At 41.9% G+C, this 57,671-nt stretch carries 57 protein-coding genes, 1 tRNA gene and 1 other RNA gene (1 of these 59 running past the window's edge); 14 read left to right on the forward strand and 45 right to left on the reverse strand.

What is annotated here, in order from left to right:
• Positions 1–275: 275 nt before the first annotated feature.
• From M3180_RS20525 to M3180_RS20535, 3 genes are all read right to left on the reverse strand, one after another.
• The gene (locus M3180_RS20525) at positions 276–476 is read right to left on the reverse strand and encodes a cold-shock protein (protein ID WP_251670971.1); all 201 of its coding nucleotides are present in this window, start codon (positions 474–476) and stop codon (positions 276–278) included.
• Between the two features lie 236 nt (positions 477–712).
• The gene (locus M3180_RS20530) at positions 713–928 is read right to left on the reverse strand and encodes a cold-shock protein (protein WP_251670972.1); all 216 of its coding nucleotides are present in this window, start codon (positions 926–928) and stop codon (positions 713–715) included.
• 148 nt (positions 929–1,076) lie between these two features.
• Positions 1,077–2,519 carry a DEAD/DEAH box helicase gene (locus tag M3180_RS20535; protein WP_251670974.1) on the reverse strand — a complete coding sequence of 481 codons (1,443 nt, stop codon included), beginning with the start codon at positions 2,517–2,519 and terminating at the stop codon, positions 1,077–1,079.
• Positions 2,520–2,756: 237 nt separating this feature from the next.
• Between M3180_RS20535 and M3180_RS20540 the strand changes: the two genes are divergently transcribed.
• Positions 2,757–2,993 carry a DUF6953 family protein gene (locus M3180_RS20540; RefSeq protein ID WP_251670975.1) on the forward strand — a complete coding sequence of 79 codons (237 nt, stop codon included), beginning with the start codon at positions 2,757–2,759 and terminating at the stop codon, positions 2,991–2,993.
• 82 nt (positions 2,994–3,075) lie between these two features.
• Here the strand turns inward: M3180_RS20540 and M3180_RS20545 are convergent, their stop codons facing one another.
• Complete coding sequence (locus tag M3180_RS20545; RefSeq protein ID WP_251670977.1) at positions 3,076–3,309, reverse strand: DNA-binding protein; 234 nt, start codon at positions 3,307–3,309, stop codon at positions 3,076–3,078.
• 215 nt (positions 3,310–3,524) lie between these two features.
• Between M3180_RS20545 and M3180_RS20550 the strand changes: the two genes are divergently transcribed.
• Positions 3,525–4,145 carry a DUF2179 domain-containing protein gene (locus tag M3180_RS20550; RefSeq protein WP_349774502.1) on the forward strand — a complete coding sequence of 207 codons (621 nt, stop codon included), beginning with the start codon at positions 3,525–3,527 and terminating at the stop codon, positions 4,143–4,145.
• Between the two features lie 156 nt (positions 4,146–4,301).
• Here M3180_RS20550 and M3180_RS20555 read toward each other — a convergent pair whose 3' ends face one another.
• The 6 genes from M3180_RS20555 to M3180_RS20580 are packed head-to-tail and all read right to left on the reverse strand — an operon-like array spanning position 4,302 to position 9,729.
• The gene (locus M3180_RS20555; protein WP_251670979.1) at positions 4,302–5,171 is read right to left on the reverse strand and encodes a fumarylacetoacetate hydrolase family protein; all 870 of its coding nucleotides are present in this window, start codon (positions 5,169–5,171) and stop codon (positions 4,302–4,304) included.
• Positions 5,152–6,363, reverse strand: a complete 1,212-nt coding sequence (locus M3180_RS20560) for an amidase (protein WP_251670981.1) — start codon at positions 6,361–6,363, stop codon at positions 5,152–5,154. The genes M3180_RS20555 and M3180_RS20560 overlap by 20 nt, the downstream gene beginning before the upstream one ends.
• Complete coding sequence (locus M3180_RS20565; RefSeq protein ID WP_251670983.1) at positions 6,353–7,018, reverse strand: cysteine hydrolase family protein; 666 nt, start codon at positions 7,016–7,018, stop codon at positions 6,353–6,355. The genes M3180_RS20560 and M3180_RS20565 overlap by 11 nt, the downstream gene beginning before the upstream one ends.
• A gap of 2 nt (positions 7,019–7,020) precedes the next feature.
• On the reverse strand, positions 7,021–7,818 hold the full coding sequence (locus M3180_RS20570; protein ID WP_251670985.1) for an ABC transporter ATP-binding protein: 798 nt from the start codon (positions 7,816–7,818) through the stop codon (positions 7,021–7,023).
• A gap of 1 nt (position 7,819) precedes the next feature.
• A complete protein-coding gene (locus M3180_RS20575) occupies positions 7,820–8,587 on the reverse strand; it encodes an ABC transporter permease (protein WP_251670987.1) in 768 nt (255 codons plus the stop codon).
• 53 nt (positions 8,588–8,640) lie between these two features.
• A complete protein-coding gene (locus M3180_RS20580) occupies positions 8,641–9,729 on the reverse strand; it encodes an ABC transporter substrate-binding protein (protein ID WP_251670989.1) in 1,089 nt (362 codons plus the stop codon).
• A 283-nt stretch (positions 9,730–10,012) separates the two neighbouring features.
• Here M3180_RS20580 and M3180_RS20585 point away from each other — a divergent pair, with 283 nt between their 5' ends.
• Positions 10,013–11,710, forward strand: coding sequence for a PucR family transcriptional regulator (locus tag M3180_RS20585; RefSeq protein ID WP_251670991.1), 1,698 nt, complete (start codon positions 10,013–10,015; stop codon positions 11,708–11,710).
• On the opposite strand, the gene M3180_RS20590 is transcribed toward M3180_RS20585, so the two are convergent.
• From M3180_RS20590 to ggt, 3 genes are all read right to left on the reverse strand, one after another.
• Positions 11,685–12,746 carry an amidohydrolase family protein gene (locus M3180_RS20590; protein WP_251670993.1) on the reverse strand — a complete coding sequence of 354 codons (1,062 nt, stop codon included), beginning with the start codon at positions 12,744–12,746 and terminating at the stop codon, positions 11,685–11,687. The genes M3180_RS20585 and M3180_RS20590 overlap by 26 nt on opposite strands.
• 21 nt (positions 12,747–12,767) lie before the next feature.
• A complete protein-coding gene (locus M3180_RS20595) occupies positions 12,768–13,802 on the reverse strand; it encodes a ring-opening amidohydrolase (protein ID WP_251670994.1) in 1,035 nt (344 codons plus the stop codon).
• Between the two features lie 155 nt (positions 13,803–13,957).
• Positions 13,958–15,538: a gamma-glutamyltransferase gene (gene ggt, locus M3180_RS20600; protein ID WP_251670996.1), complete on the reverse strand. Its 1,581-nt coding sequence runs from the start codon at positions 15,536–15,538 to the stop codon at positions 13,958–13,960.
• Between the two features lie 196 nt (positions 15,539–15,734).
• Here ggt and chrS point away from each other — a divergent pair, with 196 nt between their 5' ends.
• Genes chrS through chrA form a run of 3 tightly spaced genes read left to right on the forward strand, consistent with a single transcriptional unit; the run spans position 15,735 to position 17,367 of the window.
• Entirely contained in the window at positions 15,735–16,238 is a 504-nt protein-coding gene (gene chrS / locus M3180_RS20605) for a chromate efflux transcriptional regulator ChrS (protein WP_251670998.1), read from the forward strand.
• The gene (gene chrB / locus M3180_RS20610; RefSeq protein WP_340835382.1) at positions 16,238–16,828 is read left to right on the forward strand and encodes a chromate efflux transporter ChrB; all 591 of its coding nucleotides are present in this window, start codon (positions 16,238–16,240) and stop codon (positions 16,826–16,828) included. The genes chrS and chrB overlap by 1 nt, the downstream gene beginning before the upstream one ends.
• Complete coding sequence (gene chrA, locus M3180_RS20615; RefSeq protein WP_251671000.1) at positions 16,828–17,367, forward strand: chromate efflux transporter ChrA; 540 nt, start codon at positions 16,828–16,830, stop codon at positions 17,365–17,367. The genes chrB and chrA overlap by 1 nt, the downstream gene beginning before the upstream one ends.
• Here chrA and M3180_RS20620 read toward each other — a convergent pair.
• The 4 genes from M3180_RS20620 to M3180_RS20635 all read right to left on the reverse strand — a co-directional run bounded on the left by M3180_RS20620 (position 17,351) and on the right by M3180_RS20635 (position 20,526).
• Positions 17,351–17,842, reverse strand: coding sequence for an HNH endonuclease (locus M3180_RS20620; RefSeq protein ID WP_251671002.1), 492 nt, complete (start codon positions 17,840–17,842; stop codon positions 17,351–17,353). The two genes, chrA and M3180_RS20620, sit on opposite strands and share 17 nt — an antisense overlap.
• Positions 17,843–17,906: 64 nt before the next feature.
• A complete protein-coding gene (locus M3180_RS20625; protein WP_251671004.1) occupies positions 17,907–18,356 on the reverse strand; it encodes a DUF3237 domain-containing protein in 450 nt (149 codons plus the stop codon).
• The gene (locus tag M3180_RS20630; RefSeq protein WP_251671006.1) at positions 18,353–19,615 is read right to left on the reverse strand and encodes a flavin-dependent oxidoreductase; all 1,263 of its coding nucleotides are present in this window, start codon (positions 19,613–19,615) and stop codon (positions 18,353–18,355) included. The genes M3180_RS20625 and M3180_RS20630 overlap by 4 nt, the downstream gene beginning before the upstream one ends.
• Positions 19,616–19,932: 317 nt before the next feature.
• Positions 19,933–20,526 carry a TetR/AcrR family transcriptional regulator gene (locus M3180_RS20635; protein WP_251671008.1) on the reverse strand — a complete coding sequence of 198 codons (594 nt, stop codon included), beginning with the start codon at positions 20,524–20,526 and terminating at the stop codon, positions 19,933–19,935.
• Between the two features lie 163 nt (positions 20,527–20,689).
• Between M3180_RS20635 and M3180_RS20640 the strand changes: the two genes are divergently transcribed.
• Complete coding sequence (locus M3180_RS20640; protein ID WP_251671092.1) at positions 20,690–21,442, forward strand: MBL fold metallo-hydrolase; 753 nt, start codon at positions 20,690–20,692, stop codon at positions 21,440–21,442.
• A gap of 114 nt (positions 21,443–21,556) precedes the next feature.
• On the opposite strand, the gene M3180_RS20645 is transcribed toward M3180_RS20640, so the two are convergent.
• The gene (locus M3180_RS20645) at positions 21,557–23,581 is read right to left on the reverse strand and encodes an amidase family protein (RefSeq protein WP_251671010.1); all 2,025 of its coding nucleotides are present in this window, start codon (positions 23,579–23,581) and stop codon (positions 21,557–21,559) included.
• A 573-nt stretch (positions 23,582–24,154) separates the two neighbouring features.
• Here M3180_RS20645 and M3180_RS20650 point away from each other — a divergent pair.
• Positions 24,155–24,379, forward strand: a complete 225-nt coding sequence (locus M3180_RS20650) for a hypothetical protein (RefSeq protein WP_251671012.1) — start codon at positions 24,155–24,157, stop codon at positions 24,377–24,379.
• A 182-nt stretch (positions 24,380–24,561) separates the two neighbouring features.
• Here M3180_RS20650 and M3180_RS20655 read toward each other — a convergent pair whose 3' ends face one another.
• Positions 24,562–25,155, reverse strand: a complete 594-nt coding sequence (locus tag M3180_RS20655) for a TetR/AcrR family transcriptional regulator (protein ID WP_251671014.1) — start codon at positions 25,153–25,155, stop codon at positions 24,562–24,564.
• Between the two features lie 87 nt (positions 25,156–25,242).
• Here M3180_RS20655 and M3180_RS20660 point away from each other — a divergent pair, with 87 nt between their 5' ends.
• Positions 25,243–25,950 carry a GAP family protein gene (locus tag M3180_RS20660; RefSeq protein ID WP_251671016.1) on the forward strand — a complete coding sequence of 236 codons (708 nt, stop codon included), beginning with the start codon at positions 25,243–25,245 and terminating at the stop codon, positions 25,948–25,950.
• A gap of 33 nt (positions 25,951–25,983) precedes the next feature.
• Positions 25,984–26,196 carry a hypothetical protein gene (locus M3180_RS20665; protein ID WP_251671017.1) on the forward strand — a complete coding sequence of 71 codons (213 nt, stop codon included), beginning with the start codon at positions 25,984–25,986 and terminating at the stop codon, positions 26,194–26,196.
• A gap of 803 nt (positions 26,197–26,999) precedes the next feature.
• Here M3180_RS20665 and M3180_RS20670 read toward each other — a convergent pair.
• The 13 genes from M3180_RS20670 to M3180_RS20730 all read right to left on the reverse strand — a co-directional run bounded on the left by M3180_RS20670 (position 27,000) and on the right by M3180_RS20730 (position 41,669).
• The gene (locus M3180_RS20670) at positions 27,000–28,244 is read right to left on the reverse strand and encodes a hemolysin family protein (protein ID WP_251671018.1); all 1,245 of its coding nucleotides are present in this window, start codon (positions 28,242–28,244) and stop codon (positions 27,000–27,002) included.
• A 166-nt stretch (positions 28,245–28,410) separates the two neighbouring features.
• Positions 28,411–28,774: a transfer-messenger RNA gene (ssrA, locus tag M3180_RS20675) on the reverse strand.
• A gap of 261 nt (positions 28,775–29,035) precedes the next feature.
• Entirely contained in the window at positions 29,036–29,518 is a 483-nt protein-coding gene (gene smpB, locus M3180_RS20680) for an SsrA-binding protein SmpB (protein WP_251671023.1), read from the reverse strand.
• Between the two features lie 150 nt (positions 29,519–29,668).
• Positions 29,669–29,869 carry a cold-shock protein gene (locus M3180_RS20685; protein WP_251671024.1) on the reverse strand — a complete coding sequence of 67 codons (201 nt, stop codon included), beginning with the start codon at positions 29,867–29,869 and terminating at the stop codon, positions 29,669–29,671.
• A gap of 238 nt (positions 29,870–30,107) precedes the next feature.
• Positions 30,108–32,786: a ribonuclease R gene (gene rnr / locus M3180_RS20690; protein ID WP_251671025.1), complete on the reverse strand. Its 2,679-nt coding sequence runs from the start codon at positions 32,784–32,786 to the stop codon at positions 30,108–30,110.
• A gap of 135 nt (positions 32,787–32,921) precedes the next feature.
• Complete coding sequence (gene secG / locus M3180_RS20695; protein ID WP_251671026.1) at positions 32,922–33,158, reverse strand: preprotein translocase subunit SecG; 237 nt, start codon at positions 33,156–33,158, stop codon at positions 32,922–32,924.
• A 141-nt stretch (positions 33,159–33,299) separates the two neighbouring features.
• Complete coding sequence (locus tag M3180_RS20700) at positions 33,300–34,157, reverse strand: sugar phosphate isomerase/epimerase family protein (RefSeq protein ID WP_251671027.1); 858 nt, start codon at positions 34,155–34,157, stop codon at positions 33,300–33,302.
• Between the two features lie 151 nt (positions 34,158–34,308).
• Positions 34,309–35,601 (reverse strand): phosphopyruvate hydratase, encoded by a 1,293-nt coding sequence (eno, locus tag M3180_RS20705; protein ID WP_251671028.1) that lies wholly within the window; start codon positions 35,599–35,601, stop codon positions 34,309–34,311.
• 51 nt (positions 35,602–35,652) lie between these two features.
• Entirely contained in the window at positions 35,653–37,188 is a 1,536-nt protein-coding gene (gene gpmI, locus M3180_RS20710; protein WP_251671030.1) for a 2,3-bisphosphoglycerate-independent phosphoglycerate mutase, read from the reverse strand.
• Between the two features lies 1 nt (position 37,189).
• On the reverse strand, positions 37,190–37,945 hold the full coding sequence (gene tpiA, locus M3180_RS20715) for a triose-phosphate isomerase (protein WP_251671032.1): 756 nt from the start codon (positions 37,943–37,945) through the stop codon (positions 37,190–37,192).
• Positions 37,946–38,212: 267 nt separating this feature from the next.
• Positions 38,213–39,397, reverse strand: a complete 1,185-nt coding sequence (locus tag M3180_RS20720) for a phosphoglycerate kinase (RefSeq protein ID WP_251671034.1) — start codon at positions 39,395–39,397, stop codon at positions 38,213–38,215.
• A 158-nt stretch (positions 39,398–39,555) separates the two neighbouring features.
• Positions 39,556–40,560: a type I glyceraldehyde-3-phosphate dehydrogenase gene (gene gap / locus M3180_RS20725; RefSeq protein WP_251671035.1), complete on the reverse strand. Its 1,005-nt coding sequence runs from the start codon at positions 40,558–40,560 to the stop codon at positions 39,556–39,558.
• A gap of 59 nt (positions 40,561–40,619) precedes the next feature.
• Positions 40,620–41,669, reverse strand: coding sequence for a sugar-binding transcriptional regulator (locus M3180_RS20730; RefSeq protein WP_251671037.1), 1,050 nt, complete (start codon positions 41,667–41,669; stop codon positions 40,620–40,622).
• 300 nt (positions 41,670–41,969) lie between these two features.
• Here M3180_RS20730 and M3180_RS20735 point away from each other — a divergent pair.
• The 4 genes from M3180_RS20735 (at position 41,970) to M3180_RS20750 (ending at position 44,993) form a co-directional block, all read left to right on the forward strand.
• Positions 41,970–42,044: transfer RNA gene (locus M3180_RS20735), tRNA-Arg, on the forward strand.
• Positions 42,045–42,315: 271 nt separating this feature from the next.
• The gene (gene clpP / locus M3180_RS20740) at positions 42,316–42,900 is read left to right on the forward strand and encodes an ATP-dependent Clp endopeptidase proteolytic subunit ClpP (protein WP_251671039.1); all 585 of its coding nucleotides are present in this window, start codon (positions 42,316–42,318) and stop codon (positions 42,898–42,900) included.
• A 381-nt stretch (positions 42,901–43,281) separates the two neighbouring features.
• A complete protein-coding gene (locus M3180_RS20745; RefSeq protein WP_251671041.1) occupies positions 43,282–44,076 on the forward strand; it encodes a formate/nitrite transporter family protein in 795 nt (264 codons plus the stop codon).
• Positions 44,073–44,993, forward strand: coding sequence for an L-lactate dehydrogenase (locus M3180_RS20750; RefSeq protein WP_251671043.1), 921 nt, complete (start codon positions 44,073–44,075; stop codon positions 44,991–44,993). Before M3180_RS20745 ends, M3180_RS20750 begins: the two co-directional genes overlap by 4 nt.
• Positions 44,994–45,071: 78 nt before the next feature.
• Here the strand turns inward: M3180_RS20750 and M3180_RS20755 are convergent, their stop codons facing one another.
• The 13 genes from M3180_RS20755 to hisG form a co-directional block, all read right to left on the reverse strand.
• A complete protein-coding gene (locus M3180_RS20755) occupies positions 45,072–45,341 on the reverse strand; it encodes an HPr family phosphocarrier protein (protein ID WP_251671044.1) in 270 nt (89 codons plus the stop codon).
• Positions 45,342–45,431: 90 nt separating this feature from the next.
• On the reverse strand, positions 45,432–46,373 hold the full coding sequence (gene whiA, locus M3180_RS20760; RefSeq protein ID WP_251671046.1) for a DNA-binding protein WhiA: 942 nt from the start codon (positions 46,371–46,373) through the stop codon (positions 45,432–45,434).
• Between the two features lie 7 nt (positions 46,374–46,380).
• Positions 46,381–47,367, reverse strand: coding sequence for a gluconeogenesis factor YvcK family protein (locus tag M3180_RS20765; protein WP_251671048.1), 987 nt, complete (start codon positions 47,365–47,367; stop codon positions 46,381–46,383).
• Positions 47,368–47,379: 12 nt separating this feature from the next.
• Positions 47,380–48,267 carry an RNase adapter RapZ gene (rapZ, locus tag M3180_RS20770; protein ID WP_251671050.1) on the reverse strand — a complete coding sequence of 296 codons (888 nt, stop codon included), beginning with the start codon at positions 48,265–48,267 and terminating at the stop codon, positions 47,380–47,382.
• A gap of 12 nt (positions 48,268–48,279) precedes the next feature.
• Complete coding sequence (locus tag M3180_RS20775) at positions 48,280–49,230, reverse strand: ROK family glucokinase (protein WP_251671058.1); 951 nt, start codon at positions 49,228–49,230, stop codon at positions 48,280–48,282.
• Positions 49,231–50,090: 860 nt separating this feature from the next.
• A complete protein-coding gene (locus M3180_RS20780; protein WP_251671060.1) occupies positions 50,091–51,830 on the reverse strand; it encodes a tetratricopeptide repeat protein in 1,740 nt (579 codons plus the stop codon).
• Between the two features lie 117 nt (positions 51,831–51,947).
• Complete coding sequence (locus M3180_RS20785; protein ID WP_251671062.1) at positions 51,948–52,898, reverse strand: ribose-phosphate diphosphokinase; 951 nt, start codon at positions 52,896–52,898, stop codon at positions 51,948–51,950.
• A 127-nt stretch (positions 52,899–53,025) separates the two neighbouring features.
• Entirely contained in the window at positions 53,026–53,694 is a 669-nt protein-coding gene (gene hisIE, locus M3180_RS20790; RefSeq protein ID WP_251671064.1) for a bifunctional phosphoribosyl-AMP cyclohydrolase/phosphoribosyl-ATP diphosphatase HisIE, read from the reverse strand.
• A complete protein-coding gene (hisF, locus tag M3180_RS20795; protein ID WP_251671066.1) occupies positions 53,691–54,449 on the reverse strand; it encodes an imidazole glycerol phosphate synthase subunit HisF in 759 nt (252 codons plus the stop codon). Before hisF ends, hisIE begins: the two co-directional genes overlap by 4 nt.
• Before the next feature lie 89 nt (positions 54,450–54,538).
• Positions 54,539–55,156: an imidazole glycerol phosphate synthase subunit HisH gene (hisH, locus tag M3180_RS20800; protein ID WP_251671068.1), complete on the reverse strand. Its 618-nt coding sequence runs from the start codon at positions 55,154–55,156 to the stop codon at positions 54,539–54,541.
• Between the two features lie 32 nt (positions 55,157–55,188).
• Positions 55,189–55,788: an imidazoleglycerol-phosphate dehydratase HisB gene (hisB, locus tag M3180_RS20805; RefSeq protein ID WP_251671071.1), complete on the reverse strand. Its 600-nt coding sequence runs from the start codon at positions 55,786–55,788 to the stop codon at positions 55,189–55,191.
• A 187-nt stretch (positions 55,789–55,975) separates the two neighbouring features.
• The gene (gene hisD, locus M3180_RS20810; RefSeq protein ID WP_251671094.1) at positions 55,976–57,259 is read right to left on the reverse strand and encodes a histidinol dehydrogenase; all 1,284 of its coding nucleotides are present in this window, start codon (positions 57,257–57,259) and stop codon (positions 55,976–55,978) included.
• 24 nt (positions 57,260–57,283) lie between these two features.
• Positions 57,284–57,671, reverse strand: the 3' portion of a protein-coding gene (gene hisG / locus M3180_RS20815) for an ATP phosphoribosyltransferase (RefSeq protein WP_251671073.1). 257 nt of this gene lie beyond the right edge of the window; the window shows 388 of its 645 coding nt (coding positions 258–645); its start codon lies beyond the right edge, outside the window — the gene reads right to left on this strand; the stop codon is at positions 57,284–57,286.

Consider the following 57,671-nt stretch of genomic DNA (forward strand, 5'->3'; position numbering starts at 1 on the left):
AGATTTGCCGCTGGCTTCCTTCAGATTCCACCTCGCGATGGACACCCTTGCCTTAAGCTATGGCTACTACTGCCTTCACCATTCGGGACTTGAACCCTAGAGATAGCGCCCATGCTGGGCACACTGCAAAAACACCATCCTCATGCGAATGGTGTTTGAGATAATTAAGAAAAGCTGAAACCGCTGAAATAACTGTGGAGTTAAGTAATAACTCTCACTAATTTCGGACATAAAAATTGCCCTGAACAAAAGTCCAGGGCAACGTAAAGCTTATATTAAAGTTTTACAACGTTTTCTGCTTGAGGACCACGGTTGCCTTGAACTACATTAAATTCAACGCGTTGACCTTCGTCTAAAGACTTGAAGCCGTCACCAACGATAGCGCTGAAATGTACGAATACGTCGTTTCCACCTTCAACCTCGATAAAACCAAAGCCTTTTTCACCATTAAACCATTTAACTGTACCTGTTTCCATTATTAAAAACCACCTTTTTTCACTTTTACCAAATTTTTATTTTATAGGAATAAAAAAATTTGTACATTGCATAAGGCTATTGCTACTCAATAACCCTCTACGCTGTACAAATCGTTAGATCGCTATTCAATAATTGTAATTATAACACTCCCGCAAACAAAACACAATGCATGGATTGAATAATCGTGTATTTCTGCTTTTGTTATCCTTATTTAATGCTTAGCGATTAAACCAGACTACAGCTTTTTCGAAGTAACTGGGCTATTATTCTCGATAACATCGAGAATTCTTTCATCTTTGACCATTGCGGAATGACATTGAGGGCATGTAGGACTTTCGGAAAAAGTAAAATTATCTCTCATCCACCCTTTACAGTTCTCATCCGAACATACCCATATTTCAGTTAATGCAGTTGGAACTTCTTCGATTGGTTTTCTCTTAGAGTTATACATGTTTACCTGCTTTCTATTCCATTTTTATTTCCATGAACGAATAGCAACACTATATGATACATATGTTCATTGTTTACAATAATGTGTGAATTTTTAATAAAGTTTCCTTGTCATTAATCAGCATGCCCTTATTCGTTAAAACTAACTCTTATTTAGCTCTACGAACCTTTAATAGCTTGCCTTTTACCGTTGTATTTTTCATGATTTCTAATACATGCGGCCCCTTTCCATTAAGAATTTCTACATCAGTGACATTATCCAGTATTGTTATTATGCCAATATCATCAGCTGTTACCCCTTCGAGCTTCGCAATCGTGCCAACGAAATCTACTGCTCTTAGCTTCTTTTTCTTTCCAGCGTTGAAGTTCAGCTTCATGATTTGTTTATTCAGTTGCTCACGCTTATCCTTCTTTAATACGGGACCAGCTTTTAAGGTATTTTGAAATTCTTCTTGGTGACGATTAACAGAATCCTCTGAAGGTGCTTTTATAATAGGAATTTCAAATCCAATATAATTTTCAATATCAGATAGTCTTCTTCCGTCTTTTGGCGTTACGAAAGTAATGGCCTTACCTTGTTTACCTGCACGTCCAGTTCTCCCTGTACGATGAACGTAGCTTTCCTTCTCAAGGGGTATATCGTAGTTAATGACATGCGTGATGTTACTGATATCGATTCCTCTAGCAGCTACATCCGTTGCTACTAAATAACGAAATTGTCCAGCTCTATAAGCTTTCATGACTTCAAATCTTTGTTCTTGCTCCATTCCCCCATGTATGCGACCAACTGGATATTTCAGTCTAAACATTTCTCTGTACAATTGTTCTACATGGTCTTGAGTACGGCAAAAAATAATGCAGCTCTCTGGATTCTCAACAATAAGCATTTTCTGCAATAGCTTAAGCTTGTCTTCTTCACTGACCTTAATAGCTGCATGTTCGATCGTAGAAGTTGTTATTCCACTTGCCTTAATCTCAACTTCAACCGGATCATTCATATATTGGTGAGATAGCTTAGCAACGTCCTCTGGGAATGTAGCTGAAAATAACATCGTTACTCTCTCATTAGGCAATTTCTCGATAATTCCTTGTACTTGATCAATGAATCCCATATTAAGCATTTCATCTGCTTCATCAATAACTAAATATTGAATACGCTCGAGTGACAATGTTCCTCGTTCAATGTGATCCATTACACGTCCTGGTGTGCCCACGACCATATGTGTTCTTTGCTTTAGCTCTGCTCGTTGAATATGAAATGGACTTTTACCATATAATGCTGTCGATTTAATACGCTTAAAGCGTCCAATATTCATCAGGTCCTCATTAACCTGTAATGCAAGTTCACGAGTAGGTGTAAGAATTAATGCTTGAGGCTTATTTTCATTCCAAGTCACTAGTTCACAAAGGGGAATACCGTATGCCGCTGTCTTTCCGCTTCCAGTCTGTGATTTTACGACAAGATCCTTTCGCTCTAAGGAGTATGGTATTACTTTAGATTGAACCTCTGTCGGTGTTTCATATCCTAAAGTTTTCAAAGCCTTAACAATTTCTTCACTTAATTTGTAATCTGAAAACTGCTTTTTGCTCATTACTAACCTCTTTTACGGTATATTCGCTTGCCTACACATTGAATACCTTCAAAATCTACGCCTGCTATTATCCATTATACCCCGTACCGACTAGTATAAGTGTGCTTTACTATGATTAAGCGGTTCCAACTTAATTTGTTTTTTGTTTTGAGAAATTCTACTGCGAGCGTGATCCAACCTCGAGAAGAAAAATATGATAAGCTATAGACGAAAATAATAATTGTAGGAAGTGAAACCATGCAGGAAAAAGCTGAGGAAATTGCACAATGGATGCTTAGTGAAGTAAAAGAAAAGGGTATACTCAAGCAAGAGGATGTCGTTTCTCACATAAAGGAACATTACGGCGCTCAATATTTATATGTGAATGATCTAGGGCATACATCCATCGATAAAGAAGTGAAGAAAATATACAAGAAGCTTCATAAGGGAAGAATAGCTTGGGATCGTGATGGCTTCTTCTGGGCTTGGACATAGACAGCATATAAGTTAACCATAGTAGTAGGAGCAAAGACAAACACCACCCACAATCGGATGGTGTTCTTCATCTTCATCAACTCTATTTCTTCCTATTGGCTACAATCTCATCTATTTCACACTTCAGCAGCAGGTACCTATGGGTACTTCTCATAATTGACACTTTAGTGAGATTATTTTTATCGACGAAGACCTTCATATGGTCTTTGGAAAGACCAAGTAATTCTCCAGCCTCCGTAACGGTTAATACCTCTAGTTTACTCGTTGCATTAAACGTCTCTTTCACTTTTAGATTCCAGTCTTTAAATGGTTTCATATTGAATATCCTCTCTGCTTCCTAATCGATCGGAATACTTCATTATATCATAGCTTCACACGAATATGATTACGTTAAACCAATTAACCCCTCACAAGGCCGTTCCAGGCAGAACTCCCCCACCAGCAATGGCTTGCGGGAGGTCACATCAACTTTATGTTAAACTAAGATAACTGACCAATCAGCAAGATCGATTTCTTTGGAGGTGGTACATTATGATGATGGTCATAATCATTTTAACGATAAATATCATATACGTGTCCTTTTTCACGATTCGTATGATTCTGACGTTAAAAGGTCAAAAATTTCTAGCAGCTGCACTCAGCTCTATCGAGGTGACGATCTATGTTGTCGGCCTAGGCCTCGTCCTAGACAATCTCGATGAAATTCAAAATTTAATTGCCTATGCCGTTGGATATGCGCTGGGTGTATTATTAGGCTCAAAAATCGAAGAAATATTAGCATTAGGCTATGTTACAGTAAGTGTCATTACGAATCGTCACGACGAATCGCTTCCAAATAAGCTTCGAGACGAAGGCTATGGTGTAACTTCATGGTTAGGCGAAGGCAGAGACGGTCCCAGGTTGATGATGGAAATTCTAACTCGGCGGAAAGAACAACGGGATCTGTACAATTCCATTATTGCCTTCGATTCAAAGGCATTCATTATTTCGCATGAGCCGAGACATTTCCACGGTGGATTCTGGGTTAAAGGAATGAAGCGACAAGCCAAGAAGCTAGGAGAAACCCATCTCGTTGTACATGAGAACAATCTCCCTGGCGTCACGGAAAAAAGCGTTCAAGAAGCGATTGCTAAGACTGAGGATGACAAGTAGCGTGTAGGTGCGATACATAACCTATGACGATGTTGACGCTAGCTTAGCTGTTACAACTTTTTTCTCTTACTCTCAATGGTTACAGGTCAAAGTAACTGCATGAATTATCAGACCTACTAAAACAAAAGCACCATCCTCTAGGATGGTGCTTTTGTTTTAACTAACTTCTTGGCCAACCGGGTTAATTAACTCCTCCATACCATCAATGTAGCAAGAAGCAACATCTCCGGCACGTATATGAACCGATCCTGGCGTGCCTGTCATTATGATATCACCAGGTTTTAGCGTCATCATCTTGGAAAAATAAGCTACGATAAACGGTAGCTTATAGATCATCTCTGACACTGTATTACGGTGTATAACTTCACCATTTAACTTTGTTTCAATATGAAGCTCCTCTACATTTTCAATCTCATTAAGCGTAACAAGCTGTGAACCGAAGCTGAAAAATGTATTCATGACTTTCGAGCGTCCTAGAAACCTTGGGTTTTTCGCATGAATATCCTGAGCGGTCATGTCAAGCGTTGGAACAAGCCCAGCAACAGCGTCCATCGCCTCGCGTTCATCTACATTTTTGCAATGTTTACCTATTACGATTCCTAATTCAGCTTCAGCAGTAACATGCTCTACATCGTTAGGAATGATAATCGTATCCTGATGTCCGATTAAACTTGTATCTGGCTTGAAAAATACGATAGGTTCTTGATCTGGTGGAACAGCAGCTAAGTCCTCTGCTTTCTTCCAGTAGTTCATGCCGATCCCACAGATTTTGCTTGGATGACGATATAGCGGAGCGTACTGTACATTTTTAAGCGAAATAACCTTGAGTCGCTCCAGCTGCCCATGTGTCAGCCCTGTTAACCATTGATTCAATAATTCCCATTGTTCATCTAAAAGCAATCCATAAATACTTGTGTTCCATTCTTTATTAAACTCAGCGTTTAGCTGACTAATGGTTATTAAACCTGTTTTTAGGAAGACCGCAGCTTGCTCTATGCCATTTAACTTAATCGTGGCTAGCCTCATCAGATTTTTCCTCCCCAGATAGTAGTGCGGCATACTGATTCACAAAACGGAGCAAGCGTAGATCTTGACCATGTCCTGCGATAATTGAGATGCCAAATGGAGCGGATGTAGCTGCTTTATAAGGAATATGCACCTGAGGTAAGCCAGTTAGCCCTGCTATACTACTAAGCTGAAGCGTAAAGCTGCGACGTTGCTCCAATAACGAACCTGATTGATGAAGCAGTGGCGGTGTACCTGGCGTCGTCGGTAATATCAACAAGCCATTATTGCCCAATAAATTGATAACTCGTTCACGCAGCTGCTCTCTTAGTTGCAATGCGGCCACGCAATCAGACTCCTTAATCGTGCTTGCCCATTTAAAGCGATCGGAAATGCCTGGACCGAAGAAGGGATTATATTGCTCAATCCATTGACCATGCGCTTTCCATATCTCATAGCCCTGCAGATAACGAAACGTATCCATCCATGCAGTTAATCCTTCTTGAGCAAGCTCGGTGCTTGTCATTGGACCCAGGCTTTGTTCGATATGATTAACATGTGAGGTTAACACATTGGCACAGTCACCGTCTACTAAGGACCAGCTCTCCTTGCTTGTATACATCGCATGATATGCTAGATCTTGATCTGACTGCTGTTCAATGAGTACCTCTCCAACCTTTAGCAGCGTATCACTATCACTTGCCATCCATCCTAACGTATCGAAGCTTGCTGCAAGAGGAATAACAGCTTCCATAGAGATTATGCCGTGAGTTGGTCTAAAACCATATATCCCACAATAGGAGGAAGGGACTCGTACGGATCCCCCCGTATCTGTGCCAAGTGCAAAATCAACGAGCTTCGCTGCTACAGCAACGGCCGAGCCGCTTGAGGAGCCTCCTGGTATACATGGTGGTGCCTTTGGATTTATTGGTGTACCGTAATGATAATTTTCTCCGTTTAAGCTATACATCAGCTCATCCGTATGAGTCATCCCGAGCAGCTCAGCACCTTCAGCTAATAAACGTTCAATACTAGGTGCAGTCTTTGCGGAAGGAAGGTGTGTTCGAAGCCAATCTGGGTTTCCCGCTCCAGAGCTGTGATTCTTAACGGCGATAACATCCTTAGCAGCAAAGGTTAAGCCGTTAAGCCTTCCACTTCCAGTAGGTGCTAGGCTCACGTTATTGTCTATAAATGCCCCCCACTTATCTCTCAACTTCCACACCTCCATCACTGTTAGCTTTTTCATACCACACATGTATAAGCTCCTCGGATGTACATACTAGGCCAAAATGGCGCTCAATATTGTTTAAACTCGGTTCATAGGCATCCAAATAAACACAGGTTGTCGCATCCTTAGGCAGCACCACATGGTAGCCCAGCATATGTGCATCACGAAGCGTTGACTCTACACACGTATTCGTATTAATACCAACGGCAACAATGCTTTCGATTCCTTTTTCGGTTAACAGCTGATGCATATTCGTTTCCACAAAGGCACTGTAGCGATGCTTCCACACTATCGTATCCTCAGCCATTGGTTCAAACTGCTCAATAATATCTGCCCCCCACGTCCCGGTACTGCAGCTTTGAGGATGCTTTTTTCCTTGTCTTCTTTGTATCCATGCATCGTTTTTATTGTTCGCCTCATTATGCGACATCGCTACCCATATAATAGGCATGTTAGCTTGGCGTGCTCGCTCGATAAGCTTTTTTATAACCGGTATAATCGTTTGGTACTGCCCCACCTCAAAGCCCGATTGAGAAAATACACCGCGATGATGTACAAAGTCATTCTGCATATCAATAATGAGTAGGGCAGTAGATTTTTTCATGACCGTTTCCAACGTATATTCATTAGTTTCAAGCACCTTTACACCTCCGATAGCACGCCCTGTGATTGAAACACACTACGAATTTCATCAACGTATTGAATAAATCGTTGGTCTTTACGCGAGTTTATTCCTCTTGGGCGATCTAATTCAATTTTTATATCCTTTAATACGGAGCCTGGTCTAGGTGACATCACAATGACTCGATCGGATAAAAACACCGCTTCCTCAATGCTATGTGTAATGAAAATAACGGTAAACTTGAATTTAGAGTAAATTTTTAATAGATCATACATCATTTGCTCGCGAGTTAGTGCATCTAACGCTCCAAATGGCTCATCCATCATTAGCAATGTCGGATTTTGAATCAAGCCGCGGCATATAGCAACACGTTGGCGCATTCCTCCGGACATTTCAAATGGATATTTATCTTCAAACCCTTCCAATCCAACCATTTGAAGCAATTCCTTAGCCATATCTCGATTTGTTTTTTTGTCTTTACGATCGAACCATGTAATATTTTTAAGCTCAAGTGGAAGTAATACGTTTTCGATGACTGTACGCCATTCTAATAGTACGTCCTTTTGAAACACAACAGCGTTACCAGTTTCAGAGCCCTTAACCACTTTATCATCCATGACTATCGTTCCACCTGTAGGCGCCTCTAAGCCAGCAAGGAGATTCATAAGCGTGCTCTTTCCGCAGCCACTTGGACCAACTATGGAGATAAAGCTAGAGGCTTCTATGTCTAAATTGACCTTTGTCAGTGCCTGCACATCACCGCTTCTAGTTTTGAACACCTTCTCCATATCTTGAATAACAATATGTTTTCCAGCCATATTATTCCCCTCCTCTTGATGCTTTGTACCATGGAATGGACATTCTTTCTAAGATCGATACCAGATTATATAAGCCAAGACCTATAATGGCTAGAGCCACAATGACACAAAACTGTAAAGTAACGTCCAGCTTAGAACTTGCGACGAGCTGCAGATAACCAAGTCCTCGCTCAGATGAGACAAATTCAGCAACGACAGCTCCGACTACCGCTAATGTTATCCCCACCTTAAAGCCTGCAAATATACTTGGTAGTGCCTTTGGAAGTCTAAAGTAGAGAAAGACCTGCATCGAATTCGCACGTAATGATTGTGATAGCATGAACATATCTTTTTCCATTGATTTTAAGCCAGCTATTGTATTGACTAATATCGGAAAGAAGGAGATCAAGAAGGCTATTAACACCTTAGATAACATGCCAAATCCAAACCAAACGATGAGTAATGGTGCTAAAGAAACCATGGGGATGCATTGCAGCCCAATTAATATTGGAAAAAATGCTTGCGAAGCGTATTTGGAATAGACGACCACAATGGCAAAGGGGATACCGATAACGATCGACAAACCAAACCCAGCAAAAATTTCTACCAATGTCACACCACTATGTCGTACTAACATTGCCCAATCTACAAAGATGCGCTGCAAAATATCTGTTGGGGTCGGCAGCAAATACTTAGGTATCTCTAGTACAAAGCATAGTAATTCCCATAGCGCAATTAAACCCAAAAGTGTTAAGACTACTGATAAAGAACGTGCCATCTTATTAGACATAGGTGTAACCTCCTTGATATCCTTCCTTATCTAGCTAGACTGAAGGATTGGATTTATGGCATAAAGTCGTTAGTTAAATAGCTTTCCATCGGTAATTTAGTATTAATTAAATCACTTTCTAATAAGCGATCGGCCATGTCATTAATAGAGTCCTCATCTATCCAGCCATATGGCTTACCCTCCTGATATGCTAGTTCACCTGTACGATTAATTTGTTCAACGACTATTTCCTCATCTACAGTTTCAGGGAACAAGGCTTTAGCTATCGCTGCTGCTTCCTCTGGATTTTCTAGCGTATAAGCAAAGCCTTCATTGACCGCTGCCAAGAAGCGTTTAATTGTATTTGGATTTTGCTCGAGAAACTTATCATTAGAAATTAAGGACAGGCCCGCAATGTCGAAGTTATAGTCGGATAAGTACAGAGGTACTAATTCGACTCCTAGATTTTTTTCGAACAATGGGTATTCGTTCGTTGAGAATACAGCGACTGCATCTGCTTCTTTATTAAAGAACAATGTGTTTCTTGCGCCAGTTTCGACCATAATGTGCTCCACATTGTGGGGATCGGTATCGTTAAACTCTAAAAACTTTTCATAAATGCTTGTAAAGGTGGAGCCTGAGGAAGAAACAATGGATTTACCCTCAAGATCCTTAGGTGAATGAACTGGATTATCTGGATAGGACAATATAATAATTGGCGAGCGTGGCATATAGTTTGCGATCATTTTAACGGGCATTCCTTGTTCAATCCCTTGCAATGGCTCGACCGCAGATGTGACGCCAATGTCCTCGTTATTTTGTGCAATAACCTGTAGTACCTGCACTGAACCAGAACCTTCTAATATATCTACTTCTATCCCATACTTTTCAAAAATGCCTAATTCACGAGTAACATAAAAAGGGGCGAACTCACCTTTGAACTTCCAGTTTAAGCGCAATGTAATTTTCTTTTTTTCAGCAGGCGGCAAATCAATATTCGTCACATCATCACCTTGTTCTTGTGGAGAATCCGTTACAGTAACCGATGCAGGGGTAGCTTGGGAACTATTCGATGCTGCACCATTATTTCCATTGGATGCACAGCCAGCAACCACCATCATACATAGCAAAAGTAAAATTATCGGTTTTAGTATAGTTTTCATTGTAAATCCTCCTCCAAATCCCTTTATGTTTGTGTAAGCAAACCTAACATTGTTATCTGTTTTTAGTTGCTTAAGTTAATTACATGATATATTATATAACATATAAATTATATGTGCGCGGTGCACAATATAGAGCAGGAAAATACCAGCTAGACAAACAAAACACCTTGATTCGGTCTCATAAGCGAGAAGAAAATGTCTATATAATAGCTGAGGGTTAGAGAAGGTATGCGAATAAAATTCAAATTAAATGTTATATATCCTTACATTAGAGGTGATTGTCATGAGTTTATCACTATTGAATTCTTTAAAGCTTCCCGTATTTTCGAATGCAAAGGTAATTGGAGGACATGATGGATTATCTAAAAGTATTGATACAGTTAATGTCATGGTAAAGCTGCCGGTACAGCTAGATTCGTTAGCAAATGAAAAACCCAATATTTTAAGCTGGCTCAATAAAAACCAACTTGTCTTAACAACTGAGCTCGTTGTTAACGAAAACATTCATGCCCTTCTACAGTTTCTTAATCAAATGAGTTCTGCTCAAGCCGCGGGGTTAATTATTAAAGCACACACGGATCACGATCTCCCTATCCTGCCCGAGCCCTTAATTATGAGGGCTAACAGCTTAAAGCTTCCACTTATTGTGTTACCTAATGACAATTCCATCGGGGAAATTATGAGTCAGGTTTTAGCCATTATTCTTAACGCCAAGCAGGTCGAGCTTGAAAGAACGATAACGATACACAACAAATTTTCCCGCTTGTTTTTGAGGGGAGCAAGCATGTCTGATATCGCACAAACGTTAACAAGCTTTATTCATTATCCGGTTATTGTAGTAAATACAAGATTTGATATATTAGGCTGTGCTGCAACTGCAAAGCCTTGGATCGACTCCTTAGCATCAGAAAAAGACTGGGTTCACTTTATCATCAACCAGCCTCCAACCAAAAATCAGCTTACCTTTTATCAAAATGAGCAGCATAAAAAGCTAGGCATTTACCCTATTCATTCCTCTGGACTTCTCAAAGGTTATTTTATCATCTTAAATATCGACTCTACGATAGAGCCCTCCCTCATGCCACTTGAGCAGGCTGCACAAATCGTGGCCTATGAAAGCATTAAGCAAGCGGCTTTACTTGAAGGATCAAATAAGCTGAGAGATGAGTTTTTTAGCGACTTCTTTGAAAATCGCCTTACATCAAGTGAAGAAATATTAAAGCGAGGTGAAAAATACGGGTTAGTTAATTATGGATATTATTGGGTTGTTTCTTGCAAATTGCTGTCTCACGCCCTGCATGGACAACAATCTCGCCATATGAATTCAAGTCACTACGAGGCGTTAAAAATTGATATCGATACGTATTTGGAGCCAGAAAAGGCAACCATAATATCTACGATAAAAGATGATAGTCTCATTATTATTTTTAATAGCACCACTTCAGAGCACCCTATTGATAAGGAAGCAGAGTGGATTGAAAAGCTAACTCGCTTGCAGGAGCAATTAGCAGCCTGTAACAGTAATTGGGCGACCTGCTTCGGCATAAGTAACGCTACCGAGCAGCTAGAAGGCATACCCCGTGCTTATCAGGAGGCAATGACAGCATTAACACAAAGCTTGAATGTCGGTAATAAGCCTTTCGTTGTTTCTTACCGTGTACAACAGGTGCCCGACCTGATCCGCTTGCTCCCCTATCACAAATTAAGTGAGTTTTATGTTACGGTGCTCCAAAAGCTTGCTTATCCAAAAACAGCTGAAACCCATGATTTATTGCTCACATTAGATACGTACCTACAAATGAATTGTAATGTAAAAGAGACGGCGAGTGCGCTGTTTTTACATCGCAACACCGTCTTCTATAAGCTCAATAAGTGTGAATCCATTCTTAACATATCACTTAAAGATCCTGTCGATCTTATCAAGCTCCGAATTGCACTCATTATTCACCAAATTCTTATAACGGGCGAGAAGCAGAATTAATATCCTTCTCCTTATCTGCTTGAGACATTACGCTTAGCGGCTTCGGTACATGAGCTAAAAGCTCATGTATCCGATTCGTCTCATAGATCACCTGTTTAGATAGCTGCTCAAACGCCTCTCTTGATAACACATCCACCGGCTTTTGCGTAATCATATTAATGATAGCCTGCATTTCATTAGGCTCATAAAAGCGCTGTATATAGGTTAGCATCTGTGCATAATTTAACATACTCCCGCTTCCAAGCGGATTAAACAGGTCCCCTATATTGTCACTTCCAAGTGTAATTCTTACCCCAGACTTTAGCAGCTCCTTCGTTCTTGTGATCGCTCTCGTTGCAATTGCAGTTGGACAAACGATAACATGCAAGCCAGCTTCTACAACCTGCTCTATAGCTGCTAATGCTTGATCATCAGATACATTAGCTAGCGAATTACAATGTATAGCATACACTTTGCCATTCCATCCTCTTTGCTTCGTTTCTTGTGCAATATTGGGCAAGTGGAAATGCTCAGGTCTACCACTTTCATCGGTATGAAATTCTATCCACGGTGCATCATGCTGCTCGGCTATGTCAAAAATGTGTTGTATATGCTTAGCGCCGTCACTATCTGTTAATGTATGTCCCCCTATACCTACTCGCCCCATCTTTAGAGCCTCGGCTAATAGCTGATCCGTTTCTGAAAAGCGTTCAAAGCCTTCCTGGTTAAAAGCAGTAATATCAATGACGATATCATTTTTATAGTTTTGCTTCAGCTCTAATATCGCTTCCATCCCTTTTAACCCAACAAGCGGATCAACATCTACATGCGTGCGCACATAGGAGGTACCATACTCCAGCATATTTAATAGTGCCTGCTCAGCACGTGAGTAAATATCAGCTTTCGTAAATTTCGCTTTATGCTCTCTAGTCCATCCCCCTCTAATAGGAGCTGGAGCATCTTCATAGCTCACTCCAGGTACTAGCATCCCTTTGTCTAGATGAGCATGTTCATTGGAAAACCCACTCATCTTCCACGTGTGATCAATTGTTTGCACTGGCGTTCGCCCCCTTCCTCATTAAGCTTTAGCAATTAGCGCTAACAAATTAGCTCCCTTAGGTCCTTGATGCTCTGAGCCAGCTGAGCATAGTATTGAAGCATCATTCACTACACTTCCTACAACCGCGTTGGCAACAGCCTTTGCTAATATTCCAGCGTGCATACTTAGGGCATCCGAATGCATCGTATGTCTTTGGTCACGAATATGAGGTAAGGCATCCGCGCCTGCGTTAACAAAAACTTGAATAATTCTTTGCTGATCCTCCTCTGACAGCAATGGATCAACCTTCATCCCCATGCCTTCTAATAGGTCATATAATCCATGAAGATCGAAGCTGTCGATCATCATGCCAGAGCCTACAACTAGCGAGCTATCGGCACCCGCTTTATTACCCATAACAATAACTCTAATCGCCTTCTGCTCGCCGCCAGCAGATACTGAGGTTCGAACAGAGTACAAGGAATGATCACCATTGATAGCTGAATCCGTTACAAGATCTCGTTCTACTTCTCCTAGCGCTACAGCTGATCCCAATGCAGAAGCAGCCTTGGACATCGTCCCACCTACACCCCATGGGCATTTAATCTCTACACAATGCACATCCTCTAGTGATGTAATCCCTGCATCCTTGATCGCTTCAAGTACAGCTTCCGCTGCTACATCGACTTGTACAGCCGTCCCTATTTCTTCTGGAAGTAACACCCTGCTTGTTGCAACGCCAAACACAAACCGTTTTTCATCATTGCTTGCATACTCCTGGCTATCATCATCTCTTAGAAAAACCGTATAGTGCGGACTCATTAAGCCTCCGGTTTTTCCAATCATCATCATCGGTATACGGTCAAAGACCTCTTCATGTGTCCACCCTAAATATTCCGAGAGCAATAATTGAAATGCCAATGTCGCATAGCCTCTTGCGTAGCCATCACCTTCCGTTTGCGCGATAATCCCTTTTATATGCTGTGCTTTTATTTTTTCTGCTTTTAGCAGTGCCGCCAGCTCACTCACATCACCTGGATGATCCATCATCAGCTTTATAACATCGTATTTCATATTCATCCTTCCTCTCGACAATTAAAATAAAAAAGCCACTATGATTAACTAATTTAATAGTAATCGTAATGACTTTTTGAAAATATGTGCGCACTGCACAAACATGAACTTAAATTAATATCAATGATGAACAGTGCGGATACCCAGCAATCACACTACCATCCTATGGCTATGCCATCGCTTCGAGGATCAACGCCTCCATGCTTAAAGCCTTCATCATCAATGAGAATAGCATGGGCATGACCAGTGTATGAATCGTAGGCAGCAACCTTCTTTACACAGTGTCCGACGTCATTTAAGTTAGCGACGATCTCACCAGGAAAGCGGTCCTCCACCTTCAACTCTTGGGACTCTTCTCCCCACGTTCTCCCCCATACAAAGCGAGCAGCATCAATAGCCGCTTGAGGGTCCAGACCGTAATCAAGGATACGAGTCGCTATTAACGTTTGCGTTTGTGGCTGTCCTTCTCCCCCTTGTGTTCCATATAGCAGATAGGGCCTTCCTTCCTTGAAAATCATGGCAGGCATTAACGTATGGAAGGTGCGTTTATTGGGCTCAAGTCTATTAACATGTGTAGGATCTAATGAAAAAAACGAACCTCGATTTTGAAGCAATATCCCCGTATTCCCAGCTACTACGCCAGAACCGAACTCAAAATATAGACTTTGAATAAACGAAACAGCATTACCCTCATCATCAACAACAGCTGCGTATGCAGTATCATGGCCTACCGATTGTGTATCCATAGACACAGTAGAGCTAAAAGTGATCTCGCTTGCTAGCTCTTTGGCATACTGCTTACTTAACAGCTTTTCAAGTGGGATAGAGGTAAAATCAGGATCAGTAAGGTACCGATTGCGATCCCGAAAACTGAGCTTTAATGCCTCTACAAGGAGATGATAATACTCAAAGGAGCCCTCTGTAATGTCGCTCATCTTGAAATTCTCCACTATATTTAATGCCATAATCCCTACAAAGCCTTGCGAATTTGGAGGCACCTGATAAACATCAAAACCTCGGTAATCTCCCTTTAATGGTGTGAGCCAATCCCCTTTATGACTCATAAAATCCTGAAGATTCAAAAGCCCACCCTGCTCCTGTATAAACGACACGATTTCTTCCGCCAGCTCCCCCTTATAGAAGCAATCTCTACCCTGTTCTGCGAGTTTGATCAAGCTAGCTGCAAGCTGTTTTTGTATAAACCGACATCCTTGCTTCGGCACCTGTCCATTCGGTGTATAAATGTCTGATGTAATAGGAGTAGCTTGTAAAAGCTCAAATTGATCAACTGTATTCTTATGCTGATTACGTGAAAGTGGGAAGCCTTCACTTGCATAGGCAATAGCAGGCTCAAGCACTTTCGCTAAGCTCATCGTCCCATACTGCTTTAAGATGGCATCCCAGCTATCTACCATGCCAGGCACTGTAACGATACTTCGTATACCTCTGGTGGGGATCTTATCCTCACCGACAAAGCTATTCATGGTCACGTTCCCACCGGAACGACCGCTGCCATTGTAGCCTTTGACCTCACCACTCTGTTTGTTGTACATAAGCCAGAACGAATCGCCACCTACACCGGTCATATGAGGATAGACGACGGCTAAACATGCACTAACTGCAATAGCAGCATCATATGCGTTACCACCTTGAAGTAAAATATTTTGTCCTGCTGCTGATGCCAAATAATGTGGACTAACGACCATTGCCCTTGTACCGATTACCGATTGATTCATACTCACTCCTCCTATCACATGCTTTCTTTTTTCAACATATCACCTCATTAAAATTTACACAACAAAAATTTTGTAATTTTTTTCTTTTATTTTTGTTGATTATGTTCGCTATTAAGTATATATTCTTACATAAGGTAATACATTTGCTGAATAAACTTTCATATTGTCTTGATTGATTTTTCAGAATTGTTCAGTTATGGCATTCAGAGAAAAGGAGTGGATTCATGTGCATACACCTAGCTCACCATTACTCGCACTTGACGAGATTGATCGTCAGCTTTTATCCATATTAAGAGAAAATGGAAGGGCATCCTATACAGATCTAGCAAAGGAAGTAGGACTATCACGCGTAGCGGTGCAAACAAGAATAAATACATTAATCGAAAATGGTACCATCGAGCGCTTTTCATGCATTTTAAATCCGGAGAAATTAGGCATATCCGTATCCGCATTTTTTAATGTTGAGGTTCAGCCGAACTACCTGGCTATTGTCGCCGATACTTTAGCAGAGGAACCCGAGGTGACTAGTCTGTATCATATGACAGGTCCTAGTAAGCTGCACATGCACGGGCTATTTAAGAGTAATGAAGAGATGGAGCAATTTATGAAGGAGAAGCTCTATGTTCTTCCGGGTATTCAAAGCGTGGACTGTCAGGTACTAATTAAAAGATATAAAAGTCGTATGGGGATGAGACTATAGTGGACAAAAAAGAGTATTGGAATCTGACACTTGCTATGTTAAGAACGGGCTTGCTTGGCTATGGGGGAGGTCCCGCTACAATCCCATTGTTTAAACACGAGGCAGTCGATCGTTACGGCTGGATGGAAGACAGTGAATTTGCTGAAGTACTCGCTATCGCTAACACCTTGCCTGGACCGATTGCCACTAAACTAGCAGCGTATCTCGGCTACCAGAGACGCGGAGCGCTAGGCGCAGTACTAGCTGTCGCGTGTCATATCTTGCCGACCTGCATCGCGATTATTGCGCTATTCTCATTTATTTCTGTTTTTAGCTCATCGTCTATTATTTCCGGTATGATTGCAGCTGTTGTACCCGTTGTCTGTGTTATGCTGGCTATTATGGCATTTGAATTTGGAAATAAGGCCATTAAGGGACTTGGCTATCTTTTAGGCTTTGGATTATTGCTGTTAGCCTTTATTTTACTGTATGTGGTACATTTGCATCCAGCGATCGTCATTGTTATTTTTCTATTGTATGGCGCATTTCATTTTAGCCTACTTGGTAAGATTGCAGCAAAGAAAAAACGTAAAAGGGGGCTTGATAGCTAATGAAAGAATGGCTGGAGCTATTATATGGTTTTTTTGTAGCTAATGTACTTGGCTACGGTGGCGGCCCTGCATCAATCCCTCTTTTGCACCGTGAGATTGTAACGAATTATGACTGGCTTAACAATGCGGAATTCGCGAATATGCTTGCTTTAGGCAACGCACTACCAGGACCAATCGCTACTAAAATTGCTGCTTATGTTGGGTACGATGTCTCGGGTTGGTTTGGAGCATTTATCGCGATATTTGCTACAGTCTTCCCTTCAGCCACTGCTCTTATCATCCTCCTCAATATTATGAAGCATTATCGCCAGTCCACTGTAGTAAAAGGGATGACCCTTTTAGTTCAGCCTGTTATAGCTATATTAATGCTTGTTCTAACTTGGGATAATATTACGGAGTCTGTGAATCATATTGGTATTATTCAGTTTGTTGGTATTGCAGTGGTTTCTCTTGCGTTAATGACAATCAAAAAAATTAAAATACATCCTGCTTTCATCATAGTCCTTGCATTTATATACGGCGCTATCTTTTTATCCTAAAAACTCTTTTAGCTCTAAGGATGCGCCAACCGAGCTTGAGTAGATTCGGAATAGAAGTTACTTTTTCTACAAGATAGGCGAATGCAGAACGGTTCCCACGCCTTGAATTGCAGTCGCTGCATGAAGCTAGCAGATTATGCGGGAGATCCGAGCCTCCTTTACTCGATGGGATAATGTGGTCCACCGTCGTGGCAGGTTGTCCACACCATAAACAGGTGTAATGATCCCGTTTTAGCGCAGCTTTTCGATAATCTCGAAATAAGAACGGATTATATAGTAATTGGATGGTTTCCTCATCAATCCAGACAGCACGTGATCGATCAACCTCCCGCCAAGCCCGATGAGGCAAGCATGGTGTTAATTTTTGTCCATCCATATTCAGTACCGTAATCATGGTTTCCTCATGATGATTATCATTCATCGAGCTCACTCCATCTGTCGACATACTATAGCCTATAGTTTTAATATATAACAAAAACATCATCCTCATGCGGATGATGTTCAGTGGGATTGAATCCTTTAATATGCAGTCAGATTATTCAACAAACATAAAATTTAAATGAGACAAGATCTTTTTGACGTGCACCAGTGCCAACAAATATACTTTTCGTAAGCCAGTCATACTTTCCCTTTTCTACTTCAAAGGTAGGAGAGGAACGGAAATAATATTGATCAGGGGATACTTCTTCCCCTTGTGCTAGCTTCTCTATAACGTCTGTTGGACCATGTCGATAGCCTTTATTAACAATATAAATAATAACACCATCATCCGTCTTCATCGTATAGTGCGCTTCAATTTCTGCTACTCCATCAGGTCGCACAAGCTGCCAATCTGCACCGCCAGGTAGTATGACACCCCTTATCTCCTGACCTACAAATGTCCCTCCTACAATGGGAATCATTCTACGTATTCCTTTACTAGTTACACCAACGTCCTGAACAGTGCCGACTTCCATTGTAGCCTCAAATGCCGGTTTTAGTGTAATCACTGGCTCACCTTCATTCCTACTTGGTTAAGCTTTTCCTTATGAAAACCAGCAATTTGCTTGTATCGGTTAGAGATTTCCTCTAATTCAGCATAAGTAATCACATCTTCTAAACGCTCGAATCCTTGAGGTGCACGTTCGTGAACCATTTGCATTACAATTTCAGGACCATGCTGTCGATTACTACGTACAATGGATGCCGTTTTATGAATACGTTGTTGTTCGTAGTCTACTAAAGCTTCCTCAATGCTCTGATTTTCTATAAGAGATACATATAATGCTTCCGCATCTAAGATGGCTTGCGAAGCTCCATTCGACCCAATTGGATACATCGGATGCGCAGCATCGCCAAGCAATGTTACTCGATTAAAGCTCCACTTTGGTAAAGGCTCTTTATCTACCAGTGGAAATTCATATATATATTCAGCACCTGAAATTAAGCTAGGCACATCTAACCAATCAAAGGTCCAATCTTGAAATGTATGTGCAAAGTCGGAAATATTAGCAAGCCTATTCCATTCGTTTCGATCGGGCGCTTCTGTTACAGATAATTCTGCGATCCAGTTAATATCGCAATAGCCAGAATGATCAGGTGCAGTAATCGGATATGCTACAAATTTTTCGTCAATATTTCCTGCCATAATCATCGTGCGACCAGATAAAAATGGCTTAGCCTTCGTCATTCCACGCCATAAAATTCTGCCGCCATATATAGGTTTATCATTTTGTGGATATAGTTGCTTTCTCATAGCAGAATGAATGCCATCTGCTCCAATTAGAAAATCACACTCCACCACTTCTAGCTGCTGTTCATTGCTTCGGTCTATAAAAGAGGCCTGCACCTTCTTGTTGTGTTGCTCAACGTGAGATAAATGCATACCTGTATGAATACAATCCTCACCAATTACTTGTTTTACTTCATTAAGCAATATCCCTTGCAGCCTTCCTCTGTGTAAGGAGTATTGTGGCCAATGATAGCCTGCATCGATACCACGCGCCTCTTGCCATATCAATTGACCGAATTTATTGTAATAGACTAATTCTTTCGTTCGAATCGCTGATTGATCTAATGCCTCCTGCAACCCTAAATCCCACAGTATTCTTACAGAATGAGGCAATAGATTTATCCCTACCCCTAATTCCTTTATGGTTTTTACTGACTCATAGATCTGAACATTATATCCAGCACGATGAAGATATAAAGCCATTGTTAATCCACCAATCCCAGCTCCAACAACAACTGCTTTTTTATTCTTTGTCATTTTTGTGCTCCTCTCGACTAGAATTTATTGAGTAGTATTTATATAAAGAAATATGTAAGCGTTTTATCTTAATTATAATATAGTATTTAGTATAAATATACATTTTTGTTCACTGTATACCAATACCCTAACATTCCTTTCATCAAGAATAAGAAGAAGCAAAACAAAAACATCATCCGCATGCGGATGATGTTTTTAATGGTGGAGGCGTGAAGATTTGAATTCCCGCCTTAAGACTACGAACTTGGGCCAAGGCAGGTACAGTAGTACAACATTTATGTCGGTTGCAGGATGGATCGAGCAACAAAACGCTCACCTTAAACTGCCATATCTCGCTGGATATACGACTTTACTTGGTTCGTGCAATACCGAATGTATTTATTATCATCATGCAGCTTGCTCAACATAACCCCGCCTTCGATCAGAGCAATAATTACACTGCATGCAGCTTCTACTTCGATATCCTCTCGAAACTGCTTCCGCTTTATTCCGTCCTTAATAATCTCCCCAAGACTCATCATTAATTCATTCATTGCATTTTGTGCTCTTTGTTTCAATAGAGGATGTCCATCGTCATTTTCAACAGCAGTATTTAATATTGGGCAGCCACCTTCCCATATATTATCTTCAACCAACTGAATATAAACATCACCTATCGCCAGTATTTTTTCTGCTGGCTCGGACAGCTCAGACAGAGCCTCTGCTAGAATACTTTTTAGCTTAGCAAACATATAGTCAAATGCACTTAGTGCAATTTCTTCCTTACTTTCGAAATGATTGTAGATGCCACCCTTGCGCACATTGGTACGCTCGATAATCTCTGACAGAGATGTGCCAGCATATCCCTTTGTATTAAATAAACCGGCGGATTGGCGAATAATTTGTTCTTTAGTAACCTGACCTTTTCTCATAGCTATCCCTCTTTCAAATAATACCGATTGGTCTTAAGTTAACACAATTCTCTTATACACTCAATCCAAAATTGGAAAATAATTGTTGATTAGTGAATAGCATTATGTTAAATTAAAAAGAGACCGGTCGGTATTAAAATTGAAAGGATGATTAACCTTGGGTATGTTATTTCAGCATATACGAAGTGCTACATCTGTATTAAGCTTGAACGGAAAAAAGATATTGATCGATCCTATGCTAAGTGCTCCAGGTGAGCTGCCGCCAGTTCCATTCACTCGTACACTACGCCGCAATCCATTAACACCTCTTCCTGTTCCGCTCGATTTTTTTGAACAGATGGACGCCATACTTTTAACACATCGTCATTTTGATCATTTGGATAAGAAAGCCTTGTCTATACTGAACAAAGATTTACCTGTATTTTGTCAGCCTCAAGATTACACGTTCTTGCAAACAGCTGGCTTTAGCCAAGTATTTGCTATTGAGCAATCACATGAATGGTGCGGCATTCAGATGAAACGAATTAAAGGACGACATGCTCCAGGCTTTACCGCCAAGCTGCTCGGACCGGTATCCGGTTTTATAATAAGCACACCAGCTGATGGTTCGATATACATCGTTGGCGATTGTATCTACACCCCCACGATTGAACAGACCTTCCGTGAATATCAACCGAATGTCGCTATATTAAATACCCCTCGTGCACAGATGCTGTTAGGGACAATCATCACGATGACAGGAGAAGATATCGTACGTATTGCGAACTTGTCTCCAGATACGAAACTAATTGCTGTGCATATGGATGCAATCAGCCATTGTACATTTAAGCGAAAGCATCTTCGAGCTTTTTTGAAGGAACGAGGAATGGAGCACGTTGCTATCATACCTGATGACGGGGAGGTTATTACTCTCTAGGATAGATTTTCGTTTTTCTTATTGCTAAAAAACAGACTACCTCTTATTGAGAAAACCCGACCTCCAATGGTCGGGTTTCTCCAGTCAGTCTTTGATTTTTCGATTAAGGTTAAACTATTTAAGATCTTTCATTAGCTGAGTATAAAGCTTGTAGTATAAGCTATTGCCTGCACGATCAACATCGTATTGAGTTGCGAAGTTGTTTTTGTATACACTTGTCGCTTTTTCTAGAGCTTCACCTGTAAAGCCCTCAGCTGTTGCATCATCAATGATTTGCTTAAGTCGATCTTTAACTGCCATTCCTGGAGCAACACGAACCTTCGTTGCTTGCTCAAAGGCATAGCCCATCTCGATTAGTTTTTCTTCTGAGAACGCATCACCTGTAATTTGCAAACCAATCGGCTCACCATTGCCCCCCTCAGCTGTACGATATCCAGCAGGAATCGTAATACTAGGATATCCTGCTTTTGCAGCAATACCTGTAGTCGCACCGTTCATTCCGATCAAGCCATCAAGCTCATATTTATCTAATAGATAGTTAATACCGTTTTTACGAGAATACTCAATATCTGCAGCACGTTGGCTCTCGTAATTTTTATAATCGTCTGAGCCTGGTGTCATATCATAGCCATTAGACTCTTCTAGAATCGTTTGCCCATATTTCAATAGAGCCAAGTTTTTCTTATTGTAAGCAATAACATCCGATAAGCTCTTTATCTCTGTTTCCCCGTCACTTGCAATGATAGGATTCTTCTGTGATTGAATATAGGATTCGATATCCTGCTTGAAGTCATAATATAATACCTTTGATGCTGGTGCAGAAGGAATCTCTCCCATCATGCCATCACCATCTTTACCGAACACGATTTTAGCTCCTTGCTCTTCAAGCACACGAATAGAATCCATGAATACTTCGTAAATATCCGGCTGCGTTTCCTTGTCAGGAATTCGATAAACACCAAGTGTTTTACCCTTCAGCCCATCTTCTTTTAAGTAATCGGTGTAGTTTTCCATCTTATCAGCTAGATACGCCTCATCCACAACAATTTCATTGTCAATTCCCATATTAATGTACAGGTCCTTTTCATCATAGCCTTGAATGGAGCTTAGCAGCATGGCTACATCGGCCACATTACGTCCCATTGGACCTGCAACGTCCTGACTATGAGCAAGAGGAATAATACCCGAGCGACTCACCAATCCTAATGTTGGCTTCAAACCAACCAATGAGTTACGGAAGGATGGAGATAAAATTGATCCTGAGGTTTCAGAACCAATTGTAATTGCCGCTAATGCAGCTGCTCCAGCTGCTCCTGAACCAGAAGAAGAACCCGAAACATCTAACACATTTGGCAAATATGGATTAAGAACCTGGCCGCCTAGCGTAGAATAACCATTTCTCATACCACTTGTAATAAAGTTAGCAAATTCAGATAGATTTGTTTTACCTAGAATGATAGCTCCGTCCTCTTTTAGCTGCGAAACAATAAATGCATCATCAGCTACAAAGTTATTAGCTAATGCGATAGATCCAGCAGTAGTAGCCATTTCATCAGCTTTTGTTGTACCGATGTTGTCTTTAATTAAGACTGGGATACCAAACATTCCAGTTGCTTTCGATGGATCTGCTTTTACAGCCTTATCAGCCTGTGTCGCTAACGCAAGAGCCTTAGGATTAAGCGTTGCAATCGCATTGATTTGTACGCTATGCGAGCTATATAGATTAATACGAGTTAGATACATATTCACTAGCTCTGCATATGTAATTTCCCCAGCTTTAACCGCTTCTTGAATGTCTGCAATGGAGGACTTTTGGAGATCGATTTTCAAAGTGTCAACTGCCACCTGTAGATGAAGGCGTGTTTGATTGATCTTATAAACCGTGCTGTTCGGCGTAATATCGTTAACCATGCTAATCGCATGCTTCACTTGATTAGCATATTCAGCTGGATAAGCTGCAAGATTTATAGCTTTCGCTTCGTGATATAGTTTATATAAATTTTTCAACGCATCTGTAGCAGTGACAGAAGATTTTATCATGCCATTTGGAACAAAAGCACTTGCAGGTGCAGCAGTTGTCACCATCGATACACAAATTGCACAAGCAGCAATAGCGCCAATAACTTTCATTTTTTTCATATAGAACATTCCCTTCAAGTTTAATGTTATGTTCACTTACCTTACATCAATATGTTACATCCATACGATATTTATTGTCAATCATTATTTTTATTTGCAGTTAATCATATAAAACACACATAAAACTAACATACTATGAATAGATCAAGGTAAAAAAATAAATTTCACAATATTTATGTAATATAAAATTACATTAGTAGGTGGAATACCTTTAATATCGCTTTTTTATCCTCTAACCTCCCAACTAGACAAGAAGAGCTGTAGCCACTTCGTATTCCACCTTTGCGTTACAAAAAAAAAAAAAAAAAAAACATTAAGTATTTTATGAATAACTTTTAAAACAAAAAAGCACTCCTTAATAACATCATTAAGAAGTGTTCATGGTTCATGGTTAGATTAGCAACGGGCATCGGAACCGATCTCGTCGCTTCATCTTTTCAAGAACCGTATGGTGAGCGGCACAAGCATTATCGTTTTCTGTCAAGGTGCTCTTCTGTTCTCTGCAATGACCTACTTACCCCTGTATGCTTGTATATGTTCGACGGGTTCAGCGTAAAGCAGTTACTAATCCCTATGATGTTATCCATGATTTGTGGTTCCGTGTTAATCGGATTTTTGCAGGCACGCTTCCAGGTTCGTACCGTGATGTTCACCAATATGGCGCTTGGAATCGGAACCTCCAATCTGCTCAATCTGCAGATGAAGTCATCGGTTGCAACCGCTGCCGAGAAATTCGGGCTCATTTGGAATGCTGATCCGAATCGCGATCCATTGAATCCCGATATCATATTTCGATAAGGATTATTTTGAACCGCAATTGGTTGCCTTCTATAAGCTCGCGATGGGCAATGCGATCAACCGGGGGTTTGCGCTTGCACTTGGCGTGACCATTATCGGCGCGATCGCCGCATTGACTGTAGGAGCGTCGAAGCTGCGTATGCGTTCCGATACCGCGTCAGATGTCACCGTCACCCAATATATTATTGATTGCAAAGTTCATTTAAGTGGTGAGTAATAATTTGTTCTGTTTTTTTAATTGTGAATATATCTGGTCTTAGTAGAGCATGTATGGATAAACCTTCAATGACTGCCGAAAGCCTTAGTTTTTCTATTTCAATATTTATGTCTTTATTTATATAGCCTGCTTTTATCAATATTTCAAGTACTGCTTCCATTAAAATATATACTCCTTCAGTAAGTTCATATTTTTTCTTTGTCAAAACTACGCTTGTAAGTGAGCGAATGGCGAAAACCAGCCAAACGCCAGTTTCAGTTTGTTTATCCCGATTCACAGGAACTAATTCTAACAATATCTCCTGTACTGCAATTAGAGGTTTTTTTGACCATGATTTATTATCCGACCGTTCTTTTCCTCGATCAAGAAAATAATCCATGATAAATAACAGCAATTCATCTTGGGTTGAGAAATAATGTCTTAACGCTCCGCTAGACATTCCAGCCTCAGATGCAATTCTTCGGATAGATGCTTTTTCAATTCCTTCCGTTTCAATAATTCTCCAAGCAATATCAGCAATATCTTTCTTTTTAATACTGTGATCAACAACCTTAGGCACCTAAACCACCTCTTGCTTTTATTTATCACACTGTGCTAATATGATTTTATCACAGTGTGATAAATAAATAAAGAAGGGGGGGTATAGATGCTTGAAATCATAGAATCATTGATTCCTGCAAACATAGATTTCACAACAGCTCTCCTCATTATTGCGCTTTGTGCATTCATTGACATCTTAAGCCCCGGGGTATTGGCCATCACAGCTTATATCCTTCTAATACAAAAAGAGAAATTAACATCGCGTTTAATCATTTTTTTATTATCGACACAAATTTGCTATTTTATGCTGGGTATCTTGGTTTACCTTGGAGTTGGGTCGATACTTGGTTTTATAGAAAGCACTTCCAACAATCAAATTTCAAGTTGGTTTTATACGATACTTGGTGCCATACTTGTACTGATAAGCTTTTATAAGCCTAAGAAACGAATGGAATCCCGATTTTGGGAATGGTTACCCAAGCAAGTGTCAATAAGAGCGATGATTGTACTTGGTATTATTGTATTTGCGATCGAGTTTACCACAGCTTTACCGTATTTCTACTCGATATTATTAATGGATGGTTTAGCGTTTAATACGGGTTTGTCCATAATTACTTTACTTGGTTATAACGTGCTTATGGTACTTCCTTCAATCTTACTATTGATCATTTATATTCTCTTTAGAAGCTGGATTCAAAATAAGCTCGAAAAACTAAGAACAAAATTATTAAAAGCCCCATTGTCTTCTGTATTAGTGGGAGTGGCCGTTATTGGGGCGGTTTTATTCAATATTGGCATTAGGGGAATTCTATAGTGATATTAGTTATTTGGAAGGAGATGTTGTGTTATGAAAGAGATTGCAAGCGGTGTAAGTCTACTTCTTTTAATTCAAGGAATTGGGGGCATTATAAATCGATTAGCAGGTGGAGGACCAAGTTGGTTTCTCGTAAATTACATCGATGTTTTGCAAGGGTATGAAATTATAGCCAGTATAGTTTTAGTTATACTTGGAGCAATTATTGGTGTAGGTTCTCTTAAAATAAAAGGTAGAGATGACTAACCTATTATCTTTTCAAGACTTCATAGTTATTGAACCTCCACAAGAAAATATTCCGCTAACGGATGAAAGTTCAATTAACCGCCTTTTCACAAAGGTGGTTTTCTTATGGTCACAAATCAACATTAGAATTTATAAAATAGCCTTTGTTTTAGGAAACGCGTTAGAATTCTTATTTTGCGCTTCCACAATGGAGTATCGAGGAAATATCAGTAAAACTGTATGCTACAAAAGCCCAATCAAAGTCGGGCTTTTGTAGCATTATAAATTTTGTTATTTCTCTGTTCCCAATTTAATTATTTGATTCGCTAAGCTCCAATTTGTGGGTTGAGCAATGATGCTTCCACCCTCAATCGACCCTCTGCTTTACCACTACTTGTGGTACGGTTCACCGTATCTTAATTTAGTCTAATAATAGCCCCGTAGACAAAATGTCTACGATAAAGCCCCTTAAACACCCTCAAAAAAGCGGATGTCTACGGTGGTCTACGAACTTGGACCAGCCTCCTGAGTGAAACATGGGTGCTGGCTCTTTCACATTCTTCCCATCCATTTTAGGCAAACCCCCTACAACCGTATGCTTTTGCGAATTTACATGGTGGAAGCGAGGGGAGTTGAACCCCTCTCCGAAGACTACGCCACAAAGACCTCTACGGGTGTAGTCACAGTTTTAATGTCGGCAAAAATCCATTAATCCGTAACGACTGGCATCAAAAGCTATACCGTGGCCCCTGCAACGCGGTACATTTTAGGTCAGCCGTTTATCTTCTTCAGACACCCCAGGCAAGATGTGACAGCCTATCCCGCTAGCGCTCTAATATTCTGCACACTTTCACCTTTGATATCATTCTACCATCCACTTCTTCGATCTTAAAAACTAACCCTTCGTACTCAATCGAATCTTTATCACCTATCATAGGGATACGCCCGATTTGTCCAATGATAAAACCACTTAACGTTTCGTATTTCTCAATCGGAAGATCTACGTTAAAATAATCCACAACGTCATCCAAACTTATACCTCCATTAACATAAAATGTGTTTTCATCTGCTTTAATGATATCTTTAACAATCTCATCATCCTCATCAAAAATTTCGCCTACTATTTCCTCCAATAAATCTTCATGGGTTACAATACCTGCCGTTCCCCCAAATTCGTCGATTATGACTGCAATATGAATTTTATTCTGCTGAAAATCCTTAAATAACTGGTCCATTGTCACAAACATGGATGCCATATAAGGAGTTCTGCAAACATTCCCTACATTAAATTCATTTGCATTATGAGACCCGCTTAAATATTCGATTAGATCCTTGGCATGCAGTATTCCAACGATATTATCAATATTCACTTCATATATAGGAACCCTAGAATATTTTTCTATGGTTACAACAGATACAACTTCTTCTAAAGAAGCATTAACTGGAATGGCAACTATATCGGTCCGATGAGTCATGACCTCATTTACTGTGATCGCTCTGCGTTTGATGATGCTTTGAATGATTTTGTTCTCATCTGCCTCAAAGACCCCTTCTTGCGTTCCTACATTGGCCAAAACAGATAATTCTTCCCTGCTTGTCGTTGTTTGCTCATGAGAGTTACTTGATATCATTTTTGTAATGTATTCAGACACGATAACTAAAGGATATGTGATATAAATTAAATATTGAATCAACTGAGCAGATACTAGCGCAAGGCTTCTCCAATACCTTGCACCAATCGTTTTCGGTATAATTTCTGAAAAAACAAGAATAAGAATAGTTAGTACAGCTGAGATGATTCCGAAGTACGCATCACCAAACACTTTAGTCGCTTGCGCCCCGACACCAGATGCACCAACGGTATGGGCTATAGTATTAAGCGTAAGAATTGCGGAAAGCGGACGATCCACATTCTTCTTCAAATCCATAAAAAGCCTAGCCCTTTTGTTGCCACTCTCCAACTTTACATTTAAATATGATGGAGTTGTTGATAATAAAACCGCCTCGAGCACCGAACAAAGAAAAGAAACACCTAAAGCAAGAAACAGATATATTAATAAGAGTGTCATTCTTTAACCTCTTTCGTTTATCGTTTATTGATGACAAAAAAGCATCTTCTATCAGTATTCATCACCATGTATTATGATTACCAATTCGCCTTGTTTGATGAATATATTATAGAACTAGGTTGCATAAAAAACAAAAACACCATCCTCATGCGGATGGTGTTCATGATGGTGGAGGCGAGGGGATTTGAACCCCTGTCCGAAGACTACGCCACATAGGCCTCTACGGGTGTAGTCACAGTTTTAATGTCGGCAAAGCAAACGCCCCGTAACCGGCTTTCGCTAGGCCCAGCCTGATTATCTTCTTCCGTCGACCCCAGGCGGAGACCGAGCGGCGTATCCCACTAAAGTTGAGCCCCTATCCTAGCACATGGGCGATGCGAGGCAGAAGCACGCTAACAGGTTATTAAGCTGCTAAAGCGTAGTTTGTTTGTTGTTTGCCATTTAATAGGCTTTAGCGTTTTTAAGTGGACGACTCCCCACTACCCGCAACCCATGCTCGTTCAATCCCCGTCGAATCCATAAACGCCCCCTAAATGGCTCTAAATTAGCTGTTATGCTAATGAGCAGATAAGGGCGCTTGCTTCTTCGCGAAGTAAGCACGGATTAAAATTGTTGCATCAGCATCACGATCTAGCCACCGACTATCTCGTTTTGCCTCCTCACTGATCATCTCGATCAGCTATGAACATAGTATAACATGAATGTCAGTACATTACACGTTGTAATCGCTGGAAGTAAGCGAAAACTTTGCTAGGGCGTGTATACAAACTTCGAAGGGAGCAGATAACGTCCTAACGAATAACCTTCTGCTTTTCACGCAATATACGCTGAATATCACGCTGTGAATCACGCTTCGCTGCAGACTCACGCTTATCATATTGCTTTTTACCTTTACCTAGACCGATTAGCAGCTTGGCATAGCCGTTGCGAATGTAAATCTTAAGCGGAACGATGGAATAGCCTTCCTGCTTCGCTTGACCATACAGCTTCGAAATTTGCGCCTTATGCATTAGCAGCTTTCTCGCTCGGGTCGGATCAGATGGGTTATGAATATTACCTTGTTCAAATGGGCTGACATGCATATTGTGAATGAAGATCTCGCCATTACGAATGGTCGCGAACGCATCATTAATATTTGCACGGCCGTTGCGGATCGATTTAATTTCCGTTCCTGTTAGCACCATGCCCGCTTCAAAGGTCTCTTCGATGAAATAGTCATGGGAAGCCTTTTTGTTTTGAGCAAGCGGCTTATCATTATTCTTTTGTTTTCCCATGCCCGTCACCTCTCTACATCATTCTCGTGGAATTATATTGTAGCAATTTGCACCTTTAAAATCAACAATCGTGCTGGTCTGAACAAGAAAGACCGCCCCACCGAGACGGTAAAGGACGGTCTTTCACACGCATTATGCGCAGGTTAGCTATTAAAGCTTAACTACGTTTTCTGCTTGTGGTCCGCGGTTGCCTTCAACTACGTTGAACTCAACTTGTTGGCCTTCTTCAAGAGTTTTGAAGCCTTCGCCAGTGATCGCGGAGAAGTGTACGAATACATCGTTACCGCCTTCTACTTCGATAAAGCCGTAGCCTTTTTCTGCGTTAAACCATTTAACTGTACCTTGTTGCATGTGAAATAGCCTCCTTAAGAGAAAAAAATTAAATAATATGCGCCTATTTCGTTGTAAAACAAAAAATTCACACATTGAAAAAGGTTCATTTGTTGCTGATGATACCCTTTTCAATATGTGAATTCAGGTAGTTCAAATCAGATAGCTTTAGTTTATAATAGGAATCAGGAAAAAGCAAGACTATTTGCCTCCTCCTGATTCAAAAAAATTACAATCGATTGATCCCCTCTATCAGCCGTTATTTCTTTCGAACAAAAGCTGACATGGACTTTTTCGCTTTTACCTTCTTCTTCTTTGCTTTGTTCGCAGATGCTGAATTGCCAGAAGAGCCTGTAGCCCCTCCATTAAACACACCGCTTTCTGACGTTTTCTTTTTGCGTTTATTGCCTAACGCAACACCTCTGCCACTACGATCTGTCGAAGCTCGGCTTCCTTTCTTCTGCTTAACCCCTGCATCGAATGGATTAGAATAGTAAGAGTCGTTCTCCGCACTGCGAATAAACTCTCCACTATGACCTGCCTCTTGATCATAAGCATCGAAATCTAACACTAATGGTTCATTTTCACTCCACGGACTGCTTTCTTTAGAAGTGTTCGCACTCGTCCGCGGACCACGTTTAAAGTCATTATTCTTTCTTCGACCCGTCCGTTGATCCCCACCACCTTGGCGTCCACCTTTGCCGCCACGGTTTTTGGAATAAGGACCCTCTGGTCGGTCATCCTCTTTACGCTTACGACGAGCTGCAGAGTAGTTTCCTCCACCGCCGCTTTGCTTCGTAAATTCGAAATCGATGGTATGATCGTTCATATTTACACGGCTTACGATGATTTCTACCTCATCACCGATACGGTAAATTCTTGATGTACGCTCGCCAACTAAGATCATGTGATCAGGGTGGAAATGGTAGTAATCATCGTGCATATCGCCTAGGCGAATTAAGCCTTCTACCGTATTTTCCAGCTCAACGAACAATCCAAAGCTCGTCACACTACTAATAATTCCGCTGAACGTTTCTCCAACTTTATCGAGCATATACTCACACTTCTTCAAGCGATCAGTATCTCTTTCCGCTTCAACCGCTACACGTTCACGCTGCGAGGCATGCTGAGCGATATCCTGCATCTTAGCGTTTAACGCATCCTGACGCTGTGGTGACAGTGTGCCTCCATTCTCGATGACCTCCCGAATCACTCGGTGAATCATTAAGTCTGGGTAACGCCGGATAGGCGATGTGAAATGCGTATAAAACTCTGCGGCTAGTCCAAAATGTCCTAGGCTTTGCGAGTCATACTTCGCTTGCTTCATCGAGCGAAGCATCATCGTCGAGATAACGGTCGCTTCCTTTGTGCCCTGGATTTTATCAAGCAGCGTTTGCAATGACCTAGGATGAACCGAGTTGCCTTTCCCTTTAACGATATGCCCAAAATTAGCAGCAAAGGTCATAAACGTTTGCAGCTTTTCTTGATCGGGATCTTCATGGATACGATAAATAAACGGCACCTTTAGCCAGAAGAAATGCTCAGCAACTGTCTCATTGGCTGCAAGCATGAATTCCTCAATAATTTGCTCAGCGATTGTACGCTCTCGCTTCACAATATCGACCGGCTTGCCTTGCTCATCGACAATGATCTTAGATTCCTGGAAATCGAAATCGATCGCACCGCGCTTCATACGCTTTCTACGCAAGCCTAAGGCAAGCTCCTCCATAAGCTTAAACATATCAAGCAAATCTGCATAGCGTTCCTTAAGCTCCGTTTCCGGATTTTCCTCATCAGCCTTCAAGATACGTCTAACATCGGCATACGTCATCCGTTCCGTAGTCCGAATAACACTCGTAAATATGTCATGGCGCACCTGTTTAAGTGTTCCTGGCTCAAACTCCATCTCACAGCTTAACGTTAAGCGATCTACCTTAGGGTTCAACGAGCAAATTCCGTTAGATAAGCGATGTGGCAGCATGGGTATGACACGGTCTACTAAGTAGACGCTTGTACCTCTGCGCAGCGCTTCCTGATCAAGTGCGGAACGTTCTTTTACATAATAGCCTACATCCGCAATATGCACGCCAAGCAGGTAATTCCCATTGTCTAGTCTTTTTATATGAACGGCATCATCCAGATCCTTCGCATCGGCACCGTCTATCGTCACAATAACCTCATTACGCAAATCACGTCGGCCTTGGCTAACAATCTCTTCTTCCGTAATGTGCTCAGGGGCAGCAATCGCCTCTGCCATTACTTCTTCCGGGAATTGCTCTGGCAGCTGATGCTTGCGAATAATAGATAAAATATCAACACCAGGATCATTTTTATGCCCTAAAATTTCAATAACTTCCCCTTCAGCCGCTGAGCGACCCTCTGGGTAGATCACTATTTCTACAACGACCTTCTGTCCAGTAACTGCCCCCATCGTTTTTGCTTTAGGTATAAAAATATCTCGATTAATTCGCTGGTCATCGGGCATGACAAATGCGAACGACTCGTGATCCTCAAGTACACCTACGACTTGAGTGATCGCTCGCTGTACGACACGTACAACCTCTCCTTCCATCCGTCCGCCAGCTTCACTTTTACTCGTTATGCGAACTAATACGACGTCTCCATTCATCGCACTTTTCAAATCATTCGCATGTAAATAAACGTCAGGGTGCTCACTGTCGTCTGGAATTAGGAAAGCAAAGCCCTTTGCATGTGCCTGTACTGTTCCTCTAAGTAAATTCATACGTTCTGGAACACCAAATCGTTCATTACGTGTACGAATGATCTTCCCTTGCTCTTCTAGAGCGACAAGCATTTTCAAAAAGCTCTTAAACTCAGCTGCATCGGTAATGTTAAAATGCTGCTCAAGCTCAGAATAGGTCATTGGCTTATAAGCAATTTCCTTCATAAATTCGAGCAATTGGCTCTCGTTTACCATTCTTTGGTCTCCTTTATAACTTAATTTTCAGCATATTCGACCGTTTAATTTAAGTATACACGAATCATCCGCATTGCATCCCTTTTTATTGAGAAAACAAAAAAAGCGAGGAAATCCTCGCTTTTTAATGTACGTTTATTGATTTAGAAAATACGAAACAACTAACGCCAAAATAAAGAAACCTGCTGCTAAACCTACTGTTAAACGCTCTAGAAACAAATCTAATCCGCGTGCTTTTTGTTTACCGAATAGATGCTCCGCACCACCTGAGATCGCACCAGATAGTCCAGCACTTTTACCTTTTTGAAGCAATACAGCTCCAATTAAGCCAAGCGCGAAGACGATAAGCAAAATTTTAAAAGCAACTGCCATTTCTTCCACCTCCAGCATAGCAATCCATACAAAAACAGATAATTTTATTGTAGCATACTAGGCTAAACGACACAATAGGACAGATTGGATAGTCGCTTACCAATATTGAGCACTGTGCTGTGCTCTGTCCATGTACGTATATCACCTGTTGCTTTGCGTGTTTGTATGAAATGACTGAGTATATAGGCCACTTGATTGTTGCATGGACGGCTGCATAGATGATTGTTGCTTAGAGGTTTCCAACAGCTGCGAGAGATATTGAAAGTTTTTTTCTGCATCTTCTAGTGCTTTGTTCTTATGAAACTGCTGCTCGATATACATCACCTTCGAATCTAAGTTTTTTAAGCTAGGCAACAATTTCTTGAAGTCAATCACACCATCCTCAAGTAAGCAATCTTTTCTCCCTTCTGTCATCGTACGGATATGCAGAAAGGGAGTTCTTGACTCATAACGATGGTAGATCTCCTTAGGATCTAAGCCACTTAGAAAGATCTTACTAAAGTCCAACTCAAGCAACAGCTGATCTTCACTTAATTTCTCAATCAGCTGATCCATTATATATTGCTCCTTGCTTATTTCTACAAACTCGCGGGTGAAATTGTGGAGCACGAGCTGAAGCTTTTGTTCCTCCGCAATTTTCACAAGGCGTTCAAGAAGCTGCTGAAAGAAGATGACCTCATGTTCCTTAATATCTTCACGAATAGGCAGCCATGGAACCACAATATAGCTTGCTCCAGTCTCGGAAACAAATTTAGCCGATCGTCCAAAATCCTTTTCGATCATTTTCTCATCATATATACGCAGAGGAACATGAACGGAAGGCACCTTTAGATCCAACCTTTTTAACATCCTTCGCAGCATGGAGGGCTTATACGTATAATATCCAATGAGCTCAATGGATTGATAACCGATTTCTCTAATTTTTTTGAGCGTATGAACCAAATCATCCTCTGCAACATGTTTCACCGAATACATTTGCAATCCAAGCTGATATTCCATAACAGAACACCTCTTTATGTCATAATCGTATGCCTACATTATGACCTACTACAAAAAATTCATGCGATCACGTCAGTGTGTGCGAATATGGCGAGCACAAATAAAAAAGCACTATGCCGCAATGAACGGCATAGTGCTTTTTGTATATTGCTTATTTGAATTTTTTAAGGTTGTAGAACGCTGATTTACCTGCATATTGTGCAGTTGAACCAAGTTGATCTTCGATACGAAGCAATTGGTTGTATTTCGCAACGCGGTCTGTACGAGAAGGAGCACCCGTTTTGATCTGACCAGCGTTAGTCGCAACAGCGATATCAGCAATTGTGCTGTCTTCTGATTCACCAGAACGGTGAGAAATTACTGCTGTATAACCAGCACGTTTAGCCATTTCGATAGCATCGAATGTTTCAGTCAATGTACCGATTTGGTTAACTTTAACTAGGATAGAGTTACCTACGCCTTTGTCGATACCGTCAGATAGACGCTCAGTGTTTGTTACGAATAGATCGTCACCAACCAACTGTACTTTTTTGCCTAGGCGGTCAGTAAGAAGCTTCCAACCTTCCCAGTCATCCTCTGAACAACCATCTTCAATTGTGATGATTGGATATTTATCAACCCAAGATTCAAGAAGGTCAACGAACTCAGCAGAAGTGAAGGATTTGCCTTCGCCAGCAAGCACGTATTTACCGTCTTTGAAGAACTCAGTAGAAGCAACGTCCATACCTAGGAATACATCTTCACCTGGCTTGTAGCCCGCGCGCTCAATTGCAGAGATAATTGTTGTGATTGCTTCTTCGTTAGATCCAAGGTTAGGAGCAAAACCACCTTCGTCACCTACAGCAGTGTTAAGACCTTTGTCATGAAGAACTGCTTTAAGGTTGTGGAAGATTTCCGCACCGATGCGTAGCGCTTCTTTGAAGTTTTCTGCACCAACTGGAAGAACCATAAACTCTTGAACGTCGATGTTGTTGTCCGCATGCTCACCACCATTGATGATGTTCATCATTGGAACTGGAAGAACTTTTGCGTTGAATCCGCCAAGATATGTGTAAAGAGGTACATCTAGAGCATCAGCAGCAGCACGAGCAACAGCCATAGAAACAGCAAGAATTGCGTTCGCACCTAGCTTGCCTTTGTTGTGAGTACCGTCTAATTGAATCATTTTACGGTCGATTGCTACTTGATCAAGAGCGTCAAGACCGATGATTTCTGGAGCGATGATCGTATTTACGTTTTCAACCGCTGTAAGTACACCTTTACCAAGGTAGCGAGATTTATCGCCATCGCGAAGCTCAACAGCCTCGTAAGCACCAGTAGATGCACCAGATGGAACGATTGCACGGCCTTTGCCGCCAGATTCAAGAGAAACTTCAACTTCTACAGTTGGATTACCACGCGAGTCAAGAACTTCACGTGCGTATACGTCAACGATGATAGACATTTAGTGTAACACTCCTTTTGTTTTTATATTATTATTGTACATGTAATGACCTTACTTAATCAATGTAGAACCTGTCATTTCTTCTGGTTTCTCAAGATTAAGCAGTGAAAGCATCGTCGGAGCGATATCCGCTAGAATACCGTCATTGCGAAGCTCGATATCTTGCTTTGTTACGATAAATGGAACAGGGTTTGTTGTATGTGCAGTATGCGGGTTGCCATTCTCATCAAACACCATATCAGCGTTACCATGGTCAGCGGTAATAATACACACACCACCTGCTGCATGAACAGCCTCTACCACTTTACCTACACATTCATCTGTTGCTTCTACCGCTTTAATTGTTGGCTCAAGCATACCTGAGTGACCAACCATATCAGGGTTAGCAAAGTTAATAATAATAACATCATGCTTATCCGCTTCGATCTCACGAACAGTAGATTCTGCAAGCTCATAAGCGCTCATCTCAGGCTGCAGATCATAGGTTGCAACCTTTGGTGAATTGATCAACACGCGCGTTTCACCAGGCAGTTCTTTATCACGACCACCACTGAAGAAGAACGTAACGTGAGGATATTTTTCTGTTTCCGCTGTACGAAGCTGCGTCAAATTGTTCTGCGCAAGCACTTCACCAAGCGTATTATCAAGGTTTTTAGGTGAGTATGCAACTAACCCTCCAACCGTTTCACTAAACAGCGTTAAGCATACATAGAATAAGTCTTTTGGCTGCTTGTCGCCGCGATCGAATCCACGGAAATCCTCGTTCGTGAATACCTGTGACAATTGAATCGCACGGTCAGGACGGAAGTTACAGAAGATAACAGAGTCTTGATCTTCAACTGTCGCAACAGGTGCCCCTTGATCATCTACGATAACTGTTGGCAAGAAGAACTCGTCATAGACTTCCTTCGCATAGGAATCTTTAACCGCTTGTAATGGATTAGTCGCTTTTTCTCCTTCTCCATATACGAGGGCGCGGTAGGTTTTTTCTACGCGCTCCCAGCGCTTATCACGATCCATCGCATAGTAGCGTCCAGAAAGCGTTGCAATTTTACCTACGCCTAGCTCAGCAATCTTTTGTTGCAGGTGCTCTACGAACCCTTCACCGCTGCTTGGAGATACATCACGACCATCAAGGAAGCCATGTATATAAACATCACTAAAGCCTTGACGTTTTGAAGTTTCCAGCAATGCAACAATATGATCGATGTGGCTATGCACGCCGCCATTGGATAGCAGGCCGTAGATATGAAGCTTTTTACCGTTCTCTTTCGCATTGCTAATTGCTTTAATGAAGGTTTCATTTTCGAAAAATTCACCATCGCGAATTGATTTTGTAATGCGAGTTAGATCCTGGTAAACAATACGACCAGCACCGATGTTTAAGTGACCTACCTCAGAGTTACCCATTTGTCCCTCTGGTAGACCTACTGCTTCACCGCAAGCAACCAAAGTTGTGTTTGGATATTGCTGAAGATAACGATCATAGTTCGGCTTTTTAGCTTGAGCAACAGCGTTACCCACTACATCATTACGAAGACCAAAGCCGTCCATAATAATTAAAGCTACTGGTTTACGATTAGCCATCTTACTTGGCCCCCTCAACAAGTGCTACATAGGAGTCTGGCTCAAGGCTTGCACCGCCAACTAGCGCGCCATCAATATCCTGTTGACCAAGATATTCAGCAACGTTGTTTGGCTTTACACTACCGCCATATTGAATACGTACTGCGTCTGCAGTCGCTTGATCATAAAGCTCAGCTACTACGCTACGCACATAACCAATAACATCCTGTGCATCTGCGCTAGTAGAGGATTTACCTGTACCGATAGCCCATACTGGCTCGTATGCGATAACAGATTGTGCTGCCTGCTCAGCAGAGATGCCTTCGTATGCAGCTACCGTTTGAGTACGGCAAACATCTTTTGTCGTACCTGCTTCACGCTCTTCAAGATTTTCACCGATACAAATGATCGGTACTAGGCTATGTTTGAATGCAGCATGAACCTTCTTGTTTACTGTTTCATCTGTCTCAGCGAAGTATTGACGACGCTCAGAGTGACCGATCAATACATATTTTACACCTAGATCCTTCAGCATAACGCCGCTGATCTCACCAGTGAATGCACCGTTATCTTCAAAGTGAAGATTTTGAGCACCGATTGCGATCGATGTACCTTTCGCTGCTTCTACAAGCGCTGGTAGGTTAGTAAATGGTGCACAGATAACACTTTCTACACCTGCAACCTCAGCTTTACCCTTCACAGCTTCAAAGAAAGCTACAGACTCAGAAACCGTCTTAAACATTTTCCAGTTACCTGCAATAATAGGTGTTCTGCTCATTTTTAGTCCTCCTCAAAACTTTTTTGATGCATTCCTAAGAACTTCTATGCAAAAAAAGTTACTTCGGAAGCATTACCACTTTTTTGATGCATTCGTAAGAACCTCTTCGTGAGAAAAAGTTACCTCGGAAGCATTAACCAAAACTTTTTGATGCATTCCTAAGAACCTCTTCGTGAGAAAAAGTTACTTCGGAAGCATGCTGGTCATTAACAGTCCTCAAGGATGTACAATCCATCGCTGGATCACACATCCTTAATCGGGCTAATCTTATTTATCGTTAAGAGCTACAACGCCTGGAAGAGCTTTACCTTCCATGAACTCAAGGGAAGCACCGCCACCAGTAGAGATGAAGTTCATGCGATCAGCTAGGCCGAATTTTTCAGCTGCTGCTGCAGAATCACCGCCACCGATAACTGTGTAGCCTTCAGTTTCAGCTGTAGCTTGAGCTACTGCACGTGTACCATGAGAGAATGGCTCGATTTCGAATACGCCCATCGGACCGTTCCATACTACTAGCTTAGAGTTTTTAATAACGTCAGCGTAGATTTCACGAGTTTTTGGACCGATATCGATACCTTCCATGTCTGCAGGAATGCTATCTACAGGAACAATTTTAGTATTCGCGTTTGCACTGAATTCATCTGTAACAACGATATCCACTGGCAAATACAAGTTTTTGCCTGCTTTTTTCGCTTTTTCAATAAATTCAAGCGTTAGTTCTAGCTTACTGCTATCAAGCAAAGATTGACCGATTTCATAGCCTTGTGCCTTGAAGAATGTGTAGGATAGACCGCCACCGATAATGATGTTATCTGCGATTTCAATCATTTTTTCGATTACAGCAATTTTATCCTTAACTTTAGAACCACCAACAATCGCTGTAAATGGACGCTCAGGGTTGTTAAGAGCTTTACCTAGTACATCAAGCTCTTTCTCCATAAGCAAGCCAGATACTGCTGGTAGATGATGTGCAATACCTTCTGTAGAAGCATGCGCACGGTGAGCAGCACCAAATGCATCGTTAACGAAAAGATCAGCAAGCTCAGCGAATTGCTTCGCAAGTTCTGCGTCATTTTTCTCTTCGCCAGGGTAGAAACGCACGTTTTCAAGAAGTAGAACATCTCCGTTTTGCATGTCAGCGATTTGAGCTTTAACAGCATCGCCTACAGCTTCATTAGCTTTAACAACTGGTTTGCCAAGAAGTTCGGAAAGACGTGCCGCACTAGCAGTGTGACGTAGCTCTTCTACAACCTCGCCATTTGGACGGCCCAAGTGGCTCGCAAGAATGACTTTAGCACCTTTTTCAATGAGGTAGTTGATCGTTGGCAACGTTTCACGAATACGCTTGTCGTCAGTAATAGCACCGTTTTCTAGTGGCACGTTAAAATCGACACGCACGAATACTTTTTTACCAGCTAAATCAGCCACGTCGCGAATACTTTTTTTATTCATGGATTAGCCTCCCAATGATTTGATTATGCAATATAAAAGCAGGCGTCCTTCCTAGGGAAGAAACGCCTGCTTATAACTAGCCTCTTTTACGCTCATGCGTTCAGTAAGGCTAAGGACCGACATCTTCATGAAGAGTCATGCCCGTCGGCTTTCTTTCCTTATAGACCTTTTGCAGCGATGTAAGCAGCTAGGTCAACTACGCGGTTAGAATAACCCCACTCGTTGTCGTACCAAGAAACAACTTTAACCATGTTACCTTCAACAACCATTGTAGAAAGAGCATCGATTGTAGAAGAAGCAGGGTCACCATTGTAGTCAGAAGATACAAGTGGCTCATCGCTGTAGTTAAGGATGCCTTTAAGAGCGCCGTTAGCAGCTTCTTTAAGAGCAGCGTTAACTTCTTCAACAGTTACGTCAACTTTAAGCTCTGCAACTAGGTCAGTTACAGAAACGTTAGGTGTAGGTACACGCATAGCCATACCGTTCAATTTACCTTTAAGCTCAGGCAATACTAGAGAAACTGCTTTAGCCGCACCAGTAGAAGATGGGATAATGTTCTCAGCAGCTGCACGAGCACGACGAAGGTCTTTATGTGGTACGTCTAGTACAGATTGGTCGTTAGTGTAAGAATGAATTGTTGTCATCATACCTTTAACGATTCCGAATTTATCATTCAATACTTTAGCGAAAGGCGCCAAGCAGTTTGTAGTACAAGAAGCGTTAGAAATAACTGTATGGCTAGCAGCATCGTATTTATCTTCGTTAACACCCATAACGATTGTAATATCTTCGTTAGTAGCTGGAGCAGAGATGATAACTTTTTTAGCGCCGCCTTGAAGGTGAGCTTCAGCTTTTTCTTTAGCTGTGAAGATACCTGTAGATTCAACTACGATTTCCGCACCTACAGAACCCCAAGGAAGATCAGCAGGGTTGCGCTCAGCGAATACTTTGATTTCTTTACCGTTAACGATAAGAGCGCCTTCTTTAGCTTCTACAGTACCGTCGAATTTACCGTGAGTCGTATCATATTTTAGCAAGTGAGCCAAAGTGTTAACGTCTGTAAGATCGTTTACTGCTACTACCTCAACGTTAGGATTGCTGAATGAAGCACGAAATACGTTACGACCGATACGGCCGAAACCATTGATACCAATTTTAACCATTGTTATTTCCTCCTAGTCATTTGGCAAATTTAATTTATTGCAAGACGAGTGTAATTGAATTACATTTCGTCATAATGCCCATTACTTTCATTAATCCGAATAAGCTCAAGCGCTGCACTTTCATCCGTGACGAGTGCGTGATTATGACCAGATCGCATAATCGCATCCATAGCAGCAGCTTTACTCGCTCCACCAGCTACCGCAATAATACATTCGATCTGGGCGATATCTTCTAATCGCATGCCCACAGTTTTCATCTTATGGACTGGCTCGCCATGCTTATTAAAGTAGAAGCCGAATGACTCAGCAAGCGCTCCTTCTGCAACCATCTTGCGTACTTCTTCAGGATCAGTTTTTCTTCGCCTTGCCATTACAGTAGCGTCACCAATACCGTGAATAAAAATTCTTGCATTCCGGATGACTTCGACAATTTCTTTAATGGTAGGCTCTTGCATCATGGATTCATACGCTTCCTCACTGATATGGTCAGGAACGTGAAGCAATCGATAATGGCCGCCTGTACGCTTAGCCATCGTAGATGCAATTGTATTCGCCTGATAATCCAGACTTTCACCTAAACCACCACGTGCTGGTACGAATACAACATCCTTTATTGTGCTTGGTAAGCTTAAATAATTTGCAACCTGAGCTGTCGTAGTGCCACCTGAGACCGCGATTACATCTCCTGATCTAATAACTCGCTTCAGAAGTAAACCGGCAGCTCTTCCAAGCTCACGCTTCGACGCCTCAGACTGCTCTGAATTACCTGGAACTACAATGACGTGCTGCAAGCCATACAATGTCTGAAGCTTTTTTTCTAGATCTGAGCTAACAAAAACATGTGGATCAAGCTGTTCTAATTGCTCTAGCACCTTCTTACCATCTTCGCTTAGCGACATGCCTGAAGGTGAGATCAATAAAAGCCCCTGTTCCTTTAACAGCTCCGTTTCCGCTCGCAGTACACGTTCTGTCATCGCCATCACATTAGCGAGTGCTCGACGCCCGATTGTTCCTGCTAGCATTACTTGCTGTAAAATCTTGTAGCGTTTGCTCATCACATCTAAAAGCTCAGGTACTAGCTGCCGCTGCAGTTCAATAAGCTGTCGCATTATACCATCACTCCGCGTGAACTATATTGGAAACACCCGACGTGGACGAAAATTGTCCCTGTGGTATTATTTAAGTCCCACATATATTGTACCTAATCTTTAACAGCATCGCAAGTGCGCTTTTACGATGTAAACGATTACTTATTCAATTTATGTATAAAGATATTTGATACAGTTTGAGTTTTACCATTGAGAATCCTAGTTATACTTTCGAATATCGCTTATGCAAAAAGGCATGAATAGGTTTTGATCGGATAAACACTTGATTCATTGAATAAAATCCAATACAATATAGTAGTTGCGCCCGTGGTCCAATGGATATGACGTAGGCCTCCGGAGCCTGAGATCTAGGTTCGATTCCTAGCGGGCGCGCCACTTACATACGTATAACATCATTAATGTTCATAGAATAAAGGGCAGTGCAATCATCTCCCCAGAATAAAACAGGATGGAAAATGACTATATCTCATTTTTCTATCCTGTTTTTTTTATTCATAGCAATGAAGGTGATGTACATTTAGAGTGTTTAGCTACTAGCAAATCAGGTCATACTATGTAACGTAGAAGTGAGTTTGACCATCTTTGACTTTTAACAAAATTTCTATTATTATAAATTACATACTACTAAATAGGAGGATTGGTTAATATGAACTTTGTGCCTATGGTTATCGAACAAAGTAATCGTGGAGAACGCTCTTATGACATTTATTCTCGTTTGTTAAAAGACCGTATTATTATGCTTGGCTCTGGTGTTAACGACGTTGTGGCCAATTCTATTATTGCGCAGTTGCTTTTCTTGGCTGCTGAAGATCCAGAGAAGGATATTCATCTATATATCAACTCTCCTGGCGGTTCCATTACTGCTGGTATGGCCATTTACGATACGATGCAATATATTAAGCCCGATGTATCTACGATCTGCGTAGGTATGGCTGCTTCAATGGGTGCTTTTCTACTAACAGCTGGAGCGAAAGGCAAGCGCTTTGCATTGCCAAATAGCGAAGTTATGATTCATCAGCCGCTAGGTGGTGCTGAAGGTCAAGCGAGCGACATCGCGATTCGCGCAAAACGTATCATCAATATGCGTGAAAAGCTAAATCAAATTTTAGCTGATCGCTCTGGTCAGCCTATTGAGCGAATTAATCAAGATACAGATCGCGATTACTTTATGAGCGCACAAGAAGCTGTCGAATACGGCTTGATTGATAAAGTAATTGAAAGAGTTAACTAATTAACCATTCAGGTTGATTTGTCTCTGCTTGTACAGATCTTGCAGGACTGCAGTTCATCGGTTGTTCAGATGCAGCTGCAGTCCTTTTTATTTCACCTTTCTTATGTAGCGTGTAACCGCACATATCCAGCCAACAACGGTATAGTTCACCATGGCTATATAGCATCAGCATCATAAATCCCAATCCATCACTTTCTACATAAACAAACACACTTTCTACATAAACAAACAACATAAACTAAGTCAATAAAGCCCATATCATTTATCACATTTAATAATCCACTGCTCATTGTGATAAAAATCACATATCTATTTCTGACTGTCATATATGATGAAATTGTAATAGATCACAGTACGACTTGCATTGTTGGAGGAGTCAATATGGAGACAGAAGCATTATATCAAGTTGAAAAGCTGGCATTAAAAAAACTGAAAATTTACGATCAAAGTATTCTGCGCTATCTATTGCGTTCAATGGTTGCGAGTATGTTTATCGGCTTCGGCGTTATCGTTGCCTTTAAGACAGCAAGCTTCTTTTACGAGGTCCATTCTCCTTTTACGTATCCAGCAGCTGCTTTGACATTTTGTATAGCCATCATATTAATTTCTTACGGTGGCGGTGATTTATTCACAGGAAATACGTTCTACCTTAGCTTTGGCGCACTTCGCAAAAAGTTAAGCTGGAATAAGGTTCTACGATTGTTGTTGTTGAGCTATGTCGGCAATATCATCGGAGCTATCTTCTTTGCAGTGTTCACATGGGCTACGGGATTATTTGATAGTGAGCAAATTCATGGATTTTTGTTGAAGGTGGCACACAATAAAGTCGATGCATCGCTTATGGAGATTTTTTTTCGAGGCATATTATGTAATTGGCTTGTCTGCCTAGCGTTCTTCGTTCCCTTCATGATGAAAGCCGATGGAGCAAAAATGCTAGTTATGATTTTATTAGTGTTCAGTTTCTTCATTGCAGGTTTTGAACATAGCATAGCGAATATGTCTGTATTTGCCATTTCTATTGCAGCACAAGGCTGGGGAGCTTTGACGATCGAACAGATTTTACACAATTTAATTCCCGCTACATTAGGCAATATTATAGGCGGCAGTGTATTTATGGCTATGTTTTACTACTATATTAACAAACCTTATTTTAATGAAAGTGGGGATGACGTATGAAAACGAGAAAAGTTGTAGTTATTGGTGCAGGTTTTGTTGGTTCTACAACCGCCTATACACTAATGTTACGTAATCGTGTCAATGAGCTAGTATTAATCGATGTCAATCATAAGAAAGCTGCGGGAGATGCACTGGATATTAACCATGGTATGCCTTATATCGGAGGGGCAAAGCTATGGGCAGGCAGCTACGAGGACTGTGCAGGAGCTGAGATCATCATTATTACAGCAGGTGCAGCACAACGTCCTGGCGAGACGCGTACTGATTTGTTAAAGCGTAATGCAGATATTTTCGATAGCATCATTAAACAAATCCTACCTTACAACAAGGAAGCCATTCTGTTAATTGCTACGAATCCAGTTGATATTATGGCATACGTTACACTTAAGAAATCTGGCTGGCCTGTTAACCGTGTTATCGGCTCTGGTACATTGCTGGATAGCGGACGCTTCCGCTATCTAATCGGTAAGGAGCTAAAGATCGATCCGCGCAGCGTGCATGCTCATATTATTGGAGAGCATGGTGATTCTGAGCTTCCAGTATGGAGCCTTGCTAACGTTGCTGGTGTTGACATCGAGCTTGATGAAGAGACGAAGGAAAACCTCTTCCTACAAACACGTGATGCCGCCTATGAAATTATTGAAGCAAAAGGCGCTACCTATTATGCGATTGCGCTTGCCCTTGACCGAATTGTTACAGCAATATTAGATGATGAGGGCGCAGTACTCAATGTATCTACGCTGCTAGATAATTATTGCGGAGTTTCTGATGTCTATCTTGGCGTACCGTGCATCGTCGACCGAAGCGGTGTTCGTAAAGCGCTGGAGCTTACGCTTACGAGTGAAGAGCAGGCTTTATTCGAAAAGTCTGCGAATAAACTGAAGGAGCTCATTAAAAGCATTGAGCTTGACGATTAAATCCGAATAAGTCCGATTAATTAAAGAGGCTGCCAATGATCCTAACATGAGGATAATTGGCAGCCTTTATTACATGAATTATTGGTTTTCGAGCTCTTCCTTGCTTACAAGTGCAATCAGTGCATTAACCGCTTGCTCTGCGTCAGAACCATCAGCACTAATTGTAATTTCTGTGCCTGAGCTAATTGCAAGACTCATGATTCCCATGATCGACTTAGCGTTCACTTTCTTCTCGTCTTTTTCCACAAAAACCTCAGAGGAAAATTTGTTCGCTTCTTGTACGAATAACGCTGCAGGTCTAGCATGTAAACCTGTTTTCAAACGAACAACTACTGGAAGCCTTGCCATGAAAAACATACCCCCTATATTTAAAGTCAAATATGATAATCGGACATTTAGAGCTTTATTAGTTATTATACCATTTTAAGCCCATTTCTACTAGGTTAAAGTTGAGCCATTCCTTATTTTTTCTGCCATCTCGTCAATTTTACGTAAACGATGATTCACACCTGACTTACTTACCTTAACCTTTAACAGCTCTCCAACCTCAGTTAGATTAAGATCAGGATGTGCCAATCGTATTTCAGCAACCTCACGTATTTTTTCTGGCAGATTCTCCAGTCCAATTTCTTTTTGCAGCAATTTTATATTATCGATTTGTCTGACCGCAGCCCCAATCGTTTTATTCAAATTCGCCGTCTCACAATTTACGATTCGATTCACTGAGTTACGCATATCTCGCATGATGCGGACATCCTCAAACTTGAACAATGCTTGATGCGCACCAATAATGTTGAGTAGCTCGATGATTTTCTCGCCTTCCTTGATATAAAAAATAAAACCTTTTTTTCGTTCGATGCAACGAGCATTTAGATTAAAGCCATTAGCAAGCTCAACAAGTGCTTGGCAATGCTCCTCATACATAGATGCGATCTCCAGATGATAGGAAGACCCCTCTGGATTATTTACAGAGCCGCCAGCTAGAAACGCGCCACGAAGATAGGAACGCTTACAGCAGTTTTTGCGGATAATGTTGCGATCAATGCCCGAGTTAAACATAAAGCCTTCCGAAACAATACTTAGATCGGTCAACATGTCCTGCACTTTCTCTGGCAAACGAACAATATACACATTATTTTTTTTCAAGCGCATTTTTTTACGTACAAGTAATTCAACATGAACATCAAAATGCTTTTTTATGAGCGTGTAAATGCGGCGTGCTATTGCGGCATTCTCTGTTGAGATGTCCAATACGACCTTGCGGCTTGATAAGCTAACAGCGCCATTCATCCGAATCAATGCGGCAAGCTCCGCCCGCTCACAGCACGGCTCCGTTTCGACCATCGTTAATTCTTTCTTTGTTTGTGCCGCAAAAGACATGCTGCTCTCACCTCTTTCTAAGCATCCAGTTTTCAACCAATTTATAGATATGATGACTTAATCGCTCTGCATCATGTCGTAAAAACGTCCGGAATAGAACGAGTTGATCGGCAATAACCTGATAACCGCGCTTTGTAACCTCGTCTATGTCCAACTGGACGGCTTTTGCTCCAATTTCCGCATACTTACTTTCTACATGTGGCGGTATTTCTCCGTTATTAACGATTACATAATCGAATAAATGATGACCGATATGATCATAAATTGCATCCAGATGATCGCTTACAGAATAATTGTCAGTTTCCCCAGGTTGAGTCATTACGTTGCATACAAATAATTTGACAGCGTCCGATTCAACAATTGCCTGTGCCAGCTTCGGAACGATCAAATTCGGCATAATGCTTGTATATAAGCTTCCTGGTCCGATTAAGATGGCATCAGCCTGTTCCAGTGCCTCAACAGCCTCTGGCAAAGCTTCAACATCCTGCGGCTCTAAGAATACACGTTTAATTGATCCATTAGCCTTAGGAATCATCGATTCACCGGTCACAATCGTTCCGTCGCTCATCTCCGCCTTTAGTACAATGGCACGATTAGCAGCTGGCAGCACCTTGCCTCGAACAGCAAGCACCTGCGACAGCTGTTTAATACCTGTTACAAAATCCCCAGAAATATCTGTCATTGCGGCTAGCATTAAATTACCGAGCGTATGACCTGCAAGTCCTGTACCATTCGTAAAACGATACTGCAATACCTCAGCAAGCAGTGGTTCCGCGTCCGCCAATGCGGATAACACATTACGTATATCTCCTGGCGGAGGAATATGCAGCTCATTACGCAATATACCAGAACTGCCACCATCATCTGCAACCGTTACAATTGCAGTTATATCAAGAGGCTTTTCCTTCAAGCCTCTTAGCATAACGGAAAGACCTGTGCCGCCACCAATCACTACGATTTTGGGACGTCTAACGACCTTTTGCACGATATGCATGCTCCCCTCTCATTATGTCCTGTCGCGCTCTGAATCACGATGGCTTACACGTATTTGCTCCGAGTCCTTCAACTTTAAATATTTGCCCAAATACTCGGAAATCGCTACTGAACGATGCTTTCCTCCGGTGCAGCCAATTCCTATGACGACCTGACTCTTTCCTTCTTCATCATATTGTGGAATCAGATATTCAAGCATGTCGACGAGCTTTGAGAGAAAGGTGTGCGTTTCAGGCCATTTCATAACATATTCATAGACATCCGGATGTTGACCTGTATTTGGTCTTAGCTCATCAATATAATGCGGATTAGGTAAAAATCGAACATCAAATACAAGGTCAGCATCAAGAGGAATTCCATACTTAAAGCCGAAGGATGTAATATTAACAATAAGAGAACGCTGCTGCGTCTGACCAAAATGATTGATTAAACGCTCCTTCAGCATTGCCGGCTTCAGATCACTTGTATTAATCGTTAAAGACGCTTTCCCTTTTAGGTCTTCCAGCAGTGCACGCTCTGCTTTTATCCCTTCAAGCGGCATGCTTTGCTGAGACATCGGGTGTCTGCGTCTGCTTTCCTTATATCTTCGAACGAGCGTTTCATCACTTGCATCTAAAAATAAAATCTCACAATTAATCGTATGATGCTCGTTCATATATTCTAACGCTTCAGAAAGTGCAGTAAAAAACTCACGCCCCCGCAAGTCAATGACAAGGGCTACCTTCCCAATCTTACCGTTTGATTGTTCTATCAACTCGGCAAACTTTGGAATGAGCACCGGTGGCAAATTATCCACGCAGAAAAAGCCTAGATCCTCTAAGCTTTGCACCGCGATCGTTTTACCTGCTCCCGACATCCCCGTAATAATAACTAGCTGGGACAAATTCGTTGCTGGTTCCATGAGCAACACCTACTATCCTCTTAAAATTAAACCTGCAGCACCTACAATACCTGCGTTATTACCAAGAACAGCTGGGACAATCTTCACATTTTCCTTCGAAGCGTCCTGTGTATACTTATCAAATACTTCACGGATTTGATCGAATAGGAAGTCTCCAGCCTTCGACACTCCTCCGCCAACAATAAAGCATTCTGGATTTAAGATAACAGCCATCATTGCCATCGAACGACCTAGATAATAAGCTGCGCGCGCAACAATACGAGTGGCAACCTCATCTCCTGCTTTTGCAGCATCCAGAACATCCTTCGCCATAATCTTCTCTACGTTAGAAAGCGTCGTACGATCACCTCGCGCAACCGCTTCCTCCGCCATACGAATAATACCCGTTGCAGAAGAAACCGTTTCAAGACAACCCACCTTGCCGCAGCCGCACTGAATCGCTTCAAGATCGGGAACGATCGCCATATGACCAAGCTCACCGGCTACACTTTGAAAGCCTTCAACAATTTTACCGTCAATAATAATTCCGCCGCCTACACCTGTTCCAAGTGTATACATCACGCAGTTAGCGATTCCACGACCTGCCCCTGCCCAAGCTTCACCTAGTGCAGCCACATTCGCATCGTTGTTTACTTTAATAGGCACTTGGAGTTCCTTCTCTAAAGCACCCTTTATATCAACATCGTTTATATATAGATTCGGTGAGTGCTTCATATAGCCATTAGGAATATCTAAAAATCCAGCAATTCCGATGCCAGCACCTTCTACTTGTTCCCATGAATAAGAGGACTCTTCAACAATTTGTTTTACGTATTTCGCAATGTTATGAAGAATAGCATCTGACCCTTTGTCGACCTCTGTTGGTCCTTCAAAGGTTTGTAATAAGTTACCTTCAGCATCGCAAATACCAAGCTTAATCGTCGTACCGCCTACATCAACACCAACATAAATTTTTTCGGACATGACTCCACCTCATTCATATATAAAGTTCCATTTCAACTATAAGCGTTCCGTCGTTTACGGTCAAGCATGACCACAGCAAGCAAAATCGCTAGTCATTAGGTTCAAATTCGAAGTCGAAATAACCCTCAGTTCACGCATCGTGATCAAAGCCGAACTTTTTGAACTACCTCTTCAATAAAGGTTCAAAAATTCGGCTTTCAGCACCAAAGCGTACGTTTTGGGTACGTGAGCACCACAAGGCCAAGCTGAATTCAAAATTCGACGTCGACTAAGCCCACAGTATAACATCGTGATCAAAGCCGAACTATTTGGACTACCTCTTCAATAAAGGTTCAAAAATTCGGCTTTCAGCACCGAGAAGTTTGAAAGAAGCGCAGGCCTGAGGAGCGCAGCGTACGTTTTGGGTACGTGAGCACCACAAGGCCAAGCTGAATTCAAAATTCGACGTCGACTAAGCCCACAGTATAACCTCGTGATCAAAGTCGTATTTTTGAACTACCATTCCAATAAAGGTTCAAAATTCGGCTTTCAGCACCAAGAAGCTTGAAAGAAGCGCAGGCCTGAGGAGCGCAGCGTACGTTTTGGGTACGTGAGCACCACAAGGCCAAGCTGAATTCAAAATTCGACGTCGACTAAGCCCACAGTATAACATCGTGATCAAAGCCGAACTATTTGAACTACCTCTTCAATAAAGGTTCAAAAATTCGGCTTTCAGCACCGAGAAGTTTGAAAGAAGCGCAGGCCTGAGGAGCGCAGCGTACGTAGTGGGTACGTGAGCACCACAAGGCCAAGCTGAATTCAAAATTCGACGTCGACTAAGCCCACAGTATAACCTCGTGATCAAAGCTGAACTTTTTGAATTACCTCTTATACCATGGTGCTTTTAGTTTGCTTTTTATCCCCAACACCGCATCAATCTCCTTCACACGCTTACTGATCGTCGTGATGCTCGTTCCATAGCGAACAGCAGCTTCATGATACGTAATCGGCTTATTGTACAGCTTAGCTGTCAAATACTCCAAAGCGGCTGCCCAAGCCTCCAGCTTAGTTAGCTTGGATGTCGATACATAGCCCTTGGATAGATAGTTGATCCATAGCGTGATCATGTCATGCTGCCAGATGGCATTATAACGCCTCGCTGTATGTGCAAGCGAAAGCTCTGCTACTCTCTCCCATAGCGGATCACAATCTGCGAGATTGCTGCTGCTTTCCAATGTTGGCACACGCTGCGCATCAACCTGCATCAGCTTGCCTCCAAGCATAACATCGAACGCATCCTCCATGCCCATGGATCGCAGGGCATACATCACAAGACGCTTAACGTAATCATCCTCGTCCTGCTTCAGTAAATATTGCTTTAGCATGTCTTCAACTGCGGCATCATAGCATACATCCAGGTCATTAATAGCTTTTAGCTTTGCTTCACGATCACTATATTGAAAGGCCCAGAACAAATATGCTCGCTTGAATATAGACTCAAGCTGTTCGCCTCGTTCCCTTGCCTGCTGCTCCCATGCCTCCACCTGTTCTTCTACCGTACTAAAGTAGCTGTACGATAGTGAAGGCTGAAGCGGCAATCCTGGCTTCATTTGCTTAAGCAATATTAAGAAGAACTGCGGGAGCTGTGACTGCTCATCCATGCTGCGCGTCATCAGCCAAAACTTCTCTGCCAGCTCTAGCTTACCGATATTGCAAGCCGCGACAGCTGCAAAGTGGCTAATGCAAGGGTCCTTTTTCGCCTCCCCCTGCTTCGTTAGGCGCTGAAAGTGTCGCAGTGCTGCAGCATGCTCCTTCACGATGCCCATCGTTGTTGCCAGCTTAAACAGATGCTCTTGATAGAACGGGTCCAGCTTAGTAAGCATAGCAACTAGCGGTTTAAGCTTATCTTGGCTACCCTCATAATGGTAGAAGATTGCCAGGTTACATAATGCATGCAAATTTGCGGGATCCTGCTTCAGCACAGCTTCAATCGCTTGCTTAGCGTCGTTAGTCATACCAACATAGTAATAGGCCAATGCAAGATTGTTATGAGCTGCTAGAAAGTCTGGTGTTTCCTCGGTTATCGTCTCCAACAAACGGATAGCCTCAAGAAACTTTCCTTCTTCAAGCATCTCTCGAGCACGAATATGCTCATACACACCAGCTCTAGCCTTTACCTTCGTTAGAGGTGTCGGCCGCTCTAGCTCATATTGAAGGAGCTCAATCATTTCCTCGGCTTCCTCTAGAAAGTGACCTTCCTCATCCTCTTGCAAATAATGAAGAAGCTCTCGCTCTGCTTCTTCAAAGTACTCCATATTCGCAAAATTATTTGCCATGTAAAAATGGCACTCGGTCATATCTGGGTCGATCTCATTAATTACCTTTTGAAGTATATGATTAGATTCACCGTACTTGCCAATCTCTGATAGCACGCCGGCCATATTGCAATAATTTATAGGATTATTTGGTTCGTAATCAACAGCTTTTTGGAAGTATTTAAGTGCCTTGTCATAATGGAAACGGTCCAAGGAGCGAATGGCTCTCTCATAAAATAAATTAGCATCAAGCTGTAGTAATGTAATTCCGTGCTGTTCTCCTGATACTTTCTTGTTTTTCTTCATGGTCAAGGCACCTCCTTTTTTAATACGTCAATTATAGCACAGTCCCAACCGAACATATAATGACAAATAAAAAACCGCGGATGACTATTGTCAATCCGCAGTTTAATCCGTTTCCCATCACAGCCCATTGTTTTTGAACAATACGCTAATGGAACCACCATCAATAATAATTTTTGTAGCCTCTGCTAGAAGCGGAGCTACTGTTAATACTTTAAAGCGATCAGGTGTATCATTTGGCAACGCGATCGTGTCTGTTACAATGACTTCCTTGATGCTTGGATGATCTAGTCGTTTAATCGCATCGCCCGAGAATAGTGGGTGAGTTGCGCAGACGTAAACATCCTCTGCACCATGCTCCTTTAAGCTTTCAACAACATTAATGATTGTACCGCCAGTATCAATCATATCCTCTATAATGATCGGTGTTTGTCCAGCGACATCACCAATAACATGCGTAATCGATGATTCATTGTGGGCAGAACGCTTTTTAATCATAATAGCGAATGAAGTATCCAAATAATTCGCAAGCTTTTCAGCTGTTGTCGCGCGTCCAGCATCTGGAGATACGACGACCGGATTTTTAATATTTTTCGCTTTCAGATGAGCACTAATTAGATCTAATGCCGTCATATGATCAACTGGAATATTGAAGAATCCTTGAATAGCCGGGGCATGGAGGTCAATAGTAATGACACGTGTAGCACCAACTGTTGTTAACACGTCGGCAAGCATCTTAGCCGAGATTGGTTCACGCGGAGCTGCTTTTCTCTCCTGTCGCGCATAGCCGTAATACGGCATTATAATATTAATTGTACGCGCGGATGCACGTTTTGCCGCATCAATCATAACGAGCAGCTCAACAAAGTGCTCATTAATTGGATGGGAAAACGATTGAACTAGAAAAACGTCACAATTTCGAATCGTTTCCTCATAGTGTACATAGATCTCACCACTTTTGAAGCGAGATAATTTAATAGCTCCTAATGGCATTCCCAGATGTTCACTGATCTTTTGAGCTAAAGCCGGATTGGACGAGCCCGAAAAAATACGCACTTTGTCGCTTAACATGATACCCTCCTGAGTACTTCAAACATATAAATTAAATGTAAACGAAGCATTTCTACTTGTCCTATTATACATTGAATTTTTCAGAATTCAAAAAGAAATAGTACTATTTTTCGACAAAATGAAAAATTTAACGCATTTTATTCGTTGTTGGCTTTCCATGTCGATCTTTTAATTCGCCTAAAATCGCGTCAAACGGAAGTCCACGCTCACGCAGCAAAACCATAAGATGGAATATAAGATCACTTGCTTCTGCTCGCAGCTCATCATTATCTTTGTTCTTTGCAGCAATGATAACCTCCGCAGCTTCCTCTCCGACCTTTTTCAGTATTTTATCGACACCTTTGTCGAATAGATAGGTCGTATAGGTTCCTTCTGGTCTTTCAGCGAAACGCTGAGCAATCGTTGTCTCCAGCTGTCCAAGCATAGCAAAACGATCACTACCTTCTGAGGCTGCTGAAGCCTCTTGCTGTCCACCTTCAAGCTGTAACGGCTGTGTAAAGCAGCTATAGCTTCCTGTATGACAAGCAGGACCGATCTGCTCAACCTTAACTAGCAATGTATCTCCATCGCAGTCATAGCTCATGCTCGTGATGCGTTGCTTATGCCCGCTCGTAGCCCCTTTATTCCATAGCTCATTACGCGATCTACTCCAGAACCAAGTATATCCCGTTTCCTGAGATAGCTTTAATGATTCCTCATTCATGTAGGCAAGCATAAGCACTTCTTTGCTTTGTGCATCTTGAACAACGGCAGGAACAAGACCGCTGGCATCCCATTTAATCTCACTTAAACTCATCGCACCTCTACCCCTTTTGCTCGCAGATCTTCCTTCACTTCAGCGATAGTCATTTCTTTATAGTGAAAAATTGTCGCTGCAAGAGCTGCATCTGCCTTTGCTTGCTGAAATACTTCAGCGAAATGCTCAACTTTACCCGCTCCTCCAGAGGCAATCACTGGTATGCCTACACTTTCACTCACTGCCTTCGTCAAAGCAATGTCGAAGCCATCCTTCGTTCCATCTGCATTCATGCTCGTTAGCAGAATCTCACCCGCTCCAAGCTCTTCCACTTTTGCAGCCCATTCTACCGCGCGTAGTCCTGCTGGCTTGCGTCCGCCATGCGTATAGACTTCCCAATCCTGCCACTCATCATTATATCGAGCATCAATCGCCACAACGATACATTGAGCGCCAAAGCGGCGAGAGCCCTCTGTAATTAACTCTGGATTCAGTACAGCAGCGGTATTTATTCCAATTTTGTCTGCACCTGCGCGTAGAATGCGTGTCATATCGTCCACGCTCGAGATTCCCCCGCCAACCGTAAATGGAATCTTAATCTCTCCAGCAGTGCGCTTTACGACATCAACCATCGTTGCACGACCTTCTACAGAAGCTGAAATATCTAGAAATACTAGCTCGTCTGCGCCTTCCTGATCATAGGTTGCAGCTAGCTCTACAGGGTCCCCAGCATCTCTCAAATTAACAAAGTTAACCCCTTTTACAACACGCCCATCCTTTACATCCAAGCACGGAATAATTCTCTTTGCCAACATCTATACGCCTCCTTCTCAGGTCTAACACCTGTTCATCGTTCATCGTCCAAGCTCATACTGCTATATCTAAGCAGCCTCACTCCTGCACACTAAACAGGTAAGCTGCGTGCTGACAATGCTAAAAAGTTTCGAAGCAGCTCCATGCCTAGCTCTCCACTTTTTTCAGGGTGAAACTGCATACCATACACATTTTCATTAGCTACAATTGCCGTCACAGGACCATAGTAGTCACCTGTCGCTAGAAGATTCTGCTTATTGTCAACGAGCGCATGATAGGAATGAACAAAGTACACATGACCTTCCTCCAGCGAGCTGAATAACGGAGATGACTGTAAGAACGTTAGCTTATTCCAGCCCATGTGCGGGATCTTGAAATCCCCTTGAAATTTCACCACTTTGCCCTGCAGCAGACCAAGACCTTGGTGCAAGCCATATTCCTCACTCTGCTCGAATAGCAGCTGCATACCTAGACAAATACCAAGCATCGGCTTCCCTGAAGCGGCATACTGCTTAGCTACCTCGCCTAAGCCTGTTTCGTTAAGATTATGCATCGCATCACCAAATGCACCAACGCCCGGTAATATGACAGCATCGGCAGACAGAATTTGATCAGGTTGGTCGGTTGAAATTACCTCATAGCCTAGTCGTTCTATTGCCTTACTTACCGAGTGTAAATTACCCATTCCATAATCAATAATCGCGATCATATAAAACCCCCTTCTCTTTCCCCAAATTCAGCTTAAAGAACACCTTTAGTAGAAGGAACACCTTGAACACGAGGGTCTATGCTTGTCGCTTCATCCAGTGCACGACCTAGCGCCTTGAACACGGCTTCAATCATATGATGCGTATTCGAGCCGTAGTGAACAATAACATGTAAGGTAATCCGAGACTCTAATGCGAATTTCCATAAAAATTCGTGTACAAGATCAACCGCAAAGCTGCCTACAACGGAGGATGGATATTCCGCACGATATTCAAAATGTGGACGATTACTAATATCAACAATGACCTGAGCCAATGCTTCATCCATTGGTACAAATACGCTTGCGGTACGTTTAATGCCTGCTTTATCTCCTAGAGACTGCAGCAAGGCTTGACCAAGACAAATACCAATATCCTCAACCGTATGATGGTCGTCAATTTCGATATCGCCCTTCGCATTAACCGATAAATTAAAATGTCCATGCTTCGTAAACGCATCGAGCATATGGTTCAAGAAAGGCACATCGGTTTCGATCTGTGCATCTCCCGTACCGTCAACAGCCAAGTTCAGCTTAATATCTGTTTCCTTCGTTGTACGAACAATCGAAGCTTCACGTTTATTCATATCCGTCATCTTTATCTCCATCCTCTTCTTTGCATATGGTTTTGAGATTCACTCGCGGTGCAGAATGCCTCTTTTACTTCGAGCTTTCTGCTATTGGACTAGAGCTTGAAGCTGCTTCTAGTATTATAGCTTCTGCTTTCATAGCAACAGCCAGCTTAAAGCTGAGACAGCTTCAAGCTAGCTATAGATTGCATATTTATACTTCCTTACTCAAACGCACCTCGATAGCGCGAGCATGCCCTTCAAGTCCCTCATGACGTGCGAGCGTCATAATTTTATGTCCATTTTCAAGCAATGCCTGCTTACTATAACGAATGATGCTTGATTTTTTAATAAAGTCATCGACATTGACAGGCGAAGAGAATCTCGCGGTGCCATTTGTAGGAATAATATGATTCGGCCCTGCAAAGTAATCACCAACTGGCTCAGAGCTATAAGGACCAATAAAGATTGCACCTGCATTCTCAATATAGCTTAACAGAGACATTGGATCCTCAGTAATAATTTCTAAATGCTCAGGAGCAAGCTGATTGACAACGCTGAGGCCTTCCTCCATATTTTCAGTTAACAGCACAGCCCCATATTGCTCAATCGATGCTGCTGCGATGCCTGCACGCGGCAAGCTAGCTAGCTGTATATCCACCTCAGCAATGACCGCATTCGCCAGCTTCTCCGACGATGTTACAAGAATTGCTGAAGCCATCTCATCATGCTCAGCCTGTGATAGAAGGTCTGCGGCGATATATGCTGGATCAGCAGTGTCATCCGCAAGCACAACAATTTCGCTTGGACCCGCAATGCTGTCAATATCGACTACGCCATACACCGCACGCTTAGCAAGCGCCACGTAAATATTGCCTGGTCCACATATTTTATCAACGGGTGCAATCGATTCCGTACCATAGGCAAGCGCAGCTATCGCTTGTGCGCCTCCTACACGATACAGCTCCTTCACACCAGCTTCTGCTGCAGCTACAAGAATGTATGGATCAATACCAGCCTTACCACCTGTCGCAGGAGGCGTCACCATGACGATTTCTGGCACACCCGCTACCTGTGCAGGGATAACATTCATAAGAACAGAGGAAGGATACGCTGCCTTGCCTCCTGGTACATATACGCCAACACGCTTTAGTGGACGAATCAATTGACCTAGCATCGTTCCGTCTGGTGATAGATCCATCCATGAATTGCGAAGCTGCTTCTCATGAAAGCGACGAATGTTAACCGCTGCTTCACGGATTGCCTCTAGAAAAGCTTGATCCACCTGACTATAGGCTGCTTGGATTTCCTCCTCTGTTACGCGGAGCTGATCTGCCGACAGCTTTACACCATCCAGCTTTTCCGTATACTGCAGCAATGCTTCGTCACCTTTTGCTTTTACATCAGCTACAATTTTTTGAGCGTCTGCATTTTGCTCAGGCGTACCGTATTCCACTTCACGTTTCAAGCCAAACTGCTCAGGCTTTAACAATTTCATACTCATATCGATTCTACATCCTCTCTAGCCGCGTGAGGCAAGCGTTTGTTGCAAAAGATCACACAGGCTTTGAATCCGTTCATTTTTCATTCGATAGCTTACACGATTCGCAATTAAACGACTTGTAATGCCAAATATTTCAGTTTGTTCAACGAGGCCATTTTCTCGAAGCGTCTGGCCTGTTTCGACCATATCGACAATTCGATCTGCAAGCCCAATCATTGGAGCAAGCTCGATGGAGCCGTTCAGCTTAATAACCTCTACCTGCTGTCCAAGCTCACGAAAATAAGCTGAAGCAACATTAGGATATTTCGTTGCTACACGTGGATGTATTGTCGGCTTCCAGTCTGGAAGTGCAATGACACTCATTCGGCATTTCGCGATACCAAGATCAAGCAGCTCATATACATCC

Origin of the sequence: Paenibacillus camelliae, assembly GCF_023715345.1 — a bacterium.
In the GTDB taxonomy this organism is placed as follows: Bacteria; Bacillota; Bacilli; order Paenibacillales; family Paenibacillaceae; genus Pristimantibacillus; species Pristimantibacillus camelliae.

What these genes read in the sequence shown, in the direction of transcription:
- hisF (WP_251671066.1), bottom strand. Translation starts at nt 54,449, where the DNA reads ATGTTGGCAAAGAGAATTATTCCGTGCTTGGATGTAAAGGATGGGCGT.
- hisD (WP_251671094.1), bottom strand. Translation starts at nt 57,259, where the DNA reads ATGAAATTGTTAAAGCCTGAGCAGTTTGGCTTGAAACGTGAAGTGGAA.
- M3180_RS20660 (WP_251671016.1), top strand. Translation starts at nt 25,243, where the DNA reads ATGCTTGAAATCATAGAATCATTGATTCCTGCAAACATAGATTTCACA.
- M3180_RS20780 (WP_251671060.1), bottom strand. Translation starts at nt 51,830, where the DNA reads ATGAAGAAAAACAAGAAAGTATCAGGAGAACAGCACGGAATTACATTA.
- rapZ (WP_251671050.1), bottom strand. Translation starts at nt 48,267, where the DNA reads ATGGAACCAGCAACGAATTTGTCCCAGCTAGTTATTATTACGGGGATG.
- M3180_RS20635 (WP_251671008.1), bottom strand. Translation starts at nt 20,526, where the DNA reads ATGAGAAAAGGTCAGGTTACTAAAGAACAAATTATTCGCCAATCCGCC.
- whiA (WP_251671046.1), bottom strand. Translation starts at nt 46,373, where the DNA reads ATGTCTTTTGCGGCACAAACAAAGAAAGAATTAACGATGGTCGAAACG.
- eno (WP_251671028.1), bottom strand. Translation starts at nt 35,601, where the DNA reads ATGTCTATCATCGTTGACGTATACGCACGTGAAGTTCTTGACTCGCGT.
- hisH (WP_251671068.1), bottom strand. Translation starts at nt 55,156, where the DNA reads ATGATCGCGATTATTGATTATGGAATGGGTAATTTACACTCGGTAAGT.
- gpmI (WP_251671030.1), bottom strand. Translation starts at nt 37,188, where the DNA reads ATGGCTAATCGTAAACCAGTAGCTTTAATTATTATGGACGGCTTTGGT.
- M3180_RS20745 (WP_251671041.1), top strand. Translation starts at nt 43,282, where the DNA reads ATGGAGACAGAAGCATTATATCAAGTTGAAAAGCTGGCATTAAAAAAA.
- hisIE (WP_251671064.1), bottom strand. Translation starts at nt 53,694, where the DNA reads ATGAGTTTAAGTGAGATTAAATGGGATGCCAGCGGTCTTGTTCCTGCC.
- clpP (WP_251671039.1), top strand. Translation starts at nt 42,316, where the DNA reads ATGAACTTTGTGCCTATGGTTATCGAACAAAGTAATCGTGGAGAACGC.
- M3180_RS20755 (WP_251671044.1), bottom strand. Translation starts at nt 45,341, where the DNA reads ATGGCAAGGCTTCCAGTAGTTGTTCGTTTGAAAACAGGTTTACATGCT.
- M3180_RS20685 (WP_251671024.1), bottom strand. Translation starts at nt 29,869, where the DNA reads ATGCAACAAGGTACAGTTAAATGGTTTAACGCAGAAAAAGGCTACGGC.
- M3180_RS20785 (WP_251671062.1), bottom strand. Translation starts at nt 52,898, where the DNA reads ATGTTAAGCGACAAAGTGCGTATTTTTTCGGGCTCGTCCAATCCGGCT.
- M3180_RS20670 (WP_251671018.1), bottom strand. Translation starts at nt 28,244, where the DNA reads ATGACACTCTTATTAATATATCTGTTTCTTGCTTTAGGTGTTTCTTTT.
- M3180_RS20525 (WP_251670971.1), bottom strand. Translation starts at nt 476, where the DNA reads ATGGAAACAGGTACAGTTAAATGGTTTAATGGTGAAAAAGGCTTTGGT.
- M3180_RS20550 (WP_349774502.1), top strand. Translation starts at nt 3,525, where the DNA reads ATGATGATGGTCATAATCATTTTAACGATAAATATCATATACGTGTCC.
- smpB (WP_251671023.1), bottom strand. Translation starts at nt 29,518, where the DNA reads ATGGGAAAACAAAAGAATAATGATAAGCCGCTTGCTCAAAACAAAAAG.
- M3180_RS20540 (WP_251670975.1), top strand. Translation starts at nt 2,757, where the DNA reads ATGCAGGAAAAAGCTGAGGAAATTGCACAATGGATGCTTAGTGAAGTA.
- M3180_RS20535 (WP_251670974.1), bottom strand. Translation starts at nt 2,519, where the DNA reads ATGAGCAAAAAGCAGTTTTCAGATTACAAATTAAGTGAAGAAATTGTT.
- M3180_RS20545 (WP_251670977.1), bottom strand. Translation starts at nt 3,309, where the DNA reads ATGAAACCATTTAAAGACTGGAATCTAAAAGTGAAAGAGACGTTTAAT.
- M3180_RS20630 (WP_251671006.1), bottom strand. Translation starts at nt 19,615, where the DNA reads ATGACAAAGAATAAAAAAGCAGTTGTTGTTGGAGCTGGGATTGGTGGA.
- M3180_RS20650 (WP_251671012.1), top strand. Translation starts at nt 24,155, where the DNA reads ATGATGTTATCCATGATTTGTGGTTCCGTGTTAATCGGATTTTTGCAG.
- chrS (WP_251670998.1), top strand. Translation starts at nt 15,735, where the DNA reads ATGGCATTCAGAGAAAAGGAGTGGATTCATGTGCATACACCTAGCTCA.
- M3180_RS20765 (WP_251671048.1), bottom strand. Translation starts at nt 47,367, where the DNA reads ATGCATATCGTGCAAAAGGTCGTTAGACGTCCCAAAATCGTAGTGATT.
- chrA (WP_251671000.1), top strand. Translation starts at nt 16,828, where the DNA reads ATGAAAGAATGGCTGGAGCTATTATATGGTTTTTTTGTAGCTAATGTA.
- M3180_RS20570 (WP_251670985.1), bottom strand. Translation starts at nt 7,818, where the DNA reads ATGGCTGGAAAACATATTGTTATTCAAGATATGGAGAAGGTGTTCAAA.
- M3180_RS20575 (WP_251670987.1), bottom strand. Translation starts at nt 8,587, where the DNA reads ATGTCTAATAAGATGGCACGTTCTTTATCAGTAGTCTTAACACTTTTG.
- M3180_RS20530 (WP_251670972.1), bottom strand. Translation starts at nt 928, where the DNA reads ATGTATAACTCTAAGAGAAAACCAATCGAAGAAGTTCCAACTGCATTA.
- M3180_RS20580 (WP_251670989.1), bottom strand. Translation starts at nt 9,729, where the DNA reads ATGAAAACTATACTAAAACCGATAATTTTACTTTTGCTATGTATGATG.
- M3180_RS20665 (WP_251671017.1), top strand. Translation starts at nt 25,984, where the DNA reads ATGAAAGAGATTGCAAGCGGTGTAAGTCTACTTCTTTTAATTCAAGGA.
- M3180_RS20555 (WP_251670979.1), bottom strand. Translation starts at nt 5,171, where the DNA reads ATGAGGCTAGCCACGATTAAGTTAAATGGCATAGAGCAAGCTGCGGTC.
- secG (WP_251671026.1), bottom strand. Translation starts at nt 33,158, where the DNA reads ATGGCAGTTGCTTTTAAAATTTTGCTTATCGTCTTCGCGCTTGGCTTA.
- M3180_RS20640 (WP_251671092.1), top strand. Translation starts at nt 20,690, where the DNA reads ATGTTATTTCAGCATATACGAAGTGCTACATCTGTATTAAGCTTGAAC.
- hisB (WP_251671071.1), bottom strand. Translation starts at nt 55,788, where the DNA reads ATGACGGATATGAATAAACGTGAAGCTTCGATTGTTCGTACAACGAAG.
- ggt (WP_251670996.1), bottom strand. Translation starts at nt 15,538, where the DNA reads ATGAATCAATCGGTAATCGGTACAAGGGCAATGGTCGTTAGTCCACAT.
- M3180_RS20595 (WP_251670994.1), bottom strand. Translation starts at nt 13,802, where the DNA reads ATGAAATACGATGTTATAAAGCTGATGATGGATCATCCAGGTGATGTG.
- M3180_RS20750 (WP_251671043.1), top strand. Translation starts at nt 44,073, where the DNA reads ATGAAAACGAGAAAAGTTGTAGTTATTGGTGCAGGTTTTGTTGGTTCT.
- tpiA (WP_251671032.1), bottom strand. Translation starts at nt 37,945, where the DNA reads ATGAGCAGAACACCTATTATTGCAGGTAACTGGAAAATGTTTAAGACG.
- M3180_RS20775 (WP_251671058.1), bottom strand. Translation starts at nt 49,230, where the DNA reads ATGTCCGAAAAAATTTATGTTGGTGTTGATGTAGGCGGTACGACGATT.
- M3180_RS20730 (WP_251671037.1), bottom strand. Translation starts at nt 41,669, where the DNA reads ATGCGACAGCTTATTGAACTGCAGCGGCAGCTAGTACCTGAGCTTTTA.
- rnr (WP_251671025.1), bottom strand. Translation starts at nt 32,786, where the DNA reads ATGGTAAACGAGAGCCAATTGCTCGAATTTATGAAGGAAATTGCTTAT.
- M3180_RS20700 (WP_251671027.1), bottom strand. Translation starts at nt 34,157, where the DNA reads ATGGAATATCAGCTTGGATTGCAAATGTATTCGGTGAAACATGTTGCA.
- M3180_RS20645 (WP_251671010.1), bottom strand. Translation starts at nt 23,581, where the DNA reads ATGAAAAAAATGAAAGTTATTGGCGCTATTGCTGCTTGTGCAATTTGT.
- gap (WP_251671035.1), bottom strand. Translation starts at nt 40,560, where the DNA reads ATGGTTAAAATTGGTATCAATGGTTTCGGCCGTATCGGTCGTAACGTA.
- M3180_RS20720 (WP_251671034.1), bottom strand. Translation starts at nt 39,397, where the DNA reads ATGAATAAAAAAAGTATTCGCGACGTGGCTGATTTAGCTGGTAAAAAA.
- M3180_RS20585 (WP_251670991.1), top strand. Translation starts at nt 10,013, where the DNA reads ATGAGTTTATCACTATTGAATTCTTTAAAGCTTCCCGTATTTTCGAAT.